This window comes from Streptomyces sp. NPDC059906 (genome assembly GCF_042730645.1).
GTDB lineage: Bacteria > Actinomycetota > Actinomycetes > Streptomycetales > Streptomycetaceae > Streptomyces > Streptomyces rubrogriseus.
In genome coordinates, this window is the sequence record NZ_JBHWKU010000024.1 from 57,011 (window position 1) to 113,465 (window position 56,455).

The following is a 56,455-nucleotide window of genomic DNA, read 5'->3' on the forward strand; positions in this document are numbered from 1 at the left end:
ACGGCTCACCGCCCACCTGCCCTCGGCCCCCCGGCTGATCCTGGTCAAGGCGGACGGCAGCGTCTCGATCCACGCCGACGACCGGGCCTACAAGCCCCTCAACTGGATGTCGCCGCCCTGCGCCCTGAAGGAGGGCACGGGCGAGGAGGAGGGCGTCTGGACCGTCGTCAACAAGGCGGGCGAGAAGCTCATCATCACGATGGAGGAGATCCTCCACGACTCCTCGCACGAACTGGGCGTCGATCCGGGCCTGATCAAGGACGGCGTGGAAGCACACCTCCAGGAGCTGCTCGCCGACCGCATCGACACCCTGGGCGAGGGCTACACCCTCATTCGCCGCGAGTACATGACCGCCATCGGCCCGGTCGACATCCTGTGCCGGGACGCCCGGGGCGGGACCGTCGCGGTCGAGATCAAGCGGCGCGGCGAGATCGACGGCGTGGAACAGCTCACGCGCTACCTGGAGCTGCTGAACCGCGACCCGCATCTCGCCCCGGTGCGCGGCGTCTTCGCCGCCCAGGAGATCAAGCCGCAGGCGCGCGTGCTGGCCACGGACCGCGGCATCGGCTGCCAGGTGCTGGACTACGACGCGCTGCGGGGCATCGAGGACGACAAGCTGCGGCTGTTCTGAGGACGCGGCGCGTCCTGGGGGCGCGTCCTGGGGCGCGTCACGTACGGCGTGCGGAGGGCCGGGTCCGGGTGGCGGACCCGGCCCTCCCGTGCTGGTGCCTTCCCCGGTGGGGTCAGATGATCTGACCGGTCTCCGGGTCCGAGCCGGCCGGGGTTCCCGTTCCCGGGTCGGTGCTCTCGGTGCTCTCGGCGCTGCTCTGCGAGACGGTGGCCGGTGGGCTGTCGGCGCCGCTGACGGTGTCGGACGTCTCCGGGGTGGACGGCGAGGTCGTCTCGGTCTCCGTGGGCGTCGGTGACGTGTCGTCGGACTCGGTGGGCGTCCCGGGGTCCGTCGGCTCGGTGTCCGTCGGCTTCGGCGACGTCGGCTTCGTCGTCGGCGAACTCGGCGACTTGCTCGGCTCGTCCGGCGAGCCCGGGTCGTCGGGGCTCTCGTCGTCACCGGGGTCGGTGCTGTCGTCCGTACTGCTCGGCCCCTGCGAAGGCTCCCCCGACTCCGTGGCCGTCGGCGCCTCGGACGTGCCGGGGGTGGCGGAGTCGGTCGGGTCGCCGGGCGTCTCCTGGTCCTTACCGTCGTCCGAGGGCCGGTCGGCGCCCAGGCTGCCGTCGTCGACGCCCTGGCTGGCCGACGGGTTGACGCCGACCTCGTTGGACGGGTCGCCGCCGTCGTTCTCGGACGTGGCCCCCAGGGTCACCACCGTGCCGAGCACGGCGACGAGCAGCGCGCCCGCCCCGGCGGCCACCAGGTTGCGCCGCGCGAAGCCCTTGATGCCGCCGGCCACCGTGCGGGACGGCTCCTCGTCGGGCTCGCGGCGGGTGACGAGGGTGGGGGACTGCGGACGCGGCTGGAGCGGCGGGAAGGGCGCGGGGACGCCCGCGGACGGCGACGCCGACTCCTCGTTGCGGGCGTCGGGCACCTCCTCCCCCACCGTCGGGCCGAGTCCGGCCCCGGCCACGCCGAAGCCGGCGGCGGGCGCCGCCGCGGCGAACGCGCCCGCCCCGCTGCCGAGGCCCGGCGTGTCACCGGTGCGGTCGGCCACCAGCGCGAGGGCGCGCCGGCCGGCCACGGCACCGCGCTTGTCGGAGAGCGCGCCGCGCAGCCCGATGGAGGCCTCCAGCTCGGCGCGGGCCCGGTCCAGCTGGCCCTCGCACAGTGCGAGGACGCCCAGCTCGTGGTGGAAGTAGGCCTGTTCGGCGACGTCACCGGCGAGCCGGGAGGCCTCGGTGCCCGAGCGCAGCGCCCGTTCCCAGGCGCTCCAGTGCAGCCCGGCGGCGAAGGCGGGCGCCGCGGTGCGGGCCAGCTGGACGGCCGGGCTCTCCTCGTCCGCGGCGGTGGGGGTGGTCGCGGGCACCAGCACGGCGAGGGCCGCCAGTACGGCGTCGGCCTCCGCGCAGACCCGCTCCGGGGTGACCGAGGGGTGCCCGGCCCACCAGGCGTAGTGCTGGGCGGCGGCCGTCGCCCGCTCCCGTACGGCGTCGGCGTATCCGGCGCTCTCCAGCTGGGTGAGCACGCCGGCGGCCAGCCGGTAGCGGGAGCCGACCGGGGAGACCAGCCCGCAGTCCGTCAGCTCGCCGAGGGCGGCGTCCGCGTGGGTGTCGCCGACCAGGGCGGGCAGATGCGCCTGGTGCGGCACCTCGCCGCCGAGCGCGACGGCGAACTCCAGGGTGGCGCGGGCGGAGGCGCTCAGCCGGGAGGCGAGCAGCGGTGCGGGCGCGGCGGCCTCGCCGAGGGACGGCAGGGGTACGTCGTCGTCGGCCTCGGTGGCGTCGTAGGGGGTGTCGTCGGCCTGGCGGGCGTCGGCGAAGACGCCGAACTCGTCGACGGCGTCGGCACCGGCCCGCTCCCGGTCCCGGCGGCGCAGCAGGGCACCGGCCTGGACGAAGCGCAGCGGCAGGCCCTCGGACTCGAACCAGAGGTCTCCGGCCCAGTTGGCCTCCTCCTCGGTGAGGGTCCGCCCGGCGGCGCGCTCCAGCAGCTCCACGCCGTCGGAGCGGTCCAGGCCGGTGAGGAAGACCTCCTCGACGGCCGAGTCGGCGGAGGGTGCGGCCGCTTCCGGGGTGGCGCCGATGACGAAGGCGCACTCGGGGGTGGCGTCGAGGAGTTCGTCGAGGGCGGTGCCGCCGAACTCGGCGTCGTCCAGGACGACGACCGCGCCCACCTCGCGCAGGTGTCCGAGCAGTTCCGTCCGGTCGGGGCGGTGCAGGGGCGCGCCGTGGACGGCGTAGAAGAGGTCGTGGAGCAGGTCGTCGGCGGTGCGGTGGTGGCCGCCCAGCCGGACGACGCCGTCGGGCGCGAGGCCCGCGCAGTCCTCGGCGACGACGTCGAGGAGGCTGGTGCGGCCGGAGCCGGCGGGGCCGGTGAGGCGCACGGAGCGGCCGCGGGCGAGCAGCCGCACCAGGCGTTCGCGTTCGTCCTCGCGGGCCAGCAGGCCGAGGACCGTGCGGACCGGTCCCGGTGGGACGGGCGGGCGCGCGGCGCGCTCCGCGTCGGCGCGTTCGGCCGCGGTGAGCTTCTCGGGCCGGGCGGGCCGCTCCGAGGGCGGGCAGACCTCGATCTCGCTGCCGTCGACGGGGTTGACGGTGAGCAGGAAGTCGCCGGACACCAGCTGCACCGTGCGGGCGAGCGCGGGCGCGTGCTGTCCGAAGTCGGAGGTGATGGGGTCCCTGTGCGGGCGCGGGCGCGGCGCCTGCTGGTCGCCGTCCTGGCCGTACTCCTCAGGGCCCCGGTTGTTCGGGTCCATTGGTTCAAGCCCCCCAAAAGCGTCGTGTGCAGGGCCCCGGCAGGGACCACCCTCCCGGCCTTGCCGCACACCGCGCTGTCGCTTCTGGTCCGGGCCCGCCGGCGGGTTTGCAAAGGCAGCGGGCAGCCAGACCCTAAACCTTCGCCCAGTATCTCCGACAGTCCGGGGTGCCGGACGGCCCGAGAGGTCACGGTCTCGTGAGGATTGCGTGTGTCGGAGGTGTGAACCTTCACTTACACGCGGGGCAGGGTCTCCACACCGATGCCGCCCTCGATGGCGAGGATCCGGTGCAGCCGGGTGGCCACCAGCAGGCGCTGCATCTGCGGCGGCACGCCGCGCAGCACCAGCCGCCGGCCGCAGCGGCCGGCCCGCCGGTGGGCTCCCATGATCACGCCGAGTCCGGTGGCGTCCCAGGAATCCAGCTCTGACAGGTCGAGCACCAGGTCGCCGACTCCGTCGTCGACGGCCGAGTGCAGGACCGTACGGGCGTCCGCCGCGCTGCGGACGTCGAGGCGGCCCCCGACGACCAGCTCGACGTGGTCGCCCCTGATGTGCATATGCGCTCCCCGGCGTGCGTCTTCTTCGTCGTCTTCTTCGTCTTGTTCTTCGTCTTGGCGTTGCGTTGCGCGCGTTGTGGTCTCTCGGCGATATCAGGCACTGCACCCTCTGACTGGCCGAAACGACCGGAGGTTGCCGTCTGTAAGCGAACCGATACCGAATTCACCCCGGCGTGTGACGTCTGCCGGGGCTGGTGTGACCTCAGTGCTTGTAGAAGCCCTGCCCGCTCTTGCGGCCGATGTCACCGGCGTCCACCATCCGGCGCATCAGCTCCGGCGGGGCGAACTTCTCGTCCTGGGACTCGGTGTAGATGTTGCCGGTGGCGTGCAGCAGGATGTCGACGCCCGTCAGGTCGGCGGTGGCCAGCGGGCCCATGGCGTGGCCGAAGCCCAGCTTGCAGGCGAGGTCGATGTCCTCGGCGGTGGCGACGCCCGACTCGTACAGTTTCGCGGCCTCGACGACGAGGGCGGAGATGAGGCGGGTGGTCACGAACCCGGCGACGTCGCGGTTGACGACGATGCAGGTCTTGCCGGTGGACTCGGCGAACTCGCGTGCGGTGGCGAGCGTTTCGTCGCTGGTCTTGTAGCCCCGCACCAGCTCGCACAGCTGCATCATCGGCACCGGCGAGAAGAAGTGGGTGCCGACGACCCGCTCGGGGCGCTGCGTCACGGCCGCGATCTTGGTGATCGGGATGGCGGAGGTGTTGGACGCGAGGATCGCCCCGTCCTTCACCAGCTTGTCCAGGGTACGGAAGATCTCGTGCTTGACTTCCAGCTTCTCGAAGACGGCCTCGACCACCACGTCCGCGTCGGCGGCGGCGTCCAGGTCGGTGGTCGCGGTGATCCGCCCGAGCGCGGCCTCGGCGTCGTCGGCGTCGAGCCTGCCCTTGGCGACGAACTTGTCGTAGGAGGCCCTGATGCCGTCGGTGCCGCGCCGCAACGCCTCGTCGGTGACGTCGCGCAGGACGACGTCCCAGCCCGCCTGGGCGGAGACCTGGGCGATGCCGGACCCCATGAGACCGGCTCCGATGACGGCGAGCTTCCGTGCCACTGTGCGACTCCCCTGATACGCGCTGATTCTCGTCTCTCGGCCGGAGATTAGCGGGCGTGAGGCGCTGTGTGACCGGTTAGTAACGCGCGTCACGTCTCAAATGACGGACGTCACACCGAGGGGTGCCGTTCGGGTGTCACTGCTCGCCCCGTACGGCGTAGTTGAGCACCTTCTCGCTCAACAGGTTCTCCATCTCGTCCAGCAGTACGAGAATGTCGCGGGACACTTCGGCGGGTTTCCCGCCGGCCATCATGCGGCGGCCGATGGCCGCCATCACCGTGCCGTGCAGCCAGCTGACCTGACCGGCCATCAGCGAGGGGACGGGGTCGTCGTCCGGGGCGCCGGTCTCCTCGCGCAGGGTGTGCTCGAGGTTGTCCTGCACCTCCTGGCCGATCGCCCAGAGCCGGGAACGCAGCGCGGGCGAGGCGTGGATGACCCCCATGAAGCCCGCATAGCCATCCATGAGGCCGATCCGGGGCGAAACCGACTCGACCTCCTCACGCAGTTCCCGCAGCACGGCCCGAGCCGCCGACTCCCCGTCCCGCCGCCCGCGCACCCAGCGCGACAGCCGGTCGACGACGCCCTTGGAGCGGTCGAGGAACAGGTCCTCCTTGGCCGGGAAGTAGTTGTACACGGTGTTGACGGAGACGTTCGCGGCGTCCGCGACCTCCGCCACCGTCACGGCCTCGAAACCGTGCTCCAGGAACAGCCCCGTGGCGACATCCGAGATGTACTGCCGGGTCTGCCGCTTCTTCCGTTCCCTGAGTCCCTCGGCCATGCCCGCCATCCTAGCTGCGCGGACGCCTCCGGCTGGTGCGGCTGAAACTTTGGGGTCATTGCAAAATTTCAGTGACTCTGTTTTTCTGGGAGGCATGGCAATCATCAGTACGGCCGGGCTGGCCCGTACCTTCGCGACCAAGCGCGGTCCGGTCGAGGCGGTGCGCGGCATCGACCTCACCGTCCACGAGGGCGAGATCCTGGGCTTCCTGGGCCCCAACGGCGCGGGCAAGACCACCACCCTGCGGATGCTCACCACCCTGCTCGCCCCCACCGGCGGCGCGGCCACCGTCGCCGGGCACGACCTGGCGACCGACCCGGCCGGGGTGCGCGCGGCCTGCGGGTACGTGGCGCAGTCGGGCGGGGTGGACACGCAGATCACCGCGCGGGAGGAGCTGGTCACCCAGGGCCGCCTGTACCGGCTGACGAAGGCGCGGGCGGTGGAGCGCGCCGACGAGCTGGCCCGCGACCTGGACCTGACCGGGCTGCTCGACCGCAAATGCGGGGCGCTCTCCGGCGGGCAGCGGCGGCGGCTGGACATCGCGATGGCGCTCACGCACCGCCCGAAGGTGCTCTTCCTGGACGAGCCGACGACCGGTCTGGACCCGGGCAGCCGCGCCGACCTGTGGGACCTGGTCCGCCGGCTGCGCGCCGAGCACGGCACGACGGTCTTCCTGACCACCCACTACCTGGACGAGGCCGACGCCCTCTCCGACCGCCTGGTGGTCGTGGACGGCGGCACGGTGGTCGCCGAGGGGACTCCGGCCGCCCTGAAGCGCGAGTACGGCGGCTCGCCCGACGCCACCCTCCAGGACACCTTCCTGGCCGTCACCGGCCGCGGCGCCGCTCCGGCCGACGCCGCCCCCGTCGCCGTCTGACCTTTCGAGGATTCCCGATGCTGCTCCACGACACCGGCCTGATCTACGGCCGCTATCTCCGCCAGTCCCTGCGCTCCCGCTTCGCGCTGCTGTTCGGCGTGCTGATGCCGCTGCTGTACCTGCTCTTCTTCGGCCCGCTGCTGACCGACCTGCCGCTCGGCGGCCGGGGCAGCTCCTGGCAGGTGCTGGTCCCCGGCCTGCTGCTGCAACTGGGCCTCTTCGGCGCGTCCTTCGCGGGCTTCTCGATCATCATCGAGAACAGCCAGGGCGTGGTCGAGCGGATGCGGGTCACGCCCGTCAGCCGCCTGGCGCTGCTGCTCGGGCGGGTCCTGCGGGACGCCACCGTCTTCGCCTTCCAGGCGGTGCTGCTGGTGCTGGCGGCCCTGGTGATGGGCCTGCGCGCGCCGCTGCCCGGCGTGCTGATCGGCTTCGCCTTCGTCGCCCTGCTCACGGTCTCGCTGGCCTCGCTGTCGTACGCGCTGGCGATGAAGGTCCGCACCCCGCAGGAGTTCGGGCCCACGATCAACGCGCTGACGATGCCGTCGATGCTGCTGTCCGGCCTGATGCTGCCGATGACCCTGGGCCCGGCGTGGCTGGACGTGCTGTCGCACCTGATGCCGTTCCGCTATCTGGTGGACGCGGTGCGGGACGCCTACGTCGGCTCCTACGCGACGGCCCACATGCTGTACGGCGCCCTCGTCGCCCTGGCCTTCACCGCGCTGGCCGTGACGGTGGGCACACGCGTCTTCCGAACGGCGGGCGCCTAACTACGCTGGCCCCATGGTCAACCTGACGCGCATCTACACCCGGACCGGCGACAAGGGCACCACCGCCCTCGGCGACATGAGCCGGGTCCCCAAGACCGACCTCAGGATCTCCGCGTACGCCGACGCCAACGAGGCGAACGCGGTGATCGGTACCGCCATCGCCCTGGGCGGCCTGTCCGAGGAGGTCGTCAAGGTCCTCGTCCGCGTCCAGAACGACCTGTTCGACGTGGGCGCGGACCTGTCGACGCCGGTGGTGGAGAACCCGGAGTACCCGCCGCTGAGGGTCGAGCAGTTCTACGTCGACAAGCTGGAGGCGGACTGCGACCGCTACCTGGCCGAGGTGGAGAAGCTCCGCTCCTTCATCCTCCCCGGCGGCACCGCCGGCGCGGCCCTGCTGCACCAGGCGTGCACGGTGGTCCGCCGGGCCGAGCGCTCCACCTGGGCGGCCCTGGAGGCCCACGGCGAGACGATGAACCCGCTGACGGCGACCTACCTCAACCGCCTCTCCGACCTGCTCTTCATCCTGGCCCGGGTGGCCAACAAGGAGGTCGGCGACGTGCTGTGGGTGCCGGGCGGGGAACGCTGAGCGCTCCGCGGGGAGGGGCGTGACAGCCGTCGGTCGTCTACCGCTTCGTCGTGGCTGATCGCGCAGTTCCCCGCGCCCCTTCGGGGGCGCTCTCGCCGGCCTCGGCCGACGACGTGCCTGCCGCCCGGTCGTCGTAGCGGTCGCGATCGGTCATGCCTGCCTTCTACAGGCCGCGGGGCGACCGACGCACCGCGGCGTACAGATCCCAGGCGGTCTGGGCACCGCCGACGCACATCAGCACGATGCCGACCTTGGTCAGGGTGACGACGGGGACCTCCACGTCACCGGCGAACAGCCACAGGGCCAGCCCGGCGAGCAGGGTGACGGCGCCCTCCAGCAGATGCTTCGACGCCCGGTTCACCGGTGGGCCTCCTGCTTCTGCCGGTCGGCCGTGGCCTCCTGCGTACCCGCCGGGGTCTTCTTCGGCCAGACCAGGTACGTGAGGGCGATCAGACCGTGGATGCCGACGACCTTCAGCACCGCCCCCTGGGAGGCCTCCAGGGTCGAGGTGTTTCCCTCGTCACCGACGTACCACATCGCGGCCAGGAGCAGCGTCGAGGCGACGGCGCCGCCCACGACCGTCCGCAGCCACATCCGGCCCTCGTGGGCGGCCCGGGGCAGCCCGTGCCGCGGCGGCTTCGGTGGGGGCGGGCCGCCGCCCAGGCGGTGGGCGGCGTGGCCGTCGAGCCAGCGGATCGTGTAGTGGCCGTAGCCGACCGTGTAGCCGATGTACAGCGCGGCCAGGCCGTGCTCCCAGCCGGGCTCGGCGCCGTTCTTCAGGTCCCACGCCGTCACGGCGAACAGCACCAGTTCCAGCACCGGCTCGCACAGCAGCAGCACGACGCCGGTGCGCCGCCACTTCAGCACGTAGCGGGCGCCCAGGCCGAGGGCCAGCAGCACCCAGAAGCCGACCTCACAGGCGATGATCAACGCAGCGACCACGACGCACTCCCTTCGTTCACCCTTCCAGGCTCCCGTCGGAATCCGCCGGGTTCGTCGTCGGCGGTGACGAACCTCCGGTACATCGAAAGATGCAGTGCGGGACCCTTCCCGGGGATCAGGCGGGCGGGGCGCGGGCCGTGTTGGATGGTGGCATGGCCGCACGACTCCCCCGCCCGCGCCGCTTCGACGTGTACGCCGCGTCGGCCGGTCTGCTGGGCGGCCTGCTGCTGTGGGGTATCGGCCTGGGCGTGCGGCCGGCCGACGAACCGGTCGTGCTGTTCGACGGCCGCTGGCCGCTGCTGGTGCCGCTCGCCGTCATGGCGGGCAGCGAGCTGCTGCGCCGGGCCTCGCCGCGCACCGGGCTGCTGATCGGCACCGCCGCGCTGATCGCCGACACGCTCACGCAGGGCAGCCTGGTCACGGTGATCATGTACACCGACCTGATGTACGCAGCCGTGCTGTACGGCCCGCCCGCGTCGGCCCGCCGCATCCCGTGGATCACCGGGCTGCTCACGGTGGCCGGGACGATCGTGCCGTTCGCGCTGTGGCGGGTCCCGGAGGCGCTGCTCATCGGTGTCGCCGTCGGCGTCGTGTCCTTCGCGCCCGCCTCCACGGGGCTCATCGTCCGCAACCACCGCGAGGCCGCCGACGCCGCCCTGCTGCGGGCCGAGCAGACCGCGCTGCTCGCCGAGATGGACCGGGTCCAGGCGGTGACGGCGGAGCGCTCCCGGATGGCCCGCGAGCTGCACGACATGGTGGCCAACCACCTCTCCGCGATCGCCATCCACTCCACGGCCGCGCTCTCCCTGGACGACGCGGCGACCACCCGGCAGGCGCTCGGCGTGATCCGGGAGAACAGCGTGGCGGGACTGGCCGAGATGCGACGCCTCATCGGCATCCTGCGGGACCAGGGCGGGGACACCGAGCCGGCCGCCGCCCCCACCCTCGACGGCCTCGGCGCACTGGTCGAGGGCGCCCGCGCCAACGGCCTCGACGTCACCCTGGACGCGGCACCCGGCGAGAACCTGCCCGCGCCGGTCGAGCTGGCCGCGTACCGGATCGTGCAGGAGTCGCTCACCAACGCCCTCAAGCACGCCTCCAAGGGCACCGTCCTGGTCCGGCTCGACCGGCACGAGGGCGCCCTGCGGGTCCGGGTGACCAGCCCGTACGGCGACCGGGACACCCCGCGCGCGCCCGGTTCCGGCGCCGGTCTGGTCGGGATGCGGGAGCGGGCCGCACTGCTGCACGGCACGTTCGAGGCCGGGGCGGTGCCGGAACCCGGCCCGGCGGGCGGCAAGATCTGGGCCGTACGGGCCACCCTGCCCCTGACCGAAGGAGACCTCGCATGATCCGCGTCCTCGTCGCCGAGGACCAGTCCGCCGTCCGCGCGGGGCTGGTGCTGATCCTGGGCAGCGCACCGGACATCGAGGTGGTCGGGGAGGCCGCGGACGGCGAGCGGGCGGTGGCGCTGGCCCGCGAGCTGCGTCCCGACCTGGTGCTGATGGACGTGCAGATGCCGCGCCTGGACGGCGTGTCGGCGACCCGGATCGTGGTCGGGGAGCAGCTCGCCGACGTCCTGGTGCTGACCACCTTCGACCTGGACGAATACGTCTTCGGGGCGCTGCGGGCGGGAGCCGCCGGGTTCCTGCTGAAGAACACCGACGCCAAGGACCTGCTCGCGGCCGTGCGCACGGTGGCGGGCGGCGAGGGCATCGTGGCCCCGGCCGTCACCCGGCGGCTGATCGCCGAGTTCGCCGCGAACCCGGTGCGCGAGCCGGCGGCTGACCCGGCCGGGCTGCGGGACCTGACCCGGCGGGAGCGCGAGGTGCTGTCCTGTCTCGGCGAGGGTCTGTCCAACGCGGCCGTGGCCGAGCGGCTCGACATGGCGGAGGCCACGGTGAAGACGCATGTCAGCCGACTGCTGGGGAAGCTGGGGCTGCGCAGCCGGGTGCAAGCGGCGGTGCTGGCGCAGGAGTTGGGGATCTAGTTTTCCCTGTCAATCACAGGTTCAACCACTGGCCGCCACATTGGTCCAGACCTATTGACCTGTGGTCCAGACCTTTCTATTCTCGCCGCACTGCGGGCATGAGGCTCAGTCATGCCCTCGACAACATCCCCATATAAGGAGGCGCACATGCGCTTCAGACACAAAGCCGCGGCACTCGCAGCGACCCTGGCGCTTCCCCTCGCCGGCCTGGTCGGTCTCGCGAGCCCGGCCCAGGCCGCCGCGAGCGCGACGGCCACCTTCGAGAAGACCTCGGACTGGGGCACGGGCTTCGGCGGCAAGTGGACGGTGAAGAACACCGGCACCACCTCCCTCAGCTCCTGGACCGTCGAGTGGGACTTCCCCTCCGGCACCAAGGTCACCTCCGCCTGGGACGCCACCGTCACCAACTCCGCCGACCACTGGACCGCCAAGAACGTCGGCTGGAACGGGACGCTCGCCCCCGGCGCCTCGGTCTCCTTCGGCTTCAACGGCAGCGGGCCCGGCTCCCCGTCCAACTGCAAGCTCAACGGCGGCAGCTGCGACGGCACCTCCGTCCCCGGCGACGAGGCCCCCTCCGCACCCGGCACGCCCACCGCCTCCGGCATCACCGACACCTCGGTGAAGCTGTCCTGGTCGGCGGCGACCGACGACAAGGGTGTCAAGAACTACGACGTCCTGCGGGACGGCGCGAAGGTCGCCACCGTCACCGGCACCACCTACACGGACAACGGCCTTACCAAGGGCACCGACTACTCGTACAGCGTCAAGGCCCGCGACACCGCCGACCAGACCGGTCCGGCCAGCGGCTCCGTGAAGGTCACCACCACCGGCGACGGCGGCGGCGAGCCGAACCCGAACCCGGGTGCCGAGGTCAAGATGGGCTACTTCACCAACTGGGGCGTCTACGGGCGCAACTACCACGTGAAGAACCTGGTCACCTCCGGCTCCGCCGACAAGATCACGCACATCAACTACGCCTTCGGCAACGTCCAGGGCGGCAAGTGCACCATCGGCGACGCCTACGCCGACTACGACAAGGCCTACACCGCCGACCAGTCCGTCGACGGCGTCGCCGACACCTGGGACCAGCCGCTGCGCGGCAACTTCAACCAGCTGCGCAAGCTGAAGGCCAAGTACCCGAACATCAAGATCCTCTACTCCTTCGGCGGCTGGACCTGGTCCGGCGGCTTCCCCGACGCCGTGAAGAACCCGGCCGCGTTCGCCAAGTCCTGCCACGACCTGGTCGAGGACCCGCGCTGGGCCGACGTCTTCGACGGCATCGACCTGGACTGGGAGTACCCGAACGCCTGCGGTCTCAGCTGTGACGAGACCAGCGCCCCGAACGCCTTCAGCACCATGATGAAGGCCATGCGCGCCGAGTTCGGCCAGGACTACCTGATCACCGCGGCCGTCACCGCCGACGGCTCGGACGGCGGCAAGATCGACGCCGCCGACTACGGCGAGGCCGCGCAGTACATCGACTGGTACAACGTGATGACGTACGACTTCTTCGGCGCCTGGGCGAAGCAGGGCCCGACCGCTCCGCACTCGCCGCTGACCGCGTACGACGGCATCCCGCAGCAGGGCTTCAACACCGCCGACGCGATGGCGAAGTTCAAGTCCAAGGGCGTCCCGGCCGACAAGCTGCTGATCGGCATCGGCTTCTACGGCCGCGGCTGGACCGGCGTCACGCAGTCCGCGCCCGGCGGCACCGCCACCGGCCCGGCGACCGGCACCTACGAGGCGGGCATCGAGGACTACAAGGTCCTCAAGAACAGCTGCCCGGCCACCGGCACCGTCGCCGGCACCGCGTACGCCCACTGCGGCTCCAACTGGTGGTCCTACGACACCCCGGCCACCATCAAGTCCAAGATGGACTGGGCGGAGCAGCAGGGCCTCGGCGGCGCCTTCTTCTGGGAGTTCAGCGGCGACACCGCGAACGGCGAACTGGTGAGCGCCATCGACAGCGGCCTCAAGTAAGAACAACTGCAAGAAGAGCTAAGCGACATTGACGCGCTGACCGGGCGGGGCTGCTTCCAGCCACGCGAGAAATCCGGTCAGCGCGTCTTCGCTCATCGCCAGTTCGAGCCGGGTGCCCCGGTGCAGACAGGCCAGGACCACGGCGTCGGAGAGCAACGCCAGCTCCTCCTCGCCGTCCGGCAGCCGGCGGCCGGCCACCTCGATCGCGGAGCGCTCAAGGACGCGGCGCGGACGCGGGGAGTACGAGAAGACGCGGTACCACTCGACCCGGTCGCCGTTGTAGCGGGCCACTCCGTAGGCCCAGCCCTTGCCGTCGGTGGTGTCGCCCTCCTTGGGGGCGTCCCAGCGCAGGGAGCAGTCGAAGGTGCCGCCCGAGCGCTGGATCAGCCGGCGGCGCAGACCGAAGACGAAGAGGCCGATCACCACCACGGCCACCACGATTCCGCACACAGTCAGAGCGAGGGCCATCGACACCGACCTCCTCGTCTCCTAGGTAACGGAACGGAAAAAACACCCGGATCTGCCTCAGCCGCGGCCGGGTCCGGATGGCTCCGGTCCCAGCCGCGGCTGAGTGACGTCATGGCACGACGCTATCGCACTGTGCTGTGGATCAGCGTCCCGCCGCCGCGCGCAGTCGGACGTCCGCGCGGCGCTCGGCGTGGGCGTCGCCCTCCGCCTTCGCGCGCTCGAGCTTGCGCTCGGCGCGGTGGACGTCGATCTCGTCCGACAGCTCGGCGATCTCGGCCAGCAGCGACAGCTTGTTGTCGGCGAACGAGATGAAACCGCCGTGCACCGCGGCGACGACCGTCCCGCCGTCACTCGTACGAATGGTCACCGGGCCCGACTCCAGCACACCGAGCAGCGGCTGGTGACCGGGCATGACGCCGATGTCGCCGGACGTGGTGCGCGCGACGACCAGGGTGGCCTCGCCGGACCAGACCTCTCGGTCGGCCGCGACCAGCGCGACGTGCAGCTCAGCAGCCAAGGTGGCTCCTCGGGTCACCACCCGGCGGGAGAGCCGGGTGTTGGTTACAAGTCTAAGGGGCGTGCCGGAGGGGACGGGACGCGCCCGCCCCCTCCGGATGGTGTGCCGTGCGGCTCACCGCGAGCCGAGGCTCAGGAGACGCCCAGCTCCTTGGCGTTGTTCTTCAGGTCCTCGATGCCACCGCACATGAAGAACGCCTGCTCCGGGAAGTGGTCGTACTCGCCGTCGCAGATCGCGTTGAAGGCCGCGATCGACTCGTCCAGCGGGACGTCCGACCCGTCGACGCCGGTGAACTGCTTGGCGACGTGGGTGTTCTGGGACAGGAAGCGCTCCACGCGACGGGCGCGGTGGACGACGAGCTTGTCCTCTTCGCCCAGCTCGTCGATACCGAGGATCGCGATGATGTCCTGCAGGTCCTTGTACTTCTGCAGGATGTTCTTCACGCGCATCGCGGCCTGGTAGTGGTCCGCCGCGATGTACCGCGGGTCGAGGATGCGGGACGTCGAGTCCAGCGGGTCCACGGCCGGGTAGATGCCCTTCTCGGAGATCGGACGGGAGAGCACCGTCGTCGCGTCGAGGTGGGCGAAGGTGGTGGCCGGGGCCGGGTCGGTCAGGTCGTCCGCGGGGACGTAGATCGCCTGCATCGAGGTGATCGAGTGACCGCGGGTCGAGGTGATGCGCTCCTGGAGGAGACCCATCTCGTCGGCCAGGTTCGGCTGGTAGCCCACCGCGGAGGGCATGCGGCCGAGCAGGGTCGACACCTCGGAGCCCGCCTGGGTGAAGCGGAAGATGTTGTCGATGAAGAACAGCACGTCCTGCTTCTGGACGTCGCGGAAGTACTCGGCCATGGTCAGGCCGGCCAGCGCGACACGCAGCCGGGTGCCCGGCGGCTCGTCCATCTGACCGAAGACCAGCGCGGTCTTGTCGATGACGCCGGACTCGCTCATCTCGTCGATGAGGTCGTTGCCCTCACGGGTGCGCTCACCGACACCGGCGAACACGGAGACACCGTCGTGGTTGTTGGCGACGCGGTAGATCATCTCCTGGATGAGCACCGTCTTGCCGACGCCGGCACCGCCGAACAGACCGATCTTGCCGCCCTTGACGTACGGGGTCAGCAGGTCGATGACCTTGACGCCGGTCTCGAACATCTCGGTCTTCGACTCGAGCTCGTCGAAGTTGGGCGCCTTGCGGTGGATCGGCCAGCGCTCACCGTCGTAGCTCTCGTCGACGTTCAGCACCTCACCGAGGGTGTTGAACACCTTGCCCTTGGTGAAGTCGCCGACGGGGACGGAGATGGCCGAACCCGTGTCGGTCACCGGGGCCTGGCGGACCAGGCCGTCGGTGGGCTGCATGGAGATGGTGCGGACCAGGCCGTCACCGAGGTGCTGGGCGACCTCGAGGGTCAGCGTCTTGAGCTCACCCTCCTTGGCCGGGTCGGCGACCTCTACGTGCAGCGCGTTGTAGATCTCCGGCATCGCGTCGACGGGGAACTCCACGTCGACGACCGGGCCGATGACCCGGGCGACGCGGCCCGTGGCCGTCGCGGTCTCAACAGTGGTGGTCATTAGTTGTCACTCCCCGCGTTCGCGTCGGCCAGGGCACTGGAGCCACCGACGATCTCGCTGATTTCCTGGGTGATTTCGGCCTGGCGGGCCGCGTTGGCAAGACGGGAGAGCGTGTTGATCAGCTCGCCCGCGTTGTCGGTGGCCGACTTCATCGCGCGCCGGGTGGCGGCGTGCTTGGAGGCGGCCGACTGCAGCAGCGCGTTGTAGATGCGGCTTTCGACGTAGCGCGGCAGCAGGGCGTCGAGGACGTCCTCGGCCGACGGCTCGAAGTCGTACAGCGGAAGGATCTCGTCCTTCGCACCGGACTCTTCGGCCACCTCGTCGAGGCTCAGCGGCAGCAGCCGGGAGTCGACCGCCGTCTGCGTCATCATCGAGACGAACTCGGTGTAGACGATGTGGAGCTCGTCCACGCCGCCCTCCGCCGTGTCCTTCTCGATGGCCTCGATCAGCGGCGCCGCGACCTTCTTGGCGTCCGCGTACGTCGGCTCGTCGGTGAAGCCCGCGAACGACTCCGCGACCTTGCGCTCGCGGAAGTTGTAGTGGGCCAGACCGCGGCGGCCGACGATGTACGTGTCGACCTGGCGGCCCGCACGCTCGAGGCGCTCGGTCAGCTGCTCCGCCGCCTTGATGGCGTTGGAGTTGAAGGCGCCGGCCAGACCGCGGTCGCTCGTGCAGAGCAGGACCGCGGCACGGCTCGGGCTGTCCGCCTCCGTGGTGAGCGGGTGCTTCGTGTTCGACCCGGTACCGACCGCCGTGACCGCGCGGGTGAGCTCCCGCGCGTACGGCGTGGAGGCCGCCACCTTGCGCTGCGCCTTGACGACGCGCGAGGCGGCGATCATCTCCATCGCCTTGGTGATCTTCTTGGTCGCGGTGACGGATCGGATGCGACGCTTGTAGACCCGGAGCTGGGCTCCCATGAGTCAGGTCCCTTCCTTACGTCACTTGGCGGCGGACGGGGCGTCCTCGCCGAGCAGCTTGCCGTCGCTCGTCTCGAACTGCTTCTTGAACGCCGTGATGGCCTCGGCGACGGCCTGCAGGGTGTCGTCGGACATCTTGCCGCCCTCGCGGATGGAGGTCATGAGGCCCTGCTCCTGGCGGTGCAGGTACTCGAGCAGCTCCTTCTCGAAGCGGCGGATGTCGGCGACGGGCACCTCGTCCATCTTGCCGGTGGTGCCGGCCCAGACGGAGACGACCTGGTCCTCGGTGGCCATCGGCTGGTACTGGTCCTGCTTCAGCAGCTCGACCATCCGCTGACCGCGCTCCAGCTGCGACTTCGACGCGGCGTCCAGGTCGGAACCGAAGGCGGCGAACGCCTCCAGCTCACGGAACTGGGCGAGGTCGACGCGGAGGCGGCCGGAGACCTGCTTCATGGCCTTGTGCTGGGCGGAGCCACCGACGCGGGAGACCGAGATACCGACGTTCAGGGCCGGACGCTGACCGGCGTTGAACAGGTCGGACTCCAGGAAGCACTGGCCGTCGGTGATCGAGATGACGTTGGTCGGGATGAACGCCGACACGTCGTTGGCCTTGGTCTCGACGATCGGCAGACCGGTCATCGACCCGGCGCCCTCGGCGTCGTTGAGCTTCGCGCAGCGCTCCAGCAGACGGGAGTGCAGGTAGAAGACGTCACCCGGGTAGGCCTCGCGGCCCGGCGGGCGGCGCAGCAGCAGCGACACGGCGCGGTAGGCGTCGGCCTGCTTCGACAGGTCGTCGAAGATGATCAGGACGTGCTTGCCCTCGTACATCCACTGCTGGCCGATGGCCGAGCCGGTGTACGGCGCCAGGTACTTGAAGCCGGCCGGGTCGGACGCCGGGGCGGCCACGATGGTCGTGTACTCCAGCGCGCCGTTCTCCTCCAGCGCGCCGCGCACGGACGCGATGGTGGAGCCCTTCTGGCCGATGGCGACGTAGATGCAGCGGACCTGCTTGTTCGGGTCGCCGGTGCGCCAGTTGTCGCGCTGGTTGATGATCGTGTCGACGGCCAGGGCGGTCTTGCCGGTCTGACGGTCGCCGATGATCAGCTGACGCTGACCGCGGCCGATCGGGGTCATGGCGTCGACGGCCTTGTAGCCCGTCTCCATCGGCTCGTGCACCGACTTGCGCTGCATGACCGTGGGGGCCTGCAGTTCGAGGGCGCGGCGACCGGAGGTCTCGATCTCGCCGAGGCCGTCGATCGGGTTGCCGAGGGGGTCGACGACGCGGCCGAGGTAGCCCTCGCCGACGGCCACGGAGAGGACCTCACCGGTACGCGAGACCGGCTGCCCCTCCTCGATGCCGCTGAACTCACCGAGGACGACGCAACCGATCTCGCGCTCCTCGAGGTTGAGGGCGAGGCCGAGGGTGCCGTCCTCGAACTTCAGCAGTTCGTTGGCCATGGCCGAGGGCAGGCCCTCGACCTTCGCGATGCCGTCGCCGGCAAGGGTGACCGTACCGACCTCCTCGCGCGAGGCCGCGTCCGGCTTGTACGACTGGACGAAGTTCTCCAGTGCGTCCCGGATCTCCTCCGGCCGGATCGTGAGCTCCGCCATCTGAGTTCCCTGCTCTCCTTGTTGGGCCCGAAGTTTCACTTGGGGGGTATTCCACGAGTCGGGACTCCCCCCAATGAGAGGTGAATCCTCTGCACGGCCCAACCAGGGCCGTCGTAAGTACGTACTGCTACTGCTACTGCTCTGTTACTGCTACTGCTCTGTTGCTGCTTCTGCTGTTGTCGCGCGCGGGCGTCAGCTCGCCAGCCGGCGGCCGGCGTCCTCCAGACGGTCCGCGATGGAGCCGTTGATGACCTCGTCACCGACCTGCACCCGGATTCCGCCGACGACCTCGGGGTCCACGTCGAGGTTCAGGTGCATCGGACGGCCGTAGACCTTCGCGAGGGCCGCGCCGAGGCGCTGCTTCTGCGTGTCGCTCAGCGGCACCGCCGAGGTGACCACGGCGACCATCCGGTCCCGCCGGTCGGCGGCGAGCTTGGACAGGGACTCGAGTCCCGACTCCAGGCTACGTCCCCGCGGCGCGGTGACAAGGCGCGTCACCAGACGCTCGGTGGTCCCCTCCGCCCGGCCGCCGAGCAGGCCGCGCAGCAGCTCGCTCTTGGCCGCGGTGGTGGCCGACCGGCTGGTGAGCGCGGCGCGCAGCTCGGTGCTGGAGGAGATGATCCGGCCGAACCGGAACAGCTCGTCCTCGACGTTGTCGAGCCGGCCCCGCTTCTGGGCGGCGGTGAGGTCGGCGGTGTTCGCCAGCTCCTCCAGCGCGTCCACCAGGTCGCGGGACTGCGACCAGCGGGAGCGCACCGTGCCGGCCACCAGGTCGACGGCGGTGCCGCTGACCTGGGTGCCGAGGAGGCGCTGGGCGAGCTCGGCCTTGGCCTCGCCCGACTGCGCCGGGTCGGTGAGGACCCGACGCAGCGACACCTCGCGGTGGAGCAGCGCGGTGACGGCGGCCAGCTCGTCGGCGAGCGAGCCGGCGTCCACGGACGTGGAGTCCGTCAGCGCGTCGAGACGCTCGCGTGCGGCGGCCAGGGCCTCGCGGCTCGCTCCGTGCATCCCACTCATCGGGTTGCCTCTGCCGTCGTCGCCTTGTCGTCCAGCTCGTCCAGGAAGCGGTCGATCACACGGCTCTGGCGGGCGTGGTCCTCGAGGGACTCGCCGACCAGCTTGCCGGCCAGCTCGGTGGCCAGCTTGCCGACGTCCTGGCGCAGCGCGGACGCGGCGGCCTTGCGGTCGGCCTGGATCTGGGCGTGACCGGCGGCGATGATCTCCTCACGCTGCCGCTGGCCTTCCGCGCGCATCTCGGCGATGAGCGTGGCGCCCTGCTCCTGCGCCTCCTGGCGCAGTCGCGCGGCCTCGTGCCGGGCCTCGGCGAGCTGGGCCTTGTACTGCTCGAGGACGCTCTGGGCCTCGGTCTGCGCGGCCTCGGCCTTCTCGATACCGCCCTCGATGGCCTCGCGACGCTCTTCCAGAACCTTGTTGATGTTCGGGAGGAGCTTCTTGGCGAGGAAGCCGAAGACGATGACGAAGGCGATCAGGCCGATGACGAGCTCGGGGATCGGCGGGATGAGGGGATTTTCCATCTCCTCGGCCGCGATCTGGAGCATCGGGCTCATGGGTTTGCCTTTCGTCTAGTCGGCTGGTCTGGGATCAGCGATCAGTAGCCGTAGACGAACGGCATGACCAGACCGATCAGGGCGAGCGCCTCACAGAAGGCGAAGCCCAGGATCTGGTTGGCGCGGATCAGGCCGGCCGCCTCGGGCTGACGGGCCATGGCCTGGGTGCCGTTGCCGAAGATGATGCCGACGCCGACGCCGGGGCCGATGGCAGCGAGGCCGTAACCGATGGAACCGAGGGAACCTTCGACGGCAGCAAGGGTCTGGGACATGCCAGTTCTTCCTTTTCTTTACGGACCGGTGGGGGTTGGCCACCGGACGACTGTGAGAGGTCTGGGCGCGCTTGCTCAGTGGTGCTCGGCCATGGCGCCCTGGATGTAGGTGCACGTCAGCAGGACGAACACGTACGCCTGCAGAGCCTGGATGAACAGCTCGAAGGCGGTCATCACCACGGTCATGATGAACGAGACGCCCGCGTAGGCGATGCCGACGCCGTTCAGCAGGTACCAGCTGGCGATCGTGAACAGGAGCAGCAGGGTGTGACCCGCGAACATGTTCGCGAAGAGTCGCACGGCGTGGGTGAAGGGCCGGATCAGGATGTTCGAGAAGAACTCGATCAGCATGGCCAGCGGCAGCACCGGGCCGAGCGACTTGTCGTAGCCGGTGACGTTCTTGAAGAACCCGACGAATCCCTGACGCTTGAAGGTCAGCGTGATCCAGGTGACGTAGACGATCAGGGCGAGCACCGCCGGGTAGGCGATGATCGAGGTGACCGGGAACTGGGCGACCGGAATGATCGACCAGAGGTTCATCATCCAGACGAAGAAGAAGAGCGAGACGACGAGCGGGACGTACTTCTCGCCTTCCTTCTTGCCGATGGTCTCGTAGACGACTCCGCGCCGGATGAAGTCGTAACCCGCCTCGGCGACCATCTGGAGCTTGCCGGGAACGACCTTCGGCTTGCGGAAGGCCGCCCAGAAGAACCCGACGATGACGATCGACCCCAGCAGCGCCAGCAGCATCGGCTTGTTGAAGTACAAGTTGCTGTCGTGGTCGCCCCACAGGGGCTCGAACAGGAACGAGTGCAGGCCGGGAGAAGGGAAACCACAACCGTCGAAGATGTGGCAGTCGGTCTCGAAGGCGAGCACCTGCGTCGGGTCAGCACTCACCGCGGGCTCCTTCAGCGTGGCGCATGGATACGGCAACCTCGTTGTGTCGGCGCGGCGCGGGGCCGCTGTTCGGCACGGGACTGGTGTTACGGGTGTGGGGGCGGCTGTGGGGCATCTCGCCTCGCGATTCAGCAGGCGTCAGCCGAGATGCCCGCGCCCGCGATGCCGCAGTTGGCACCGGACGATAGCAGGACTTCACATGCCTCTTTATCCCGGCCCTACCCCTCACGACGAGTGGCCCGTCTTTTCAGGCTTTTCGCCCGACGGTTCGGGCTCGACGTAGAGAACCTTGGCCTTCATGTGCGCCCGCGTCTGCGCGGCGATCCACGCGAGCGTGACGACGAGCAGACTGACGGCGAAGGACCGGGGGTTGAACAGCGTCGTGTTCTTGAACGCGGCGAGGAAGACGAACAGCAGCAGGATCTGTGCCGCGTAGAGCATCAGGCCCATCGCCTGGAAAAGGTGCGGAAGCGATTTGGCGGTGCGCTGCAGGACGTAGAGGCCGATCCCCATGAAGAGCATCGCGAGCACGGCCGCGACGACGGCTCCGACCGCCCCTTTGCCGCCGGCGACCACGGCGCTGACGACGGCGGCTACAGCGCCGACGGCAGCCGCGGGCACGGCAGCCTGAAGCAGGATCCGGACGTCATTGGACGGCATGGCGGCAACTCCGCTTTCAACACACAGGGGGCAGGTGTCGTCATGGACGAGCGTAGCCCCGAGCCGGACGAGGTCCTCACTTACAAGAGACCGTCGCACTACGGTCCTTGGGCTCTACCCGGGGGATACTCGTGAACCGTATCACAAACTATTTGATGAGGTCTTTACCTCTGGGTGTGCTTGCTGTCACACGTGAGAGTGACCCTGCGCGTTTGTGCAGTCACGGCAGCAACTTGTCTGGTATTGCGGCGTTTTGCCGCTCCTACCGGGTCCGCGTACGGTGCCCGACGGCGGTCGCCCCGTTGACGCCCGAGACACCCACCGTGACCGGGACGCGCTCCTCGCCCTCGTCCTCGACCGCCGCGTCCCCGGCCCCGGCCCCGCCCTCCTCGGCGGCAGCGGCCTTGCGGCGCCGGTAGCGCGGCGGCACCAGGCCCTCGGCCCAGCGCGGGGCGCGCGGGGTGAACCTCGGCAGCAGGAGCAGCACCAGACCGATCGCGCTGAGGAAGACGACGCTCAGCACGATCCACATCGACGCCGCGTTCACGGAGTAGGCGAGCGCGCCGAACGCGATCAGCGCCGAGAAGAAGTACATGATCAGCACCGCGCGGCTGTGCGAGTGGCCGATCTCCAGCAGGCGGTGGTGCAGGTGCCCGCGGTCCGCGGCGAACGGCGACTGGCCGCGCCAGGTACGGCGCACGATGGCCAGGATCAGGTCGGCGGCCGGGATGGCGATGATGGTCAGCGGCATCACCAGCGGGATGTAGACCGGCACCATCTGGTGCACCGAGTTGCGCTCCGACCCGGAGAACAGGTTCATCAGGTCGGGGTCGACCTGTCCGGTCACGGAGATCGCGCCGGCCGCCAGCACCAGGCCGATCAGCATGGAGCCGGAGTCGCCCATGAAGATCCGGGCGGGGTGCATGTTGTGCGGCAGGAAGCCGAGGCACATGCCCATGAGGATGACCGCGAAGAGCGAGGCGGGCGCCGCGGCCTCGATGCCGTACGAGTACCAGATCCGGTAGGCGTACATGAAGAACGCCGCCGCCGCGATGCACACCATGCCGGCCGCGAGACCGTCCAGGCCGTCCACGAAGTTGACCGCGTTGATGGTGATGACGACCAGCGCCACCGTCAGCAGGGTGCCCTGCCACTGGGTGAGCGCCACCGTGCCGACGCCCGGCACCGGGATCCACAGGATGGTCAGACCCTGCACCACCATCACGCCGGCGGCGATCATCTGGCCGCCGAGCTTGATCAGGGCGTCGATCTCGAACTTGTCGTCCAGGACACCGATCAGCCAGATCAGGGCGGCCCCGGAGAGCAGGGCGCGCGGCTCGTTGGACTTCTCGAAGACCTCGCTGAGGTTGGTGAGGTGGTCGGCGACCAGCAGGCCGGCGCACAGCCCGAAGAACATGGCGATCCCGCCGAGCCGCGGAGTGGGTTCCCGGTGCACGTCACGTGCCCGGATCTCCGGCATCGCCCCCGCCACGATCGCGAACTTCCGTACCGGCCCTGTCAGCAGATACGTCACCGCGGCCGTGATGCAGAGCGTCAGCAGGTATTCACGCACGGGCTTCCCCACAGGTCTCGCTGGCCATCCTCAACCTCACACCCTAGCGATGCGCACGGCAATGCGACGCATACGGTTGAGGACTTCCGGGTATCGACGATGGTTGCACGTGTGGCTGTGTACGCCTGTACGCCTACCCGGCCTCAGTCCGGGTACGGGGGGAATTCCGCGGTCAGGTCCCTTACGTCCGCCCGGGCCGCGGCCGGGTCCGTCGTCCCGCGCAAGACCCCGGCGACCAGGGTGGCCATCGCCCGCATCTCCCGCTCCCCCATGCCCTGGGTGGTGACCGCCGCCGTGCCCAGGCGCAGCCCGCGGGCGTCGGCGTGCGGCAGTGCGCAGCAGTCCAGGACGATCCCGGCCGCCGCGAGCAGCCCCCGTGCGGCCTTCCCGTCGACGCCCAGCGGGGCGGGGTCGGCGGTGAGCAGGTGGGTGTCGGTGCCGCCGGTGGTGACGACCAGGCCCTCGGCGGCCAGGTGGGCCGCGAGCGCGCGGGCGTTGGCGACCACCTGGTGGGCGTAGGCGGCGAAGGCGGGGGTCGCCGCCTCCCCGAAGGCGACGGCCTTGGCTGCGATGGTGTGCATCTGGGCCCCGCCCTGGGTGAACGGGAAGACGGCCCGGTCGACCCGTTCCGCCAGTTCGCTGCCGCACAGGATCATGCCGCCGCGGGGTCCGCGCAGCACCTTGTGCGTGGTGGCGCACACGATGTCGGCGTACGGCACCGGACTGGGCGCCGCTCCCCCGGCGACGAGTCCGATCGGGTGGGCGGCGTCGGCGATGAGGTAGGCGCCCACCTCGTCGGCGATGTCGCGGAAGGCGGCGTAGTCGAGGTGGCGGGGGTAGGCGATGGAGCCGCAGACGATCGCCTTGGGGCGGCGGGCGCGGGCCAGGGTGCGCACCTGGTCGTGGTCGATCAGCCCGGTCTCCGCGTCCACGCCGTAGCCGACGAAGTCGAACCAGCGGCCGGAGAAGTTGGCGGGTGAGCCGTGGGTGAGGTGGCCGCCGTAGGGCAGGCCGAGGGCGAGGACGGTGTCGCCGGGGCGCAGCAGCGCGGCGTAGGCGGCCAGCACGGCGGAGGAGCCGGAGTGGGACTGCACGTTGGCGTGCTCGGCGCCGAAGAGCGCCTGGGCCCGCCGGGCGGCCAGCCGCTCGGCCACGTCGACGATCTCGCAGCCGCCGTGGTGGCGGGCGCCCGGGTAGCCCTCGGCGTACTTGTTGGCCAGCGGTGAGCCGAGGGCGGCGAGCACGGCGGGCGACGTGAAGTTCTCGGCGGCGATCAGCTGCAGGGTCGTCGACTGGCGGCGGCCTTCGGCGAACAGGATCTCGGCCAGCTCGGGATCCTGGCGCAGCAGGACTCCGACCGAACTGTCATCGGCCTCGATGATCTCGTGGGTGACCGACATGGTGCGCTCCGGGCATGCGTCGACGGTGACGTAGCACCAATGTAGGCCCGCCACGACGAAGACGCCCGGCGTACGCGGGGCGGGGCCCCGCATCCGCGCCGGGACCCCCGTCGGCGCCGGTCGGCGCCGTCAGCGCCGTCAGCACTGGGGCCCCGTCCTGGACGCGCCTCAGGCCCGCGCCGGGACCCCGGTCAGCGCCGTCACCACCGGGTCGAGGGCCTGGTGTATCTCGTCGCCGACGGAACGGAAGAAGGTCAGCGGGGCGCCGTACGGGTCGTAGACCTCGTCCGCCTCGACCGTGGGGGCGAGGAGCCACCCGCGTAGAGCGGCGGCGGCGCGGACCAGGGCGCGGGCGCGGGTGACCACGCCATCCTCCAGGGGAGGGAGCGTCGCCGGGTCGATGGCGTTCACCAGGCGGGTGAACTCCTTCAGGGTGAAGGTGCGCAGGCCCGCGGAGTGGCCCATGGAGATGACCTGGGCCCGGTGGTCCCGGGTCGCGGTGAGGACCAGGTCGGCGCGGATCACGTGCTCGTCGAGCAGCTCGCGGCCGGTGAAGCCGGCGGGGTCGGCGCCGAAGTCCGTGAGGACCGTCTCGGCGTTCGCCTCCATGGGCGCGCCCTCGTGGCCCCAGGTGCCCGCGCTCTCCACGATCAGGCCGCCGCCCAGCACGCCGAGCCGCTCCTTCACCGCGTGCCGGGTCAGCCGCTCGGTGATCGGCGAGCGGCAGACGTTTCCGGTGCTGACGTGGAGGATGCGGAAGCTGTCGCGCGGGAGGCCGACGAACGTGGTCGTGATCTCCGCGGCGCGTTCCCCGTTGCCTATGCCACGCCCCGTCTCAGGGGCCGTCAATTCGCCACCTCGAGGTCGGGTACCACCTTGCGCAGTTCCTCCGCCGACAGCGCGCCCGCGCGCAGCAGGACCGGCACCTCGCGGGTGACGTCGACGATGGACGACGGGACGATGCCGGGCGTGGGGCCGCCGTCGAGGTAGACGGAGACGGAGTCGCCGAGCATCTGCTGGGCGGCGTCGCAGTCCTCGGGCGACGGGTGGCCGGTCAGGTTGGCGGACGAGACGGCCATGGGGCCGACCTCGGTGAGCAGCTCGATGGCGACCGGGTGCAGCGGCATGCGGACGGCGACCGTGCCCCGGGTCTCGCCGAGGTCCCACTGGAGGGACGGCTGGTGCTTGGCGACCAGGGTCAGCGCGCCGGGCCAGAAGGCGTCGACCAGCTCCCAGGCCATCTCGGAGAAGTCGGTGACCAGGCCGTGCAGGGTGTTCGGCGAGCCGATGAGCACCGGGGAGGGCATGTTGCGGCCCCGCCCCTTGGCCTCCAGCAGGTCGCCGACGGCCTCCGCGGCGAAGGCGTCGGCGCCGATGCCGTACACGGTGTCCGTCGGCAGCACCACGAGCTCGCCACGGCGGACGGCGGACGCGGCCTCACGCAGACCGGTCACTCGGTCGGTCGCGTCGTTGGTGTCGTAACGCCGTGCCATTTAGCTGGCCTCCTCGTACACGTACTGCGGGGTGGGAGTCGTCGGGGTGTTCACGGCAGTGCCTTGCGGGCCGTCGCGAAACGAGGTCGGTTGTTGAGGTCGGGGTGGTCGGCCGCGTCGGCCCAGCCCCGTTCCTCGGTGAAGATCCACGGCACCTGGCCGCCCTGGGTGTCGGCGTGCTCGACCACGACCACGCCGCCGGGGCGCAGCAGGCGGTGCGCGGTGCGTTCCAGGCCGCGGATCAGGTCGAGGCCGTCCTCGCCGGAGAACAGGGCCAGCTCGGGATCGTGGTCGCGGGCCTCGGGGGCGACGTACTCCCACTCGGTGAGCGGGATGTACGGCGGGTTGGAGACCACCAGGTCGACCTGGCCGTCGAGGTCCGGGAAGGCCGTCAGGGCGTCTCCCTGGCGCAGGTCGACCCTGGACCCCGCCATGTTCCTGCGCGTCCACTTGAGGGCGTCCTCGGACAGCTCCACGGCGTGTACGCGCGAGCGCGGCACCTCCTGGGCGAGGGCGAGCGCGATGGCGCCCGAGCCGGTGCACAGGTCGACGATGCAGGGCTCGACGACGTCCATGGCGCGCACCGCGTCTATGGCCCAGCCGACGACCGACTCGGTCTCGGGGCGGGGCACGAAGACGCCGGGGCCGACCTGGAGCTCCAGGTAGCGGAAGTAGGCGCGGCCGGTGATGTGCTGGAGCGGCTCGCGCGCCTCACGGCGGGCGACGACCTCCCAGTACCGGGCGTCGAAGTCCGCGTCCGGCACGGCGTGCAGCTCGCCCCGCTTGACGCCGTGCAGGTACGCGGCGAGCTCCTCCGCGTCGGTGCGCGGCGAGGGCACGCCGGCGTCGGCCAGCCGCTGGGTGGCCTGGGCCACCTCCGCGAGCAGCACACTGCGGGGGTTCGGGGGTCGCCCCCCGTGATGTAGCGGCACGCTGGTCCTCCGAGCTGTCGTACGGGGCGGTTACGCTGCGGCGAGCTTGGCCGCCGAGTCCGCGTCGACGCAGGCCTGGATCACCGAGTCGAGGTCGCCGTCCAGGACCTGGTCCAGGTTGTACGCCTTGAAGCCGACGCGGTGGTCCGAGATGCGGTTCTCCGGGAAGTTGTACGTGCGGATCTTCTCGGAGCGGTCGACGGTGCGGACCTGGCTGCGCCGGGCGTCCGCGGCCTCCTTCTCCGCCTCCTCCTGCGCCGCCGCGAGCAGCCTGGAGCGCAGGATACGCATCGCCTGCTCCTTGTTCTGCAGCTGGCTCTTCTCGTTCTGGCAGGAGGCGACGACTCCGGTCGGGATGTGCGTGATGCGCACGGCGGAGTCGGTGGTGTTGACGGACTGGCCGCCGGGCCCGGAGGAGCGGTAGACGTCGATGCGGAGGTCGTTCGGGTTGATCTCGACGTCGATCTCCTCGGCCTCGGGGGTCACGAGGACGCCCGCCGCGGAGGTGTGGATGCGGCCCTGGGACTCGGTCGCGGGGACGCGCTGCACGCGGTGCACGCCGCCCTCGTACTTGAGGCGGGCCCAGACGCCCTGGCCGGGCTCGGTGGCGCCCTGGCCGCCCTTGGTCTTCACGGCGACCTGGACGTCCTTGTAGCCGCCCAGCTCGGACTCGGTGGAGTCGATGATCTCGGTCTTCCAGCCGATCCGCTCGGCGTAGCGCAGGTACATGCGCAGCAGGTCGCCGGCGAAGAGCGCCGACTCGTCGCCGCCGGCGCCGGCCTTGATCTCGAGGATGACGTCCTTGTCGTCGCTGGGGTCGCGCGGGACCAGGAGCAGCCGCAGCTTCTCGGTGAGCTCGTCGCGCTGCTTGTCCAGCTCCTTGACCTCGGCGGCGAAGTCGGGGTCGTCGGCCGCGAACTCGCGCGCGGTCTCCATGTCGTCGCCGGTCTGCTTCCAGGAGCGGAACGTGGCGACGATCGGGGTCAGCTCGGCGTACCGCTTGTTCAGCTTGCGCGCGTTCGCCTGGTCGGAGTGGACCGACGGGTCGGCGAGCTTCTTCTCCAGGTCGGCGTGCTCGGCGACGAGTTCCTCGACGGCCTCGAACATCTTGGGCTCCTGCTACTGCGTGGGATAGGGAAGGCGGGCGACCAAAAACGCCGGTCCCGGCGCTCCCCGGGGAGGGGATGCGGCCGTGGACCGGCGGTTGGTGGCTCGCTACTTCTTGGAGCCGGCGGAAGCCTTGCCGAAGCGGGCCTCGAAGCGGGCCACGCGGCCACCGGTGTCGAGGATCTTCTGCTTGCCCGTGTAGAACGGGTGGCACTCGGAGCAGACCTCGGCGCGGATGGTGCCGCTCTCGATCGTGCTGCGGGTGGTGAACGACGCGCCACAGGTGCAGCTGACCTGCGTCTCGACGTACTCGGGGTGGATGTCGCGCTTCAAGGTGTCTCCTACTGTTCCGGGAGGGCGCCGGGTCGCAGCCGCGGGATGCGGGAGCGTGAACCGGAGCCGACGTACCAGTCTGCCAGGACTGGGGCCATCCCCCAAAACCGGGGGGCGGGGTGAACTATTCCCCGGTGTTGACGACGCCCTTGGCCTCACCGGTCGCCGTGCCCTGCGTGGCCGACGCCGGGATCGGACGGTCGTTCTTCAGGGCCGTCCAGACCTGCTGGGCCTTGTCCTTCTCGACCAGGACGCGGTTGGCGTCGGCGGGGTCGTAGACGACCGGCATGGTGACCATGTGCATCTTGTCCGGGCCGATGCCCTTCAGGCTGCTCGCGAAGGACATCAGGGAGTTCACCGAGCCCAGGTCGGAGTCGGTGGTGACGGTCTTGGTGGCGGTGTCGGCGATGTCGTACAGCTTCTTGGGGTTGCCGAGCAGGCCGACGTCCTTGACCTGGTCGACCAGGGCCTTGACGAAGGCCTGCTGGAGCTGGATGCGGCCCAGGTCGGAGCCGTCGCCGACGCCGTGCCGGGTGCGGACCAGGCCGAGTGCCTGCTCGCCGTCGAGCCGGTGGGTGCCGGCCGTGAGGTCGAGGTGGCTGTCGGGGTCCTCGATGTCCTCGGTGGTGGTGACCTGTACGCCGCCGAGGTCGTCGATGAGGTGCTGGAAGCCGCTGAAGTCGACCTCCAGATAGTGGTCCATGCGCAGGCCGCTGATCGACTCGACGGTCTTCACGGCGCAGGCGGCGCCGCCGGTGGAGTAGGCGGAGTTGAACATCACGCCGTCGGCGGCGGGGTGCTGGCCGCCGTCGGTGTCGGTGCAGTCGGGGCGGTCGATGAGGGTGTCGCGCGGGATGGAGACCACGCTGGCCTTCTTGTGGCCCTTGTAGACGTGCACGATCATCGCCGTGTCCGAGCGGGCGGTGCCGTCGTCGGTGCCGCCGCCGAGCTTCTTGTTGCCGCCGGAGCGGGTGTCGGAGCCGAGGACCAGGATGTTCTCGGAGCCGTTGTCGGCCTTCTCGGGCCGGTCGGCGCCGAGCGCCTGGTCGATGTCGACGCTCGTGAGGTTGCCGTTGAGCTTGAAGTACAGGACTCCGGCTCCGGTGCCGCCGAGGACCACGATGCCCGCGGCGCTCCAGGCCGCGACGAGCAGGGCCTTGCGCCGCTTGGCCGTGGGCTTGCGGCGGCGGCCCCTGCCCCGGCGGCCGGGGCCTGGGGTGCGGGACTGGCCGGGGCCGGGTATCGCGGGATCCGGCGTGCTCTCGGCGGACATGGGCTCCTCGGTGTTCGTCCGGTCGGTTACCCCCTGCGCTCAGGGTCGGGTCGGTCGGCTCCGGTGGTCGGCGCCGCTACCTCACCATGGTCCCTCCGTAGCTCAGACGGCGGAACTCGGGACAGGGTTGCACAACGGTCTGTGGCGACCCGGTGGGGAATCGGTGACGGAGCGTGTCCGGCCTGCGCCGCTCCGCCTCGCTGACCTGGGCATCCGCGAGCACCGGCCCGGACCCGCCGGGACGCCGTCCGGGCCGGTCCGTGTGGCGAAGGTCGCAGGTGGAGGACGTAGGCCGCAGGTGGAGGACGTAGGCCGCAGGTGGAGGACGTAGACATGGACTCATGACGAAGGGGCCGCCCCCGAAGCGGAGGCGGCCCCTGAGGTGCGCGGCGGTGACTCAGTCGCCGTTGCCGGGCGTCGGGGTCGTCTTCTGGATCTGCATCAGGAACTCGGCGTTCGACTTCGTCTGCTTCATCTTGTCGAGGAGCAGTTCGATCGCCTGCTGCTGGTCGAGCGCGTGCAGCACACGGCGCAGCTTCCAGGTGATGGCCAGCTCGTCGCTGCCGAGCAGGATCTCTTCCTTGCGGGTACCGGACGCGTCCACGTCCACCGCCGGGAAGATGCGCTTGTCGGCGAGCTTCCGGTCGAGCTTGAGCTCGGCGTTGCCGGTGCCCTTGAACTCCTCGAAGATGACCTCGTCCATGCGGGACCCGGTGTCCACCAGGGCGGTGGCGAGGATGGTCAGCGAGCCGCCGTCCTCGATGTTGCGGGCCGCACCGAAGAAGCGCTTCGGCGGGTACAGGGCGGTCGAGTCGACACCACCGGACAGGATGCGGCCGGAGGCCGGGGCGGCGAGGTTGTACGCACGGCCCAGACGCGTGATCGAGTCGAGCAGCACGACGACGTCGTGACCCAGCTCCACCAGGCGCTTGGCGCGCTCGATGGCCAGCTCGGCGACCGTGGTGTGGTCCTCGGCCGGGCGGTCGAAGGTCGAGGAGATGACCTCGCCCTTCACCGACCGCTGCATGTCGGTGACCTCTTCGGGACGCTCGTCGACCAGGACGACCATCAGGTGGCACTCGGGGTTGTTGTGCGTGATCGCGTTGGCGATCGCCTGCATGATCATGGTCTTGCCGGTCTTCGGCGGGGCCACGATCAGACCGCGCTGGCCCTTACCGATCGGCGCGACCAGGTCGATGATGCGGGTGGTGAGGACGCCCGGGTCCGACTCCAGGCGGAGGCGGTCCTGCGGGTAGAGCGGCGTCAGCTTGTTGAACTCCGGCCGTCCGCGGCCGTGTTCGGGCGCCATGCCGTTGACCGAGTCCAGGCGCACCAGCGCGTTGAACTTCTCGCGGCGCTCGCCCTCCTTGGGCTGGCGCACGGCACCGGTGAGGTGGTCGCCCTTGCGCAGGCCGTTCTTGCGGACCTGGGCGAGGGAGACGTACACGTCGTTGGGGCCGGGCAGGTAGCCGGAGGTCCGGATGAACGCGTAGTTGTCGAGGATGTCGAGGATGCCGGCGACCGGGATGAGGACGTCGTCCTCGTTGATCTGCGGCTCCTGGATCTCGTCGCGCCCGCGACGGCCCCGGCGGTCCCGGTAGCGGCCGCGGCGGCCCCGGCGGCCGCTGCCGTCGTCGTCGTAACCGTCGTCGTGCTGCTGACGGTCCTGGCGGCCGCCGCCCTGCTGCTGGCGGTCCTGGCGGCCGCCGCCCTGGTTCTGCTGGTCGTCGCCCTTGTTGCGCCGGTCGCGGCCGCGGTCGCCACGGTCGCCGCGCTCGCCACGGTCACCGCGGTCGCCGCGGTCACGGCGGTCGCGGCGGCGGCCGTCGCCGCCCTCACCGTCGGAACGGGCGTCGCCCTGGCCCTGCTGGTGACCCTGCGACTGCTGCTGGGCCGACGTGTCGGCCTTCGGCTCGGCGCGGGTGTCGACGGCCACCGTCGTGTCGGTGGCGGACGGGCTGCCCGCGTCGGAGGTGGCCCGGCGACGACGGCGCTCGGAGGGGGCGTCGTCGGCGGGGGCGGCCTGCTCGGCGGAGGCGTTGACCTTGGGAGACGGCTGACCGGGGATCTCGATCTGCTGCTGGGCGGCGGCCTTGTCGGCGGCCGCCTTGTCCGCCTTCTTGTCGGCCTTGTCGGCCTTGCCGGCCTTCTCCGCCCGCTCCGCCTTCTCGGCGGGTGCCTCGTCGCCCGTACGGGTCCGGGAGGTGCTGCGGCGCTTCGGCTTGGTCTCGCCGGCGGTGTCCGCGGCGGGCGCGGCCTTGGCGGGGGCTCCCCCCGCGGCCTGCGCCTCCTTGATGACCTCGATCAGCTGGCTCTTGCGCATACGCGCGGTGCCCCTGATGCCGAGGCCGGATGCGACCTGCTGCAGCTCGGCCAGCACCATGCCCTCGAGGCCGGTACCGCGGCGCCGCCGGGAGCCGGCACCGGTGGCAGGCGCGGAGGCGTCCGTGGCGGGCGCGGCAGCGGTCTCCTCGACACGTGCGCCCATCAGATCGGTGGTGTCGCTCACGAAGGGTCCTTCCCTGGAGCGGACGTCGGCCTGTCTGGCTCGGCGACCGGTTGTGCTGTCCGGCTTCGGTCCTTGCTGTGTGAACCGTGCCGGGGCGGTGGTCCGCCTGAACGGCGGAAGAGATAACTGGTGATGGCGCTTCCCCTAGCCGTGGCACCCGGTGTCTGTGTCATGCGGCGTGGTCGCACCGGTTCCGAAACTCCCCCAGCGGGGGTAACCCCCACCGGTGGGCCGCTCAATGCCCGTGTCGGCCGTACTGATCACGTACGACATCCACTGCAGAATGCGGCTTGGGGGGCTCCCGGAAGAATGTCTGTCCCTGACGGGGACACGAGGCACCTCGCCATGGTGGGGTCGGGTGCAGACTTGAGGTTAACACTACCGGATCCAACAAACATTCCCCCTCTCGAAATCCGGCAACCGTCCGCGTCAGGTGTCGCTGGCGGTCGCCAGGGGCAGGACGGTCGCGCCCTGCTGGTCCAGGCCGAGCCGGTTGGCCGCCCAGTCCGTACCGGCCAGCGCCTCGACCTTGTCGGCCGTGTCGGCGTCGGCCAGTGCCATCACCGTGGGTCCGGCACCCGAGATCACCGCGGGGATGCCGTCGCCACGCAGCCGTTCCACCAGCGCCGTGCTCTCCGGCATGGCCGGTGCGCGGTATTCCTGGTGCAGGCGGTCCTCGGTGGCCGGCAGCAGCAGCTCGGGGCGCCGGGTGAGGGCCTCGACGAGCAGCGCGGCGCGGCCGGCGTTGGCGGCGGCGTCGACGTGCGGGACGCTGCGCGGGAGCAGTCCGCGCGCGGTCTGGGTCAGTACCGGCTTTCCGGGCACGAAAACCACCGGAACGATGGAATCGGAGGGCTCCATCCTGATCGCCCGGGCGGCGCCGGACTCCATCCAGGAGAGGGTGAATCCGCCCAGGAGACAGGCCGCCACGTTGTCGGGGTGGCCCTCGGTCTCGGTGGCGAGGTCGAGCAGCGCGGCGTCGTCGAGGCGGGCCTCGCCGCCTATGGTCACCGCGCGCGCGGCGACGATTCCGGCGCAGATGGCGGCGGAGGAGGAGCCGAGGCCGCGGCCGTGCGGAATGCGGTTGGCGCACACGATCTCCAGGCCGCGCGGCTGTCCGCCGAGCAGGTCGAAGGCGGTGCGCAGGGAACGGACGAGGAGGTGCTTCTCGTCGCGCGGAAGGGTCTCGCTGCCCTCACCCGCGATGTCGATGTGCAGCCCGGAGTCGGCCACCCGGACGACCACGTCGTCGTACAGACCCAGCGCGAGGCCGAGGGCGTCGAAGCCCGGACCGAGATTGGCGCTGGTGGCGGGGACGCGCACCCTGACGGCGGCGGCGCGGAACGCTGGACCGGCCATCGCTAGATGACTCTCCTTGAGCTGCGTGGCTGTCGTGACTGTCGAATGACATTCGATGACGAGGACGATGATGATGACGACGACGTACAGAACCCTGGGCGCGACCGCGGAGACGGCGCGGTACCGCGGCATATGCGGCAGGCGGGTTAGGTACAGCCTATCGAAGGAAGGTTCTGTGGCGACATAGGGCGCACAGGAGGCGCACGATGCGTGTCGTATGCCCCCTGTGCACCCCCCGTAAGTGACTTTCCCGGCCGGGCGTCGCCTACGCCCTCCTGCGCCGGGCGCCTTTCACCGGCGCGCCGCTCAGATCAGCTCACCGGCGCGCCGCTCAGATCAGCCCGAGCCGCTCGGCCGCCGTCGCCGCGTCGACCGGGACGGTGACCGGCTGCGGCGCGCCGGCGACGGCCCAGTCCGGGTCCTTCAGCCCGTTGCCGGTGACGGTGCACACGATGCGCTGCCCCGGGTCGACCCTGCCCTGCTCGGCGGCCTTCAGCAGTCCGGCCACGGAGGCGGCGGAGGCGGGCTCCACGAAGACGCCCTCCTGCGAGGCCAACAGCCGGTAGGCGCGCAGGATCTCACGGTCCGTCACCTCGTCGATGGCGCCGCCCGACTCGTCGCGCGCGGCGAGCGCGAAGTCCCACGAGGCGGGGTTGCCGATCCGGATGGCGGTGGCGATGGTCGACGGGTCCTTGACGACCTCGCCGCGCACAATCGGGGCGGAGCCGGAGGCCTGGAACCCCCACATGCGGGGCTTCCTGGTGCTGACCCCGTCGGCGGCGTACTCCTGGTACCCCTTCCAGTACGCGGTGATGTTGCCCGCGTTGCCCACGGGAAGGACATGTATGTCGGGCGCGTCGCCGAGCATGTCCACGATCTCGAAGGCGGCCGTCTTCTGCCCCTCGATACGCACCGGGTTGACCGAATTGACCAGTGCCACCGGGTAGTTGTCGCTGAGCGCGCGGGCCAGCGTGAGGCAGTCGTCGAAGTTGCCGTCGACCTGGAGGATCTTCGCGCCGTGCACGAGGGCCTGGCCCATCTTGCCGAGCGCGATCTTGCCCTGCGGCACGAGCACGGCGGAGACCATGCCCGCGCGCACACCGTACGCGGCGGCGGAGGCGGACGTGTTCCCGGTGGACGCGCAGATAACAGCCTGCGCGCCCTCCTCCTTCGCCTTGCTGATGGCCATGGTCATGCCGCGGTCCTTGAAGGACCCGGTCGGGTTCGCCCCCTCGACCTTGAGGTGGACCTCGCAGCCGGTGCGCTCGGAGAGCACCTGCGCGGGCACGAGGGGGGTGCCGCCCTCACGGAGCGTCACGACGGGCGTGCTGTCGGAGACGGGCAGCCGGTCCCGGTACTCCTCGATGATTCCGCGCCACTGGTGAGTCATTGCTGGTTACTCTCCTTCAACCCGCATGATGCTGGCGACACCCCGCACGGTGTCGAGCTTGCGCAGCGCCTCGACCGTTCCGCCGAGGGCGGCGTCGGACGCGCGATGGGTGACGACGACGAGGGATGCCTCGCCGTCCTTGCCGGACTGCCGCACGGTGTCGATGGAGACACCGTGCTCCGCGAACACGGTCGCGACCTGGGCGAGCACGCCCGGTTTGTCGGCCACGTCGAGGCTGATGTGGTAGCGCGTGACGACGTCGCCCATCGGGGAGACGGGCAGGGCGGCGTACGCGGACTCACCGGGTCCGGTCGCTCCGCCCAGCCGGTTGCGGCACACGGCCACCAGGTCGCCGAGCACGGCGGACGCGGTCGGCGAACCGCCGGCGCCGGGCCCGTAGAACATGAGCTGTCCGGCGGCGTCGGACTCCACGAAGACCGCGTTGTACGCCTCGCGCACATTGGCCAGCGGATGGCTGAGCGGGATCATCGCGGGATGCACGCGCGCGGTGACCGAGCCTCCGTCCGCCGCCCGCTCGCAGATGGCGAGCAGCTTGATGGTGCAGCCCATCTCCTTGGCGGAGGCGAAGTCGGCGGCGGTGACCTCGGTCATGCCCTCGCGGTAGACGTCGTCGAGGCGCACGCGCGTGTGGAAGGCGATCCCGGCGAGGATGGCGGCCTTGGCGGCGGCGTCGAAGCCCTCGACGTCGGCGGTCGGGTCGGCCTCGGCGTACCCGAGGGCGGTGGCCTCGTCGAGCGCCTCCTGATACCCGGCCCCGGTCGAGTCCATGGCATCGAGGATGAAGTTGGTCGTCCCGTTGACGATGCCGAGCACCCGGTTGACCTTGTCGCCGGCCAGCGACTCGCGCAGCGGCCGGATCAGCGGGATGGCACCGGCGACGGCGGCCTCGTAGTACAGGTCCTTGCCGTGCTCGTCGGCGGCGGCGTGCAGGGCGGCGCCGTCCTGGGCGATGAGCGCCTTGTTGGCGGAGACCACGGAGGCGCCGTGCGCGAAGGCGGTGGTGATGAGCGTCCGCGCGGGCTCGATCCCCCCGATCACCTCCACCACGACGTCGATGTCCCCGCGCTTGACGAGCGCGGTGGCGTCGGTGGTGACGAGGGCCGGGTCGATCCCCTCCCGCACCTTGTCGGGCCGCCGTACGGCGACGCCCGCGAGCTCCACCGGGGCCCCGATCCGGGCGGCGAGGTCCGCGGCGTGCGTCGTCATGATGCGCGCCACCTCTGAGCCGACCACTCCACAGCCCAGCAGCGCCACCTTCAGCGGACGCGTACGCATCATCCGACCTCGTTTCCTCATACCGTCTACGGTTGGACCAGTCTCACGCACCGGACGGGATTTTCTGCCTTTCGTCCGGATCGTGAGACGTTTATTTCATTTTCTGAGGGGGTGCGGACCGAAAGATCTTCGCCCGCCCCCATCTCTCGCTCCCCCGGGCGTCACCCGACGTCGAGACGCAGCAGATCCTCCTCGGTCTCCCGCCGCACGACGACCCGCGCCGCACCGTCCCGCACGGCGACGACCGGCGGCCGCAGCGCGTGGTTGTAGTTGCTGGCCATGGAGCGGCAGTACGCCCCCGTCGCCGGTACGGCGATGAGGTCACCGGGTGCCAGGTCCCCCGGCAGGAAGGCGTCCTTGACCACGATGTCCCCGCTCTCGCAGTGCTTGCCGACGACGCGCACGAGCATCGGCTCGGCGTCGGAGGTGCGCGAGGCGAGGGCGACGCTGTACTCGGCGTCGTAGAGCGCGGTCCGGATGTTGTCGGACATCCCGCCGTCGACGGAGACGTACGTCCGCAGCCCGTCGAGCGGCTTGACGGTGCCGACCTCGTAGAGCGTGAAGGCGGTGGGCCCGACGATGGCCCGCCCGGGCTCGACGGAGATGCGGGGGGTGGCGAGCCGGGCGGCCTCGCACTCCCGCGTCACGATCTCGGTCAGCGCCTTGGCGATCTCGTGCGGCTCGCGGGGATCGTCGTCACTGGTGTACGCGATGCCGAGCCCGCCCCCGAGGTCGATCTCGGGCAGCTCGACACCGTGCTCGTCCCGGATGTCCCTGAGCAGCCCCACGACCCGGTGCGCGGCGACCTCGAACCCCGACATGTCGAAGATCTGGGACCCGATGTGCGAGTGGATCCCGATGAGTTCGAGCCCGTCCAGCTGCAGCGCCCGCCGCACCGCTTCGGCGGCCTGCCCGCCGGCCAGCGGAATCCCGAACTTCTGGTCCTCGTGGGCGGTGGCGATGAACTCGTGCGTGTGCGCCTCGACCCCGACGGTGATCCGGATCTGCACCCGCTGCCGCCTGCCGAGCGACTGGGCGATGTGCGCGACCCGCACGATCTCCTGGAAGGAGTCGAGCACGATCCGCCCCACCCCGGCGCGCACGGCCCGCTCGATCTCCTCCGGCGACTTGTTGTTCCCGTGGAAGGCGATCCGCTCGGCGGGCATCCCGGCGGAGAGCGCGGTGGCGAGCTCGCCCCCGGAACAGACATCGAGGTTGAGCCCTTCTTCATGCAGCCACCGCACGACGGCGCGCGACAGGAAGGCCTTCCCGGCGTAGAAGACGTCGGCGCCGTCGCCGAACGCGGTGCGCCACGCCCGCGCCCGCCCCCGGAAGTCGGTTTCGTCGAGGAGGTAGGAGGGGGTGCCGTACTCCTCGGCGAGCTGCGTGACGGGAATCCCGCCGACGGTGACGACCCCGTCCGCGTCCCGCCCGACGGTGCGGGCCCAGACCTTGGGGTCGAGGGCGTTGAGGTCCTCGGCCGGGGCGGTGTAATGCCCCTCGGGCAGGACATCGGCGTGGCGGGGCCCGGCGGGGTGTGCGGAACGGCTCATGGCGTCTTCCGTGCTCTCTCAGAGGTGTGCGGGTGCGTCGATGCCGAGGAGGTCCAGGCCGCCGGCCAGCACCGCCCCGACGGCTTCGGCGAGCGCCAGCCGGGCGCGGTGGGCGGCCGAGGGTTTCTCCCCGCCGCGGGGCAGCACGGTGGGCAGGAACGGCAGCGCGGCGTCGGCGACGGTGACGAGGTGCCGGGCAAGCCGGTCGGGGGCGCGGTGGTCCGCGGCGGCGGCGAGGACGCGGGGGTGGTCGGCGAGGACGGCGAGGAGTTCCGGCTCTACGTCTGCGAGGGGGCCGGGTTCGGCGGTGAACCCGAGGTCGGCGGCGTTGCGAGCGGCGGCCCGGGCCCGGGCGTGGGCGTACCGCACGCGGAAGAGGGGGTTGCTCTCCCGCTGGACGAGGTGCTGGTCGCCGACCCGGGGCCGGTCGTGGGCCGCGGGGTGGAGCAGGGCCCAGCGTCCGGCGTCGCGCCCGAGGGACATCGGGTCGGCGGACCCGGGGGCGGGGATGGGGACGGGGACGGGGACGGGGACGGGCCGGACGTTGACGGGCAGCCCCGCGGGTGCGTGTCCGACCGCGTCCACCGTCACCCCGAGGACGGAGGTCCAGGCGCCCTCGAACCCCTCGGCGCTCACGCGGACGAGGGCCCCCTGGGAGCGGAGCAGCCGTGCGGATGCCTCGGCGACGACGACGGCACGCAGGTCGTGGGGGCAGTGGAGCTGCACGACGCGCCCGTCCGGTTGGCCGGCGTACCCGTACCGGTCCCCGCGGCGCAGGATCTCGGCGACGAGACCGACGTCGGAGGCGGCGCGATCGAGCCTGATGTTGAGAAACCCCGGCCCGGTGAGGACGACATCGGTGATCCCGTCCATTCCGACCAGGTAGGGCCGCAGCACCTCGGCGACCCGGAACGGCGTCTGCCCGGCCGGGCGGGCCAGCTGGAGGGCGATGCTGGTGGCGTAGTCCCCGCACCCTCCGGGCCCCGGCGGCGCGACCACGGCACGCGTCGGCACGGCCACGCTCAGCTCCCCCGCGTCGACGGCGCGACGCACCGCGTGCAGCACGGTGCGGGAGAGCTCTACGGGTGTCACGGGACAAGCGTATGGGAGGAAGGGGGTGGGGAGGCGAACCGATGTGCGCCGGTCCCGGGATATGGACGCAAGCCGGCACCCCCAAGGGGGGACCGGACCCGGGTCGCGGTTCACGCCTGCGCGGACGCCCCACTCTCCCCGGCGAGCCCACGCACCCGCGGCGGCGAGGCCCCGGCCCCGGGCCCCGGCGACCCGGAACCCGGCCCGGACGCCCCGCTGACGACGGTGGACCCACTCCCCTTCCGCTCCACCAACTGCCGCACCAGACCGACCAGCTCGGCGGGCTCGAAGGGCTTGGACAGAAAGGCGTCGGCCCCCGCGGCGAACCCGGCGTCGACCTCGTACTGCGTACAGGCGCTGACGATCGCGATCGGAAGGTCCCGGGTACGCGGATCGGCACGCAGCCGGGCGGCGGTCCTGAGCCCGTCCAGCCGAGGCATGACCACGTCCAGCGTCACGGCGTCGGGCCGCACCTGATGGACGACTTCCAGACACTCGGCACCATCGCCCGCGGTCACGACCTCGAAGCCCTCCAGCTCGAGGTTGACCCTGATCAGCTGCCGGATGACCTTGTTGTCGTCGACGACAAGAATCCGGCCGGACGGCCTAGGCACAACTCGAGAGTAGGTCCGGACCGGCCACCGCGTCCGGGTTTTCCCGACTTCCGCCCCCTGCGGGTGACAACGCCCTGCACGGACCCCGTCACGACCCGCCAAAACCCGTTCATGACCACCCCGGGCGAGCTGGTAGTGTTCTACCCGTCGCCGCGAGCAACACCGAACGCGACGGACACGCCCCCGTAGCTCAGGGGATAGAGCAACGGCCTCCGGAGCCGTGTGCGCAGGTTCGAATCCTGCCGGGGGCACTCCGGATCAAGACCCTGACCTGCAGGAATGCAGCTCAGGGTTTTTGCGTCCATGTCAAAACACACACGGTCTTCTGACCGTTGCACTTTTCCAGCCGCGTAGCGCCCCGAACGACGCGCCCAGTCTCCTCTGTTGGCAGATTTCCGCAGGTCAAAGCCGTCGCGCGAGGCGTTCGGTGGCCGTACTCATCGCGAAGATCCGACGGTGGCGCCGACCCGGAGGCCGGGGTCGCTTCCTCCCCGAAAACCGCGCGCGACCTGCCTAAATGTGGCGGACGCCACACCGAAACGCACACGGTCAGGTGGGTCGTCACTCTTTCCCCTCCGTCGGGTACCAAATGACGGTGTGTGGCGCAGGCGTCTCTTCGGTGACTCTGTGGTCCTGGCGGTTATGTCGTTCCCGGAATCGGAGCGTGAACGCACAGAGCAGCAGCGGCAACACCCTCACGGCCGAGGAGCGTCCCCGGCTGCCGGAGTGCCAGTCAACGGAGGATGGCTGCCTGGCCAATTCATGCAGACGTTCTGAGATCCGTGCCGTCTGCGATGCGGGCCCGGGCGGCACCGTGGTCATCCCTCGTTCTGGCGAATTCGGGCGACGGCAGGACCGTGCCGCCTCCATTCAAGGCTCCTTCGAGGAAAGGGTTCTTTTCCTGCTACGAATACTCCTTCCCGGGAAATGACCATGTGCTGATTGGGCTGCGCGGGGGATCGCAGGACGGGATTCGGACCCTGGTTTGTCGGTGGTCTCTCCTAGCTTCAGCGGCATGAACTTCTGGAACGAGCCGGGCCGTGCCGTGCAGGATGCCGGTCAGGCAGGCGACGGCGTGCAGGCGATCTGGGATCAGCTCGACCATGCCGAGGCAGTGGGCGTGGCAGCGGTGTGCGCCGCAAGGCTGTCCAAGGGCGACCTGGTCTTGGCGAAGGTGCCGATGGGGTCGACGGGTAGTGCGGTCAACACGCGTCAGGCCCTGGAGGACTTCGTCCGGGGGCGTGGCATCAGCGTGGACACCGCCGACCAGTACCGGAGGGTTTCCGCGTGGTACACCGCCGAACGGCGGGAGGCGATCGCCGGCACCGGTGGCGTGGCCTCATACACCCTGCTGCGTGAAGTGGCTCTGCATACCTTCGGCACCGCTGATGACCCCGACGTGCGGTTCGGACTCCTTCTGGAGGCGCTGCGTTCGTTCGCCCCCTCCGGCAGCACCCATCTGACCCGCCAGGAGTATCTGCGCCTCCTGGGCGCAGGTCCCACATCCAGGGATGTCCCGGCGTCGGCCCCGAACGGGGTCGAGCCGGGTGGCGGCGAGCAGGTCTCGGCTCTGGACGGCGTCCGTACGGATCCGGCCGTCGTGACGGCGGTGTTGCGCACGGTGGCTGATGATCCCGATGAGCTGGCCCGGTTCTTCGGCGACCTTGCCGCAGAAGGAGGTCTGGAGGTCCTGAATTGCGCAGCGTTGGCGCTGCGCAGGGCCAAGGCGGGGGCCAGGGCTCAGGAGAGTCAAGTCTTCGGGACCGACGAGCCCGCCGAACCCCTCGAAGTGATTTTGCGGATGGTTCTACGCGCCATGAAGGCGCTGAAGGAACCCCTTGATCTCGATCCGTCGCAGGTGGTGGAAGCACTTCCGCCCGAGCAATTCCAGGCCCTGAGCCGACTGTGCGGGTCGATCACCGAATGGCACGAACTCCTGCTCGCTGAAGTGCGAGCTGGTATTCACATGAAAGAGGAAGTGGCATGAGCTACCACGTCATTGAGCACGAAGGGCAGGTCTTCGTCGGTCCTGCCGAATACGAGCGGGAAGACCAGGCCGCCGCTCTCGCTCTGTTCATCGACATGACAGACGCCGCGGCGCTGCACACCGACAACGCGGTGGCGGCTCAGGACTACATCCGACACAAGCTCCCCGCGCCCACCGCGGACAACCCCGCCTACGTTGGCCTGGAACAGCGGCGGCACGCTGCCGCACTGCAGCGCAGCTTCAAGAACGCCTGGGCTGCTCACGCCCGTGACCAGCGCGGCCCGAAGCTGCCTCCGCACAAGGTCAGGGAGCCCAAACCGCTGCCGGAGAAGCTCATCCCCGGGCAGCGGGTGGAAATGATCCACCCCGAGACCGGCGAGATCATGACGGTCGTGGTGCCGCCGGACCAGTCCGTGCCCGAGCAGGAACCCAAGGTCAACCCTGTCGCGGTTCAGCTCAACGCCGCACGAAGCCACTGCTACGAGAAGCTCAACAGTTTCGCCCGCCAGTTGCAGTCCCTTGAGGAAGCCGAAGACACTGACCTGGTCGCGGAGGCACTACGCCAGGTCGAGGAGCGCAAGAACACCATCAAGACGGTCAAGCGTCAGTCCGTCCAGATGCGCGGCTATTACGACGTCTTGGAACTGGCCGCGGCCGCTCAGCCTCGGCACCCCGACACCACCAGCGTCGAGGAGATCATCCGAGCGGAGAAGGTCGATGTGCGTGCCCACGGCCTGACGTACAAGAGACTCCGCGAGTTCCTGTCCGCCTTCTCCCTGGCAGCCGCTGCATGACCCCGGCGGATTTCGCACTCGTCACCGCCCCGATGCGCGCGTCTCGGGAGCGCAAGATGTGGACCCTGTGCTACCAACGGGTAGTCGGCTCAGCGCGGTCGGAGATCCGCATGGCAGGCGGCCGCCGACGCCTGGACCTCCTGGGTGCGGACAGCACGAGGGTCGAGTTCCAGCAGGCCAAGGAGTCCGTGCCCAACACCCACGGCAAGGAACTGGCGCACGCCACCGGGCTGATGTGGGTCTTCTGCGTCATCAACCAGCACGCGGCCGGCGACTTCTTCTTCACCTCCCGACAGGGAGCACGCGCAACGTTCCTGTGGAAGAACGCGTGGGCCCTCATCGGAAGCTGCAACGGCCGGGTCCTGCTTGACCTCGGACTGTCCCAGCAGGTCGGTGACCACGTGCTCATCGAAATCGACCACTTCGAGATGGTCGACGGCCGCACGGCCACCGGGACTGGCACACTGCGCGGCGCCCAGGAGTTTTGCTACTGGATGAGGGACGGCCATCCCTTGCCTCCGTATTCCTGGACGCCGCGCGCGGCCTGATCCACTCCCTGAACAGAGCCGAACCTCCGGCAGGTGCTTTCGAGTGCGCCTGCCGGAAACGGACCCGAGCCGCACACCACGGATACCACGACCGCACCCCAGCTTCTCAACGGTGTCGACGGCGTGTTCCCTCTGCCCCCGCCGACAGCTCCGAGCACATCCCGGTGATCCCATTGCACGAGACCGCACAGGAGTCCGTGCCCCGTGCCATATCTCCCGAAGCCCTCGTACGACCATCCAGATCGCTCCTGGCCAGTGGATGTCGTTCAGCTGGCCCGACAACGCACACTGCCCGACACCGACGTCTCCGGCAGCGTCTACGCCAAGACGGTCCAGGAGCACATTCGCCAGATTCCTACGTGTTCTGGCCCCTCACCAAACCGTGCACACCACAGTGCCGTCCCTTCTGACAGCCTTACGGCGGGTCGAATCCCTCACGTCTGGCTACCAGCGGCTTCTCCTCGGGTATGCAGCAGCCAATCTTGACGCAGCAGTGTGGATTGACACCCACAGCGACGAAGGCCGACTACGCCTGGCCACCGCACTCGACTACCTCGACAGAGCCGTTGCCCTGGGGTGTTGCGCAAGGTCGTGATCGGGCAGGACGGAGGCGGCGTCCGGGCTGTGCGGTCATGAGGCGAGGGCGAGGTTGTGCATGCGGGCGGCGGCCTCACTACGGCAGCTTGACAACACCTCTAGGAAGCCATGGTGTCGAGAATTTCTTGGACCAGGCTGAGGGAGGTGGCTGGGTGCAGGAACGCGAACCGGGCGACGGTCTCGCCTTCCCAGCCGGTCGGGGCAACGAAGCCTGTCTGGTCGGCGAGGAGTCGGCTGGACCATGTCTGGTAGTCGTGGGAGGTCCAGCCGACGCGGCGGAAGAGGACGACGGACAGGTCGGGTTCGCGGATCAGTTCGACGTGTGGGGTGTTCTGGATGAGTGCGGCGCTCTCGCGAGCGAGGGTGAGCGCGCTCTCGATGGCATCGGTGTAGGCGTGGGTGCCGTGTACGGCGAGGGAGAACCACAGCGGCAGGCCGCGTGCGCGGCGGCTGAGGTGGTGAGCGTAGTCGGAGGGGTTCCATTCGGTTTCGCCGTCGGTGTGCAGGGCGTCGAGGTAGGAGGCGTCTTGGGTGTGGGCTGCCTTGGCCAGGGCCGGGTTGCGGTAGATCAGGGCGGCGCAGTCGAGGGGGGCGAACAGCCACTTGTGGGGATCGATGACGAGGGAGTCGGCGTGCTCGATGCCCCGGTAGCGGTCGCGGACGCTGGGGGCGAGGAGCCCGGCGCCGCCGTACGCGCCGTCGATGTGGAACCACAGGTCGAACTCGCGGGCTACCTCAGCTACCCCCGCGAGGTCGTCGATGATCCCGGCATTGGTCGTGCCGGCCGTGGCCACCACTGCGATGACGTTGCCGGGGTCGCCGTCGGCCTGGAGTGCGGCCCGTAGGTCTGCGCCGGAGAGCCGGTGGTCGCGTGTGGGCACCAGGAGTGGTTCGACGCCGATGATGCGCAGCGTGTTGCTGATGGAGGAGTGGGCCTGGTCGGACAGGGCAATCCTGACCCGTGCGTATTCGTCGTAGCCGCGCCGGCAGCGGGCTGTGTCCCGGGCCGTCACCAGCGCGGACAGGTTGCCGGCCGAGCCGCCGGAGACGAAGCAGCCGCCCGCGGTGCCCGGCAGCCCGGCCAGGTCCGCGAGCAGCCTCAGTACCTCATTCTCGGCGGCAACCGGTCCGGCGGCGAGCATCCACGACACGCCCTGAATCGACGAGCACGAGACGAGCATGTCGAACAACACGGCGGCTTGTGTGGGGGCGGCGGGTATGAAGGACAGGAAGCGCGGGCTGTCGCAGCCGACTACCGTCGGCGCGAGGTGGTCGGTGTACAGGCCCAGGACGTCGGCCGGGTCATTGCCATCCGTGCCGATCAGGCCGGACAAAGCACTTTCGAGCTTGTCGTGCTGGCCGGGGTGATTGAGCGGAGCGCCATCCGTCCGGAGACGGTCGCGCACGCGCTCGAGGACCAGTTCGGTCAGGGCAGGGTCGTGCGTGTGCATGGAAGGGCTTTCGAGTCGAGGGGGTCGCGGCGGACACAGGCTGCGGTGTGGGCGTTTCGCCGGACGGATCAGCCGCAAGATGTCGATATTGGTTCCATCGACGATCAGGTCGCCTGGACGTTCCAGCGCCAGTCAAACCACGGCGGGCACCGGGGTCTTCGGTGCTGTGCACAGCTCTTCGCTGTCCGTTTCGTCGGGAGGGCCGAAGTCTCGGGTCGACTGCCACGCTCGGCTGCTGCCGGTGCCGTGATCCGGAAAGCGGCTGGAGCAGCGGCCGAATTCGAGCCGGAGAATTTGGGCCGGGCGACGACGTCGCGGGCGCGGGTAAAGACCAGCATCAAGAGGTCCGACCGACTCGTCGAAAGGCCGCTTCCCTTGAGTGATCTCGCGTTCCTCCCGCTGCTCAAGCGGTTGGCTGCCGCTGGGTGCGCCAGTGCCGTGACGTGCGGGACGGTCGCGCGATGAGGTGGCCCCGTCCCGCTCTCGGCATCCTCGGGGGGATGGGGCCGCTGGCCACGGCCGACTTCTACCGTCGGCTGATCGAGCGCACCCCGGCAGTCACCGACCAGGGACATCTGCCGGTCCTCATGTGGGCCGATCCCGCCGTCCCTGACCGGACCGCGGCGCTGCTGGGCGAGGGCCCCTCGCCGGTGCCGGCGCTGGTGGAGGGAGCCCGCTGGCTGAAGCAGGCCGGGGCCCGGTACCTCGCCGTCCCGTGCAATACCGCGCACGCCTATGTCGAGCAGCTGTCCAAGGCCGCGGGAGTCGAGGTGCTGGACATGGTGAAGGCGGCGCTGGCGGCGGCGACGGAAACGGCACCGGGCGCGAAGAGGGTCGGAATTCTCGCGACGCGGGGGACGCGTCTGGCGGGTCTGTACGAGCGTGCCGGCGCCCGGCTCGGCCTCGATGTGATCCAGGTTCCCGCCCGTGTGCAGCGGGAGTACGTGGACGCCGCGATCCGCGCGGTCAAGGGCGGCGCGGACCTGGCCGCAGCGGAGCAGTGGATCGCGTCGGCCACCGAGACCCTCAAGGGGCAGGGGGCTCAGGTGGCCATCGCGGCGTGCACGGAGATCCCGCTGGTCAGTGGCGCCGCTGCGCGCGTGCTGCCGCTGGTGGACTCAACTGATGCCCTGGTCGATGCCGTTGTGTCCCGGCTGTGGACACCCGATGAGTTGGTTCCGGGAAACGGAACGCCTGGCGTATCCTCGTCCGCACGCACGAAGTAGCGGGGCCTCGGACGGTCCTAACCTGCGGAGATGATCAGGCACATGTCGACGCACCCCGCCAGAAGCCTCAGCCGGGTGCTGGAGGATCTCGGCTCCACTCTCCTGGACCTGCTTCACGGCGACGCCGAGGCGACCGGCGAGATCGGCGGTGTCGGCATCCATGATCCGCACGACGAGCAGCACTACCCGCCGCGCGCGATCGTGCTGGGCGTCGGTGTGCACGGAGCCGGGCAGATCGCCGAGCTCCTGGGCAGTCTCCAGGTCCATGACGCCGCGGCTCTGGTGGTGCGGGGCCCGGTCGACGACGCGGACGAGCTGGAAGAGGTGGTGGGCGAGACCGGCGTGGCCCTGCTGGCGCTGACGCGGGGGGCGTCGTGGGCCCAGCTGGCGGCGATGCTGCGCACCCTGCTTGCCGAAGGGGACGTGGGCGAAGCCGAGGAAGCGACGCTGGGCGGGGTTCCATCGGGTGACCTGTTCGCCCTGGCGAACGCGATCGCCACGCTGCTGGACGCACCCGTCACCATCGAGGACCGCCGCTCCAAGATCCTGGCCTTCTCCGGTCGGCAGGACGAGGCGGACGCCCCCCGCGTGGCAAGCATCCTGGCCCGGCAGGTGCCCGAGCGCTATCTGCGCCTCCACGAGGAGCACGGCGTCTTCAAGGAGTTGTATCGCAGCGAGGGCCTGGTGCACGTCCCCGCGCCGACCCTCGGTGACGAGATGGCTCTGCCGCGGGTTGCGGTAGCGGTGCGGGCGGGTGACGAATTCCTGGGCTCGGTGTGGGCGGCGCTGCGCAACCCGCTGACCCCCGAGCGGGAGAAGGCGTTTCTGGACGCCGCCAAGCTCGTCGCTCTTCACATGTTGCGCTTCCGGGCGGGCACCGACGCGGAGAACCGGCTGCGTGCTGAGCTCGTCACGACGGTGCTGGAGGGCGGAGCGGGGGCAGTCGAGGCGCTCGGCCGGCTGGGGCTGGTCGACGAACCCATCCTCGTGATGGCCATGGGGCTGGCAGCCGAACCGGGCGAGGACCACGCCCAGGTCACCGCGGAACGTCAGCGCCTGGCCGGGGCCCTGGCCGTGCACCTGAGTGCCGTGCAGCCGCGTTCCGCCGTGGCCCTGCTGGGCGACGTGGCGTACGCGCTGTTCCCGGTGACGGCGGATACGGCTCCCGCGCGGGAGCGCGCTGTGCAGGTCGCGTCGAACTTCCTTGAGCGCACCGGTGACCGTGCGGGCGCCGTCATCGGTATCGGCTCGGTGGCCCAGGAACCGGCGACGCTGCCGCGCTCGCGGGCGAACGCCGACCGGGCGCTGCGCGTGCTGTTCAGCGGCCAGACATCCCAGCGCGTCGCCGCGATCGCCGATGTGTACGTCGACGCCCTCCTGCTGGAGATGCGGGACATCGCGGTCGCCAACCGCGACGAGCTCTCCGGCCCGCTCGCCCGGCTGGCCGCCTACGACGCCAAGCACAACGCCCACCTCGTCGAGACACTCCGGGCCTGGCTGGATGCCTTCGGAGACGTGATCACCGCCTCCGCCAGCGTGTTCGTCCACCCCAACACCTTCCGCTACCGCATCCGCCGGGTGGCCGAGGTGGGGCGGATCGACCTGCAGGACCCGTCCGCCCGGTTCGCCGCGATGCTCCAGCTGCGCCTGATGGGCACGCGTAACGGCGGTGGGGTCCGCACCGAGAGCACGGACCCCACCGCGGCAGGCGACTGACCCCCGCCGACGGCTTTAGAGGCGTACGCCCGGCGGGACCGTGAGGTCCGCATGGGTGTCGTGGAAGGTGTCCGCGGCCTCGATGGTGCGCACCCAGTCGTAGAACAGCTCCTTGGCGGACAGCGTCTCGATGCCCCGGCCGGCCAGGCGCCGCAGCCCTCGCTCGTGGGCCTGGCCCGGCGAGTACGCGGCGTCGTCCACGACCGCCACGCGCTTGCCCGCGTGGTGGAGCTGGATCGCCGAGTGGGCGACGCAGATGTCCGTCTCGATGCCCACCAGGATCATGGTGGTGCGGCCGGTGGCTTCGATCGCTGCGGCGATGTCGGGGTTGTCCCACACGGCGAAGGCGTTCTTCGGCAGTGTGACTGCCTTGGCCGGCAGCGCGTCGCGGATTTCCGGAACGGTGTGGCCGCTGCTGTGGGGGTCTTCCTCGGTCACCACGACCGGGATGTCCAGGCGGTCGGCCACCGACGTGATCCACACGATGCGCTGCACCATCTCGTGGAACCGCTGCCGGTCCACGTCCAGGCGCCGCGGCGGGTAGAAGTCGCTCTGCACATCGATGATCACCAGCGCGGAGTCGTCACGGTCGATCAGCGGCATCTTCATCTCCTCTGCACTCCAGGTCGACGCCACCCTAGAAACAACACCGTCCCCCGGAGTCGTCCGCATGTCCAAGCCGCCACCTGCTGGTTCGTCGCCTGGTACCAACCGTCCGGGGTGCCTCGCGCTTACGCTGCGGGCCAAGTTCATCGACTGCTGCGGAGGGTGTGCGTGAAGGCCGACATGGAGCACTGGGCGAGCCGTCTCGCGGCGCTGGCCGCCGAGTCGCAGGTGCCGGGCGCGAGCCTGGCGTTCTTCTGCGGAGGCGAGGTGTACGAGTGCGCCACCGGTGTCCTCAACACCGTCACCGGAGCGCCGGTGCGCACCGACTCGCTGTTCCAGATCGGCTCGATCACGAAGGTCTGGACGGCGACGCAGATCATGCTGCTGGCCGAGCAGGGCCGCATCACCCTGGACACGCCCGTCGTCGACGTGCTGCCCGACTTCCGGGTGCGGGAGGCCGAGGCGACGGCCGCCATCACGCTGCGCCATCTGCTCACCCACACCTCTGGCATCGACGGCGACCTGTTCCTGGACACGGGCCGCGGCGACGACTGCCTGGCCCGGTACGCCGAGGCATGTACGGACCTGGAGCAGACCTTCCCGGTCGGGGACTCCCACTCGTACTGCAACTCCGGCTTCGTCATCGCCGGCCGGGTGATCGAACAGCTCACCGGCACGGTCTGGGACCAGGCGCTACGCGAGCAGATCTGCGCCCCTCTGCACCTGACGCATACCTGGACGCTGCCGGAGGAGGTGCTGCGGTTCTCGGCCGCCGTCGGCCACAGCGAGGACGGCGCCGTGGCGCCGGCGTGGGGGCTACCGCGGTCCGTCGGCCCGGCGGGGCTCATCTGCGCCCGGGCCGCCGACGTGGTCGCCTTCGGCCGCGCCCACCTCACCCCCGGCGCCCTGCTCGCCGACCCGGAAGCGATGCGCCGGCCCCAGGTCGACCTGCCCAACCCCTACGCCGGCGGGCGGCAGTGGGGCATCGGCTGGAGCCTGGACGAGTGGGACGGTCACCAGGTGGTCTCCCACACCGGGGACACCATCGGCCAGCACGCCGCCCTGTGGGTCCTCCCGGACCTGGGGACGGTCATCGCCGTGCTGGTCAACGGCGGGCACAGCGTCGAGTTCCAGCACCGCCTGGTCAGTGAACTCCTCCATGAGCTGCACGACGTGCGGGTGCCTGATCCGCTCGCGCCGCCCGCCAAGCCTGTGGAGGTGGATGTCGCTGGGTTCACCGGTGTCTATGAGCGTGCGGGCAGCAGGATCCGCGTGGCCTGCCATGAAGGCGGACTGCGTCTGAGCACACAGCCCACGGGCATGCTGGTGGGGCTCGCGCAGCCGCGGACCCTGGACCTCACGGCGGTCGACGCCAACACCTTCGTCGGCCGCTGCGACACCGACTCGATGTGGGACGCCGTGGTCTTCGAGAACCGCCCCGACGGTCGTTCCTATCTGCACTACAGCGGACGCGCCACCCCCAAGGCCGGCTGAACGCGCCACGATCGGAGCCCTCTTCATGACACCGTCCACCACCACCGACGCACCGGCCGCCGTCCTGCGGGCGATCTTCGACGAGGCCCGAGTTGACGGCTTCGTCCACGCCCGCGACATCGACACCGGCCGCGAGGCCGCCTTCCGGGCCGACGACCCCGTGATCGTCGCGTCCCTCCGCAAGATCCCGATCGCGCTCGCCTACGCCCGCCAGGCGGCTGCCGGGCAGATGGACCGGGCCGCCCGGCACACGATCACCTCCGCCAACCGTGAAGGCGGAGGCATCGGCACCGACAGCTGCCTGCACGACGTCACGATGAGCACACGTGACCTGGCGTTCTTCATGCTCTCCATGAGCGACAACGCGGCCACCGACAAGCTCATGGAGATACTCGGCGTCGACCACGTCCGTGCCCTCGCCGCCGAGCTGGGGTGCCCGCGGATGCCGGTCGGTCGCTACCGCGACCTGTGGGATCCGGTCTGGGAAGAACTCGGTATCGACGCGGACGGGGACATCGATGCCCAGCTGGAGACGGTCAGCGAGGAGCGGATCCGGGGCCTGGCGATGCTCGACCCCACTCGTTCCGGCTCCAGCACGCCGCGCGAGATCACCTCGCTGCTCACCGCGATCTGGCGCGATGAGGCCGGCCCAGCCGAGGGCTGCGCCGAGGTTCGTGACCTCATGAGCCGGCAGCTGTCGACGCACCGCCTGATCGCCGGCTTCGACAGCGAGGTCAGGGTCGCGGCGAAGAACGGCTCCCTGTGGGGGGTCCTCAACGAGGCCGGGGTTGTCGAGTATCCCGACGGCGGTCGCTACGCCGTAGCGGTCTTCCTGCGCACCCCCGCCCTCGGCGGCCGCAACCCCGCCGCAGACGCCGCGATCGGACGCGCGGCTCGGGCCGCCGTTGACCACCTGCGCCCCGCCCGGCCCGACACCACCCTGTGAGGAGACCACATGTCCATCGCCGCGCACACCACCGGCACTGATCAGGTGCACACGGCGCTCTCGTCGACCTTCGCGCACGCCGGGGTCGAGGGCTTCGTCCACGTCCGTGACATCGACACCGGCGCCGAGTTCGGTCACCGAGCCGACTCCCGGGTCGTGCTGGCCTCCGTCTTCAAGATCCCCATCGTGCTGGAGTACGCCCGCCAGACGGCCGCCGGGCAGCTGGACGCGGCCGGACGGCACACGGTGACAGCCGCCTACCGGGTCGGCGGCAGCGGCACCGACGGATGTCTGTTCGACGTCGAGATGAGCGCCCGCGACCTGGCCTTCATGATGATGACGATCAGCGACAACGCCGCGACCGATCTGCTCCTGGACGTCGTCGGACTGGACCGGGTCCGCGCAACCCTTGCGGAGCTCGGGTTCGCGGGCTTTGGCGTGTCCTCCTGCCGCGCGCTGGACGACGACATCCGCCGGGAGCTGGGCCTCGACCCCGAGGGTTGTCTCGACGACCAGCTGGGCGGCATCCCCGCTCAGCGGCTGCTGACCCTCGGTGTCTGCGACCCCGACCGCAGCCCGTCGAGCACGCCGCGCGAGGCGACCGCACTGCTGGCCGCCATCTGGCGCGACGAGGCAGGCCCCGCCCAGGCGTGTGCCGAGGTCCGGGACATCATGAGCCGGCAGGTCTGGCAGCACCGCCTGGTCTCCGGGTTCCCCGAGGGCGGCGTGAGCATCGCCGGCAAGACAGGCACGGACTTCGCCATCCGCAACGAGGTGGGCGTCGTCGCGTACCCGGACGGAAAGCGGTACGCCGTGGGTGTGTTCCTGCGGACCTCGTCCCCGGCCGACCGACAGCCGCTCGCGGACCGCGCGATCGGCCAGGCCGCCCGGGCCGTCATCGACCACCTGCGATCCTGAACCCCCCTGATGCCCGGCACCCTTGCCTGCCCCGGACCGCACTCGCGGTCCGGGGCAGTTGCGTCTGCGGGCCGGGCGGGTGTGCCCGCGGGCCGGCGGCACATCACCGCGGCCCCGGCTTGGGGCCGGGGTCCGAAGTCGGCCCGTGGACTTTGTCGTCCGGTCTGAATCATTTCCGGCCACGACTCGCGAATGTGGGGCCACCTTTCCGCCCCAAGGGAGCCCCCTTATGAACAGAGCCCGTGCGGTTGCCGCCTGTCTCGCGGCGTCGCTGCTGGCGGCCGGCTGCGGCGGTGCCAGCGGCCAGGCCGGGTCGGCCGGTGGCGACGCCTTCAGCTTCGCGATCAAGAGCGACCCCGGTCTGCTCGATCCGGCCCAGGTGCAGAACACCAACACCTACACCGCGCTCTCGCTGGCCTACGACACCCTGGTCAACATCGGACCCGACGGACGCATCGTCTCCGGACTGGCCGAGAAGTGGGACGTGAAGCCGTCCTCGGTCACCTTCACCCTGCGCCAGAACGCCACGTGCGCGGACGGCAGCCCAGTGACCGCGAGCACGATCGCCGCCAACGTCGCCCACATCACCGATCCGGCCACCAAGTCTCCCGCCTACGGCGTCGTTGTCCCCCAGGGCATGACGGCGAAGGCAAACGACGCGGCCGGCACGGTGACGCTGTCGACGCCGGATCCGTTCGCGTTCATCCTGCAGAGCACCCGCTACCTGTTCATCGTCTGTGGCGCCGGGCTGGAGGACCGCTCCCTGCTGCAGAGCGGCACGTCGGGATCGGGCCCCTTCCAGCTCACCTCGGCCCGCCCGAATCAGAGCTACACCTTCACCCGGCGCACCGACTACGCATGGGGCCCCGGCGGGGCCACGACCTCAGACCCCGCCATGCCGGACTCGGTCGTCCTCAGGGTCGTCGGCAGCGAGGCGACCACGGCGAATCTGCTGCTCTCCCACCAGCTGAACGCCGCGCAGTTCGCCGGCCCGGACCGCGCCCGGGTGACCAACGTCCCCGGCATCACGACCACGGTGCAGCCCAACGGCACACAGGAGTTCTTCTTCCACCAGGGCAAGGGGCATCCCGGCCACGACCCTGCCGTCCGCAAAGCCCTGCTGCAGGCCGTCGACCTGGACGCTCTCGGGGCGATCGCCACCGGCGGCACCGGGCAGCGCCCCACCGGCCTGGTAATGCAGCCGCGCCCCTGCCCCGGCGACACCGTCACCGGGCACCTGCCCGCCTTCGACCCGCAGGCCGCCGAGGCGGCCCTGGTAGCGGCGGGGTGGCACCGCTCCGGTGACGGCGTCCGCCGCAAAGACGGCAAGAAGCTCACGATCCGGATGATCTACGCGACCTCCGCCGGCGAGACGATGGCGGCCGCGGCCGAGTACCTGGCCGACGCCTGGAAGAAGGCCGGTGTCGACGTGCGGCTGCGGGCCCTGTCGGATGCTGCCTACGGCGAGGTGGAAACGGTCACCCAGGACTGGGACGTGGACTGGGCGCCACTCGGCGTGACCCTGCCCACCCAGCTGCTCGGCGCGCTGTCGGGCCCCTTCACTCCCGACGGCGGCAACTTCGCCCACCTCACCAACACCGAGTACGAGAATCTCACCGCACAGGCGAGCAAGCTCCCGGGCACGTCGGGCTGTGCCAAGTGGAAGCGGTCGGAGAGCGCGCTGCTGGAGAGCGGCGATCTCATCCCCGTGGTCGACAAGACCCTCACCACCGCCGCGCACAACGCCACGTTCCGCATCACGGCGGGGCTGTTCGACCCGACGTCGATCCGGATGACGGGAGCCGAGAAGTGACCACCGTGTCCGAAGCACCCCCGCAGGCTCACGCCCGGCCGCGGCGCGTCCGCAGGCTCACTCCCCGGTTCTTCGCCCACCAGCTGCTCCGGCTGGCCGTCTCCTTCGCGGTGCTCGTCGTGGCGTCGTTCGCAATGATCCACCTGATCCCCGGCGACCCGCTGCGCCAGATGCTCGGCCCCACGGCTCCCAAGGAGCTCGTCGACGCCCGCCGCACGGAGCTCGGCCTGGACGATCCCCTGCCGGCCCAGTTCGTCCACTACGTCCAGCAGATATTCAGCGGCGATCTGGGAACGTCGTTCTTCTCCTCCCAGCCGGTGAGCGACATCATCGCCCAGGGCCTGCCCAACACCCTCGCTCTGGGCATGCTGGCCACAGGCGTCGCCCTCGCCGTGGCGATCCCGCTGGGCATGTGGGCCGCCGTCCGCACCCACAAAGGACGACGACGCGGCGCGGAGACGGCCTTCAGCGCTCTCACCAGCACCGCCGTCGCCATCCCCGAATACCTCTACGGCCTCGCGCTGCTGCTCACCTTCGCGCTCGGCCTGGGTCTGCTCCCGCCGGCCGGCCTGACCGGCCCGGCCTCCTACATCCTGCCCGTCACGGCCCTGTCGATCGCCCCGGCGGCGATGATCGCCCGCCTGGCCCGGGTGGAGACCTTGCGCGAACTCGACACCGACTACATGCGCCTGGCGCACGCCAAGCGACTGCCCGCGTGGCGGCTGTACGCGGTGCATCTGCTGCCCAACACCCTTACCGCGACCCTGACCATGGGCGGTCTGCTGCTCGCCGGACTGATCACCGGCAGCGTCCTGGTGGAGAACGTGTTCGCCTGGCCTGGGCTGGGCCAGCGGACGGTCGAGGCCATCACGCAGAAGGACTACCCCGTGGCGCAGGCCATGATCCTGGTCTACGGCGCGCTCGTCCTGGTCATCAACTTCCTCGTCGACATCGTCCTCGGATGTCTCGACCCGAAGTCCTCCCTGTCCGACTCGACCCGACAGGAGGGCTGATGCGCCGCCTGCTGAGAAACCCCGTCGGCCTGCTCGGCGCCACCCTGGTCGCCGTCATGATCCTCCTCGCACTCATCGCCCCGCCGATCTGGGGGGACGCCGCCACCCGGATCGACCCCGGCCAGATCAGCCAGGGGGCATCGGGGGCGCACCCGCTGGGCACCGACGCCCTCGGGCGTGACCTGCTCGCCCGCACCCTGGTCGCGACCCGGCTCACCCTGGGTCTCGCGTTCCTCGCGACGTTGATCGGTACCGTGTGCGGAGTCCTGCTCGGCGCGCTGCCCTCGCTCATGCCGCGCAGGGCCGGGCGCGTGGTCATCGCCGCGGTCGACATCCTGGTCGCCTTCCCCGCCCTGCTGCTGGCGATGTTCACCGCTGTCGTCACCGGCCTGGGAGCCCGCGGCGCCGTGCTGGGCATCGGGGTGGCGCTCGCTCCGACGTTCGCCCGGCTCACCCACACCCTGACCGCGTCCATCGCGGGCGCCGACTACATCGCCGCCGCCCGCATGCTGCAAGTGCCCCGCCGCCGCATCCTGACCCGGCACATCCTGCCCAACATCGCCGAACCCCTCATCCTCAACACCGCCCAGGCGATGGGCGCGGCCCTGCTCGGCCTGTCCGCCATGTCCTTCCTCGGCATGGGCGTCCAGGCACCGTCCTACGACTGGGGAAGGCTGCTGAACGAAGCCTTCGGCCACGTCTACATCACCCCGTCCGTCGTGGTCGCGCCCGCCACCGCGGTCGCCCTCGCCGGCCTCGGCTTCATGCTCCTGGGCGACACCTTCGCCAAGGCCGCCGGCTCCAGCACACCGGCGGGCAAGCCCGTCACCCCAGTGCTGGCCCCGGCGCAGGACATTCCTGTGCCGGGTGCGGTCCTCGAGGTCCGCGACCTGACCGTCTCGTTCCCCGGCGGCGTCACCCCTGTGCGCCAGATGTCGCTGACCGTACGGGAGGGGGAGATCGTCGGCCTGGTCGGTGAGTCGGGCAGCGGCAAGAGCATGACGGCCGCCGCGATCGGACGGATCGTGCCCTACCCGGGCCTGGTCGCCAGCGCCCGCACCCGACTGTGCGGTACGGATCTGGACGGTCTGAAGGACGCTGAGCGGCGCAAGTTGCTCGGATCGTCGCTGGCCATGGTCTTCCAGGACCCCACGTCCTCCCTCAACCCCGCGCTGCGCGTCGGCGGCCAGCTGGCCGAAGTGGCCACGCTGCACGACGGCGCCACCCGCGCCGAGGCGCGCGCCCGCGCCGTCGAGCGCCTTGACCGCGTCTGGATCAAGCAGCCCGCTCAGGTCGTCGGGCAGTACCCGCACGAGCTGTCCGGCGGCATGCGCCAGCGCGCCGTCATCGCGATGGGCCTGATGGGCACCCCACGCCTGATCATCGCCGACGAGCCGACCACCGCCCTCGATGTCACCGTCCAGCGCGAAGTGGTCAAGGTGCTGCGCGAGGTCGTCGACGACACCCGCGCCGGCGCCCTGTTCATCTCCCACGACATCGCCGTCGTCAGCGAACTGTGCGACCGGGTCGCCGTGATGTACGCGGGCCGCATCGTCGAGGAACTTCCCGCCGACGCCCTCCACGCCGCCCGCCACCCCTACACCCGCGCGCTGATCGGCTCGCTCCCGGACATGGACACCGACCGCTCCCGTCCGCTCACCACCATCCCGGGCCGCCAGCCCGCCCCCGGCGACGTCCCTGACGGCTGCGCCTTCGCCGACCGGTGCGCGCTGGCCACACAGCGGTGCTCGACCCGCCCCGAACTCGTCGCCGCCGCCGACAGACATGCGGTGGCCTGCTGGGAGGCTCAGTGAACATCAGCAATGTGACCGTGCGGTTCGGCTCCTTCACCGCCGTCAACAGCGTCAGCCTGGAAGTACCCGCAGGCTGTGTCACCGGCCTGGTCGGAGAGTCCGGCTCGGGCAAGTCCACCCTCGCCCGCGCCGTCGCCGGCCTCACCCCCTACCAGGGCACGATCTCCGGCGGCGAACGCGGGCGCGTCCAGATGGTCTTCCAGGACCCCTACTCCTCGCTCAATCCGCGCATGAGCA

The 56,455-nt window shown here is 70.5% G+C and carries 52 protein-coding genes and 1 tRNA gene (2 of these 53 cut by a window edge); 20 read left to right on the top strand and 33 right to left on the bottom strand.

All coding sequences use genetic code 11. The features are described 5' to 3' along the window. Nucleotides 1-631, top strand: the 3' portion of a protein-coding gene (gene nucS, locus ACFV9J_RS29405; RefSeq protein ID WP_385358993.1) for an endonuclease NucS. The gene continues 41 nt to the left of window position 1, outside the view; only the last 631 of its 672 coding nucleotides appear in the window; its start codon lies beyond the left edge, outside the window; the stop codon is at nt 629-631. A gap of 112 nt (nt 632-743) precedes the next feature. Here nucS and ACFV9J_RS29410 read toward each other — a convergent pair whose 3' ends face one another. The 4 genes from ACFV9J_RS29410 to ACFV9J_RS29425 all read right to left on the bottom strand — a co-directional run bounded on the left by ACFV9J_RS29410 (nt 744) and on the right by ACFV9J_RS29425 (nt 5,754). Then, entirely contained in the window at nt 744-3,368 is a 2,625-nt protein-coding gene (locus ACFV9J_RS29410; RefSeq protein ID WP_385358995.1) for an ATP-binding protein, read from the bottom strand. Nucleotides 3,369-3,601: 233 nt separating this feature from the next. Further along, a complete protein-coding gene (locus tag ACFV9J_RS29415; protein WP_003973611.1) occupies nt 3,602-3,925 on the bottom strand; it encodes an STAS domain-containing protein in 324 nt (107 codons plus the stop codon). Between the two features lie 202 nt (nt 3,926-4,127). After that, nucleotides 4,128-4,976 carry a 3-hydroxyacyl-CoA dehydrogenase family protein gene (locus ACFV9J_RS29420; RefSeq protein ID WP_385358997.1) on the bottom strand — a complete coding sequence of 283 codons (849 nt, stop codon included), beginning with the start codon at nt 4,974-4,976 and terminating at the stop codon, nt 4,128-4,130. Nucleotides 4,977-5,112: 136 nt separating this feature from the next. Continuing rightward, entirely contained in the window at nt 5,113-5,754 is a 642-nt protein-coding gene (locus tag ACFV9J_RS29425) for a TetR/AcrR family transcriptional regulator (RefSeq protein WP_385358999.1), read from the bottom strand. 94 nt (nt 5,755-5,848) lie between these two features. Between ACFV9J_RS29425 and ACFV9J_RS29430 the strand changes: the two genes are divergently transcribed. The 3 genes from ACFV9J_RS29430 to ACFV9J_RS29440 are packed head-to-tail and all read left to right on the top strand — an operon-like array spanning nt 5,849 to nt 7,984. Continuing rightward, on the top strand, nt 5,849-6,631 hold the full coding sequence (locus tag ACFV9J_RS29430; RefSeq protein WP_385359001.1) for an ABC transporter ATP-binding protein: 783 nt from the start codon (nt 5,849-5,851) through the stop codon (nt 6,629-6,631). A gap of 17 nt (nt 6,632-6,648) precedes the next feature. Beyond that, entirely contained in the window at nt 6,649-7,398 is a 750-nt protein-coding gene (locus tag ACFV9J_RS29435) for an ABC transporter permease (RefSeq protein ID WP_385359003.1), read from the top strand. Nucleotides 7,399-7,411: 13 nt separating this feature from the next. Continuing rightward, a complete protein-coding gene (locus tag ACFV9J_RS29440) occupies nt 7,412-7,984 on the top strand; it encodes a cob(I)yrinic acid a,c-diamide adenosyltransferase (RefSeq protein ID WP_109033455.1) in 573 nt (190 codons plus the stop codon). Nucleotides 7,985-8,147: 163 nt separating this feature from the next. Here ACFV9J_RS29440 and ACFV9J_RS29445 read toward each other — a convergent pair whose 3' ends face one another. Both ACFV9J_RS29445 and ACFV9J_RS29450 read right to left on the bottom strand, forming a co-directional pair. After that, nucleotides 8,148-8,345, bottom strand: coding sequence for a DUF5708 family protein (locus tag ACFV9J_RS29445; RefSeq protein WP_385359005.1), 198 nt, complete (start codon nt 8,343-8,345; stop codon nt 8,148-8,150). Further along, on the bottom strand, nt 8,342-8,926 hold the full coding sequence (locus ACFV9J_RS29450) for a hypothetical protein (protein ID WP_385359007.1): 585 nt from the start codon (nt 8,924-8,926) through the stop codon (nt 8,342-8,344). The genes ACFV9J_RS29445 and ACFV9J_RS29450 overlap by 4 nt, the downstream gene beginning before the upstream one ends. A 152-nt stretch (nt 8,927-9,078) precedes the next feature. Here ACFV9J_RS29450 and ACFV9J_RS29455 point away from each other — a divergent pair, with 152 nt between their 5' ends. The 3 genes from ACFV9J_RS29455 to ACFV9J_RS29465 all read left to right on the top strand — a co-directional run bounded on the left by ACFV9J_RS29455 (nt 9,079) and on the right by ACFV9J_RS29465 (nt 12,893). Then, the gene (locus ACFV9J_RS29455) at nt 9,079-10,275 is read left to right on the top strand and encodes a sensor histidine kinase (protein ID WP_385359008.1); all 1,197 of its coding nucleotides are present in this window, start codon (nt 9,079-9,081) and stop codon (nt 10,273-10,275) included. Beyond that, entirely contained in the window at nt 10,272-10,913 is a 642-nt protein-coding gene (locus ACFV9J_RS29460; RefSeq protein WP_385359010.1) for a response regulator, read from the top strand. Before ACFV9J_RS29455 ends, ACFV9J_RS29460 begins: the two co-directional genes overlap by 4 nt. A gap of 147 nt (nt 10,914-11,060) precedes the next feature. Further along, nucleotides 11,061-12,893, top strand: a complete 1,833-nt coding sequence (locus tag ACFV9J_RS29465) for a glycosyl hydrolase family 18 protein (protein WP_385359012.1) — start codon at nt 11,061-11,063, stop codon at nt 12,891-12,893. Between the two features lie 18 nt (nt 12,894-12,911). On the opposite strand, the gene ACFV9J_RS29470 is transcribed toward ACFV9J_RS29465, so the two are convergent. The 25 genes from ACFV9J_RS29470 to ACFV9J_RS29590 all read right to left on the bottom strand — a co-directional run bounded on the left by ACFV9J_RS29470 (nt 12,912) and on the right by ACFV9J_RS29590 (nt 39,295). Beyond that, nucleotides 12,912-13,361, bottom strand: a complete 450-nt coding sequence (locus ACFV9J_RS29470) for a DUF2550 domain-containing protein (RefSeq protein ID WP_030187280.1) — start codon at nt 13,359-13,361, stop codon at nt 12,912-12,914. Nucleotides 13,362-13,503: 142 nt separating this feature from the next. Further along, complete coding sequence (locus ACFV9J_RS29475) at nt 13,504-13,878, bottom strand: F0F1 ATP synthase subunit epsilon (RefSeq protein ID WP_104631686.1); 375 nt, start codon at nt 13,876-13,878, stop codon at nt 13,504-13,506. A 131-nt stretch (nt 13,879-14,009) separates the two neighbouring features. Continuing rightward, on the bottom strand, nt 14,010-15,446 hold the full coding sequence (atpD, locus tag ACFV9J_RS29480; protein ID WP_385359015.1) for a F0F1 ATP synthase subunit beta: 1,437 nt from the start codon (nt 15,444-15,446) through the stop codon (nt 14,010-14,012). Beyond that, nucleotides 15,446-16,363: a F0F1 ATP synthase subunit gamma gene (locus ACFV9J_RS29485; protein WP_385359018.1), complete on the bottom strand. Its 918-nt coding sequence runs from the start codon at nt 16,361-16,363 to the stop codon at nt 15,446-15,448. The genes atpD and ACFV9J_RS29485 overlap by 1 nt, the downstream gene beginning before the upstream one ends. A 21-nt stretch (nt 16,364-16,384) precedes the next feature. Beyond that, nucleotides 16,385-17,974 (bottom strand): F0F1 ATP synthase subunit alpha, encoded by a 1,590-nt coding sequence (atpA, locus tag ACFV9J_RS29490; RefSeq protein WP_385359020.1) that lies wholly within the window; start codon nt 17,972-17,974, stop codon nt 16,385-16,387. Nucleotides 17,975-18,166: 192 nt separating this feature from the next. After that, nucleotides 18,167-18,982 (bottom strand): F0F1 ATP synthase subunit delta, encoded by an 816-nt coding sequence (locus tag ACFV9J_RS29495; protein ID WP_385359117.1) that lies wholly within the window; start codon nt 18,980-18,982, stop codon nt 18,167-18,169. Between the two features lie 5 nt (nt 18,983-18,987). Further along, nucleotides 18,988-19,542: a F0F1 ATP synthase subunit B gene (locus tag ACFV9J_RS29500; protein ID WP_011030209.1), complete on the bottom strand. Its 555-nt coding sequence runs from the start codon at nt 19,540-19,542 to the stop codon at nt 18,988-18,990. Between the two features lie 41 nt (nt 19,543-19,583). Continuing rightward, nucleotides 19,584-19,814, bottom strand: a complete 231-nt coding sequence (gene atpE / locus ACFV9J_RS29505) for an ATP synthase F0 subunit C (RefSeq protein ID WP_003973629.1) — start codon at nt 19,812-19,814, stop codon at nt 19,584-19,586. A 75-nt stretch (nt 19,815-19,889) separates the two neighbouring features. Continuing rightward, the gene (gene atpB / locus ACFV9J_RS29510) at nt 19,890-20,711 is read right to left on the bottom strand and encodes a F0F1 ATP synthase subunit A (protein ID WP_109033445.1); all 822 of its coding nucleotides are present in this window, start codon (nt 20,709-20,711) and stop codon (nt 19,890-19,892) included. A 225-nt stretch (nt 20,712-20,936) separates the two neighbouring features. Then, nucleotides 20,937-21,371, bottom strand: a complete 435-nt coding sequence (locus tag ACFV9J_RS29515; protein ID WP_385359022.1) for a hypothetical protein — start codon at nt 21,369-21,371, stop codon at nt 20,937-20,939. Between the two features lie 262 nt (nt 21,372-21,633). Further along, nucleotides 21,634-22,944: an MraY family glycosyltransferase gene (locus ACFV9J_RS29520; RefSeq protein WP_385359024.1), complete on the bottom strand. Its 1,311-nt coding sequence runs from the start codon at nt 22,942-22,944 to the stop codon at nt 21,634-21,636. A gap of 143 nt (nt 22,945-23,087) precedes the next feature. Further along, nucleotides 23,088-24,344 (bottom strand): serine hydroxymethyltransferase, encoded by a 1,257-nt coding sequence (glyA, locus tag ACFV9J_RS29525; protein ID WP_385359119.1) that lies wholly within the window; start codon nt 24,342-24,344, stop codon nt 23,088-23,090. 168 nt (nt 24,345-24,512) lie between these two features. Then, nucleotides 24,513-25,193 carry a protein-tyrosine-phosphatase gene (locus ACFV9J_RS29530; RefSeq protein ID WP_385359027.1) on the bottom strand — a complete coding sequence of 227 codons (681 nt, stop codon included), beginning with the start codon at nt 25,191-25,193 and terminating at the stop codon, nt 24,513-24,515. Continuing rightward, nucleotides 25,190-25,837, bottom strand: a complete 648-nt coding sequence (locus ACFV9J_RS29535; protein ID WP_385359029.1) for an L-threonylcarbamoyladenylate synthase — start codon at nt 25,835-25,837, stop codon at nt 25,190-25,192. The genes ACFV9J_RS29530 and ACFV9J_RS29535 overlap by 4 nt, the downstream gene beginning before the upstream one ends. A 50-nt stretch (nt 25,838-25,887) precedes the next feature. Beyond that, nucleotides 25,888-26,727, bottom strand: a complete 840-nt coding sequence (gene prmC, locus ACFV9J_RS29540; protein WP_385359031.1) for a peptide chain release factor N(5)-glutamine methyltransferase — start codon at nt 26,725-26,727, stop codon at nt 25,888-25,890. A gap of 72 nt (nt 26,728-26,799) precedes the next feature. Further along, nucleotides 26,800-27,876, bottom strand: a complete 1,077-nt coding sequence (gene prfA, locus ACFV9J_RS29545; RefSeq protein ID WP_003973637.1) for a peptide chain release factor 1 — start codon at nt 27,874-27,876, stop codon at nt 26,800-26,802. A gap of 108 nt (nt 27,877-27,984) precedes the next feature. Next, nucleotides 27,985-28,209: a 50S ribosomal protein L31 gene (gene rpmE / locus ACFV9J_RS29550; protein WP_003973638.1), complete on the bottom strand. Its 225-nt coding sequence runs from the start codon at nt 28,207-28,209 to the stop codon at nt 27,985-27,987. A 124-nt stretch (nt 28,210-28,333) separates the two neighbouring features. After that, on the bottom strand, nt 28,334-29,482 hold the full coding sequence (locus ACFV9J_RS29555) for an LCP family protein (protein ID WP_385359034.1): 1,149 nt from the start codon (nt 29,480-29,482) through the stop codon (nt 28,334-28,336). Between the two features lie 397 nt (nt 29,483-29,879). Next, nucleotides 29,880-31,991: a transcription termination factor Rho gene (rho, locus tag ACFV9J_RS29560; RefSeq protein ID WP_385359035.1), complete on the bottom strand. Its 2,112-nt coding sequence runs from the start codon at nt 31,989-31,991 to the stop codon at nt 29,880-29,882. A 429-nt stretch (nt 31,992-32,420) separates the two neighbouring features. Next, nucleotides 32,421-33,350 carry a homoserine kinase gene (gene thrB / locus ACFV9J_RS29565; RefSeq protein WP_385359037.1) on the bottom strand — a complete coding sequence of 310 codons (930 nt, stop codon included), beginning with the start codon at nt 33,348-33,350 and terminating at the stop codon, nt 32,421-32,423. Nucleotides 33,351-33,681: 331 nt separating this feature from the next. Next, nucleotides 33,682-34,740 carry a threonine synthase gene (thrC, locus tag ACFV9J_RS29570; RefSeq protein ID WP_385359039.1) on the bottom strand — a complete coding sequence of 353 codons (1,059 nt, stop codon included), beginning with the start codon at nt 34,738-34,740 and terminating at the stop codon, nt 33,682-33,684. Between the two features lie 6 nt (nt 34,741-34,746). Beyond that, complete coding sequence (locus ACFV9J_RS29575) at nt 34,747-36,039, bottom strand: homoserine dehydrogenase (protein WP_016327275.1); 1,293 nt, start codon at nt 36,037-36,039, stop codon at nt 34,747-34,749. Nucleotides 36,040-36,197: 158 nt separating this feature from the next. Further along, nucleotides 36,198-37,589, bottom strand: coding sequence for a diaminopimelate decarboxylase (gene lysA / locus ACFV9J_RS29580; RefSeq protein WP_385359042.1), 1,392 nt, complete (start codon nt 37,587-37,589; stop codon nt 36,198-36,200). Between the two features lie 18 nt (nt 37,590-37,607). Continuing rightward, entirely contained in the window at nt 37,608-38,681 is a 1,074-nt protein-coding gene (gene nrtL / locus ACFV9J_RS29585) for an ArgS-related anticodon-binding protein NrtL (protein WP_385359044.1), read from the bottom strand. A gap of 110 nt (nt 38,682-38,791) precedes the next feature. Further along, the gene (locus tag ACFV9J_RS29590) at nt 38,792-39,295 is read right to left on the bottom strand and encodes a response regulator (protein ID WP_385359047.1); all 504 of its coding nucleotides are present in this window, start codon (nt 39,293-39,295) and stop codon (nt 38,792-38,794) included. 179 nt (nt 39,296-39,474) lie between these two features. Between ACFV9J_RS29590 and ACFV9J_RS29595 the strand changes: the two genes are divergently transcribed. From ACFV9J_RS29595 to ACFV9J_RS29610, 4 genes are all read left to right on the top strand, one after another. After that, nucleotides 39,475-39,546, top strand: a tRNA-Arg gene (locus tag ACFV9J_RS29595). Nucleotides 39,547-40,310: 764 nt separating this feature from the next. Continuing rightward, nucleotides 40,311-41,282, top strand: coding sequence for a hypothetical protein (locus ACFV9J_RS29600; protein WP_385359050.1), 972 nt, complete (start codon nt 40,311-40,313; stop codon nt 41,280-41,282). Next, the gene (locus ACFV9J_RS29605; RefSeq protein WP_385359053.1) at nt 41,279-42,076 is read left to right on the top strand and encodes a hypothetical protein; all 798 of its coding nucleotides are present in this window, start codon (nt 41,279-41,281) and stop codon (nt 42,074-42,076) included. The genes ACFV9J_RS29600 and ACFV9J_RS29605 overlap by 4 nt, the downstream gene beginning before the upstream one ends. A gap of 110 nt (nt 42,077-42,186) precedes the next feature. Beyond that, the gene (locus ACFV9J_RS29610) at nt 42,187-42,624 is read left to right on the top strand and encodes a hypothetical protein (protein ID WP_385359055.1); all 438 of its coding nucleotides are present in this window, start codon (nt 42,187-42,189) and stop codon (nt 42,622-42,624) included. A 695-nt stretch (nt 42,625-43,319) separates the two neighbouring features. On the opposite strand, the gene ACFV9J_RS29615 is transcribed toward ACFV9J_RS29610, so the two are convergent. Beyond that, nucleotides 43,320-44,672, bottom strand: coding sequence for a pyridoxal phosphate-dependent decarboxylase family protein (locus ACFV9J_RS29615; RefSeq protein WP_385359057.1), 1,353 nt, complete (start codon nt 44,670-44,672; stop codon nt 43,320-43,322). A gap of 461 nt (nt 44,673-45,133) precedes the next feature. Here ACFV9J_RS29615 and ACFV9J_RS29620 point away from each other — a divergent pair, with 461 nt between their 5' ends. Both ACFV9J_RS29620 and ACFV9J_RS29625 read left to right on the top strand, forming a co-directional pair. Continuing rightward, nucleotides 45,134-45,898, top strand: coding sequence for an aspartate/glutamate racemase family protein (locus ACFV9J_RS29620; RefSeq protein WP_385359060.1), 765 nt, complete (start codon nt 45,134-45,136; stop codon nt 45,896-45,898). A gap of 42 nt (nt 45,899-45,940) precedes the next feature. Further along, complete coding sequence (locus tag ACFV9J_RS29625) at nt 45,941-47,614, top strand: PucR family transcriptional regulator (protein WP_385359062.1); 1,674 nt, start codon at nt 45,941-45,943, stop codon at nt 47,612-47,614. A 15-nt stretch (nt 47,615-47,629) separates the two neighbouring features. On the opposite strand, the gene ACFV9J_RS29630 is transcribed toward ACFV9J_RS29625, so the two are convergent. Then, the gene (locus ACFV9J_RS29630; RefSeq protein WP_385359065.1) at nt 47,630-48,217 is read right to left on the bottom strand and encodes an isochorismatase family protein; all 588 of its coding nucleotides are present in this window, start codon (nt 48,215-48,217) and stop codon (nt 47,630-47,632) included. A 171-nt stretch (nt 48,218-48,388) separates the two neighbouring features. Here ACFV9J_RS29630 and ACFV9J_RS29635 point away from each other — a divergent pair, with 171 nt between their 5' ends. The 7 genes from ACFV9J_RS29635 to ACFV9J_RS29665 form a co-directional block, all read left to right on the top strand. After that, complete coding sequence (locus tag ACFV9J_RS29635) at nt 48,389-49,714, top strand: serine hydrolase (protein WP_385359067.1); 1,326 nt, start codon at nt 48,389-48,391, stop codon at nt 49,712-49,714. 25 nt (nt 49,715-49,739) lie between these two features. Then, complete coding sequence (locus ACFV9J_RS29640; protein ID WP_385359068.1) at nt 49,740-50,660, top strand: serine hydrolase; 921 nt, start codon at nt 49,740-49,742, stop codon at nt 50,658-50,660. Between the two features lie 9 nt (nt 50,661-50,669). Then, nucleotides 50,670-51,578: a serine hydrolase gene (locus tag ACFV9J_RS29645; RefSeq protein WP_385359070.1), complete on the top strand. Its 909-nt coding sequence runs from the start codon at nt 50,670-50,672 to the stop codon at nt 51,576-51,578. A 229-nt stretch (nt 51,579-51,807) separates the two neighbouring features. After that, nucleotides 51,808-53,391 carry an ABC transporter substrate-binding protein gene (locus tag ACFV9J_RS29650; protein ID WP_385359072.1) on the top strand — a complete coding sequence of 528 codons (1,584 nt, stop codon included), beginning with the start codon at nt 51,808-51,810 and terminating at the stop codon, nt 53,389-53,391. 5 nt (nt 53,392-53,396) lie between these two features. Further along, nucleotides 53,397-54,404 carry an ABC transporter permease gene (locus tag ACFV9J_RS29655; protein ID WP_385359075.1) on the top strand — a complete coding sequence of 336 codons (1,008 nt, stop codon included), beginning with the start codon at nt 53,397-53,399 and terminating at the stop codon, nt 54,402-54,404. Continuing rightward, the gene (locus tag ACFV9J_RS29660; RefSeq protein ID WP_385359078.1) at nt 54,404-56,218 is read left to right on the top strand and encodes a dipeptide/oligopeptide/nickel ABC transporter permease/ATP-binding protein; all 1,815 of its coding nucleotides are present in this window, start codon (nt 54,404-54,406) and stop codon (nt 56,216-56,218) included. Before ACFV9J_RS29655 ends, ACFV9J_RS29660 begins: the two co-directional genes overlap by 1 nt. Beyond that, a protein-coding gene (locus ACFV9J_RS29665) for an ABC transporter ATP-binding protein (RefSeq protein WP_385359080.1) crosses the window boundary here: on the top strand, nt 56,215-56,455 show its 5' portion. Its footprint extends 452 nt past the window's final position; 241 of the gene's 693 nt are visible here — the first part of the coding sequence; it begins with the start codon at nt 56,215-56,217; its stop codon lies beyond the right edge, outside the window. Before ACFV9J_RS29660 ends, ACFV9J_RS29665 begins: the two co-directional genes overlap by 4 nt.

Excerpts from the sequence above, each read along its gene's own strand:
- ACFV9J_RS29410 (WP_385358995.1), bottom strand. The coding sequence starts at position 3,368 with ATGGACCCGAACAACCGGGGCCCTGAGGAGTACGGCCAGGACGGCGAC.
- ACFV9J_RS29415 (WP_003973611.1), bottom strand. The coding sequence starts at position 3,925 with ATGCACATCAGGGGCGACCACGTCGAGCTGGTCGTCGGGGGCCGCCTC.
- ACFV9J_RS29425 (WP_385358999.1), bottom strand. The coding sequence starts at position 5,754 with ATGGCCGAGGGACTCAGGGAACGGAAGAAGCGGCAGACCCGGCAGTAC.
- ACFV9J_RS29430 (WP_385359001.1), top strand. The coding sequence starts at position 5,849 with ATGGCAATCATCAGTACGGCCGGGCTGGCCCGTACCTTCGCGACCAAG.
- ACFV9J_RS29435 (WP_385359003.1), top strand. The coding sequence starts at position 6,649 with ATGCTGCTCCACGACACCGGCCTGATCTACGGCCGCTATCTCCGCCAG.
- ACFV9J_RS29440 (WP_109033455.1), top strand. The coding sequence starts at position 7,412 with ATGGTCAACCTGACGCGCATCTACACCCGGACCGGCGACAAGGGCACC.
- ACFV9J_RS29455 (WP_385359008.1), top strand. The coding sequence starts at position 9,079 with ATGGCCGCACGACTCCCCCGCCCGCGCCGCTTCGACGTGTACGCCGCG.
- ACFV9J_RS29460 (WP_385359010.1), top strand. The coding sequence starts at position 10,272 with ATGATCCGCGTCCTCGTCGCCGAGGACCAGTCCGCCGTCCGCGCGGGG.
- ACFV9J_RS29465 (WP_385359012.1), top strand. The coding sequence starts at position 11,061 with ATGCGCTTCAGACACAAAGCCGCGGCACTCGCAGCGACCCTGGCGCTT.
- ACFV9J_RS29470 (WP_030187280.1), bottom strand. The coding sequence starts at position 13,361 with ATGGCCCTCGCTCTGACTGTGTGCGGAATCGTGGTGGCCGTGGTGGTG.
- atpD (WP_385359015.1), bottom strand. The coding sequence starts at position 15,446 with ATGACCACCACTGTTGAGACCGCGACGGCCACGGGCCGCGTCGCCCGG.
- ACFV9J_RS29485 (WP_385359018.1), bottom strand. The coding sequence starts at position 16,363 with ATGGGAGCCCAGCTCCGGGTCTACAAGCGTCGCATCCGATCCGTCACC.
- atpA (WP_385359020.1), bottom strand. The coding sequence starts at position 17,974 with ATGGCGGAGCTCACGATCCGGCCGGAGGAGATCCGGGACGCACTGGAG.
- ACFV9J_RS29495 (WP_385359117.1), bottom strand. The coding sequence starts at position 18,982 with ATGCACGGAGCGAGCCGCGAGGCCCTGGCCGCCGCACGCGAGCGTCTC.
- ACFV9J_RS29500 (WP_011030209.1), bottom strand. The coding sequence starts at position 19,542 with ATGAGCCCGATGCTCCAGATCGCGGCCGAGGAGATGGAAAATCCCCTC.
- atpE (WP_003973629.1), bottom strand. The coding sequence starts at position 19,814 with ATGTCCCAGACCCTTGCTGCCGTCGAAGGTTCCCTCGGTTCCATCGGT.
- ACFV9J_RS29515 (WP_385359022.1), bottom strand. The coding sequence starts at position 21,371 with ATGCCGTCCAATGACGTCCGGATCCTGCTTCAGGCTGCCGTGCCCGCG.
- glyA (WP_385359119.1), bottom strand. The coding sequence starts at position 24,344 with ATGTCGGTCACCCACGAGATCATCGAGGCCGATGACAGTTCGGTCGGA.
- ACFV9J_RS29535 (WP_385359029.1), bottom strand. The coding sequence starts at position 25,837 with ATGGCACGGCGTTACGACACCAACGACGCGACCGACCGAGTGACCGGT.
- prfA (WP_003973637.1), bottom strand. The coding sequence starts at position 27,876 with ATGTTCGAGGCCGTCGAGGAACTCGTCGCCGAGCACGCCGACCTGGAG.
- ACFV9J_RS29555 (WP_385359034.1), bottom strand. The coding sequence starts at position 29,482 with ATGTCCGCCGAGAGCACGCCGGATCCCGCGATACCCGGCCCCGGCCAG.
- thrB (WP_385359037.1), bottom strand. The coding sequence starts at position 33,350 with ATGGCCGGTCCAGCGTTCCGCGCCGCCGCCGTCAGGGTGCGCGTCCCC.
- thrC (WP_385359039.1), bottom strand. The coding sequence starts at position 34,740 with ATGACTCACCAGTGGCGCGGAATCATCGAGGAGTACCGGGACCGGCTG.
- ACFV9J_RS29575 (WP_016327275.1), bottom strand. The coding sequence starts at position 36,039 with ATGATGCGTACGCGTCCGCTGAAGGTGGCGCTGCTGGGCTGTGGAGTG.
- lysA (WP_385359042.1), bottom strand. The coding sequence starts at position 37,589 with ATGAGCCGTTCCGCACACCCCGCCGGGCCCCGCCACGCCGATGTCCTG.
- ACFV9J_RS29600 (WP_385359050.1), top strand. The coding sequence starts at position 40,311 with ATGAACTTCTGGAACGAGCCGGGCCGTGCCGTGCAGGATGCCGGTCAG.
- ACFV9J_RS29605 (WP_385359053.1), top strand. The coding sequence starts at position 41,279 with ATGAGCTACCACGTCATTGAGCACGAAGGGCAGGTCTTCGTCGGTCCT.
- ACFV9J_RS29610 (WP_385359055.1), top strand. The coding sequence starts at position 42,187 with ATGGCAGGCGGCCGCCGACGCCTGGACCTCCTGGGTGCGGACAGCACG.
- ACFV9J_RS29615 (WP_385359057.1), bottom strand. The coding sequence starts at position 44,672 with ATGCACACGCACGACCCTGCCCTGACCGAACTGGTCCTCGAGCGCGTG.
- ACFV9J_RS29620 (WP_385359060.1), top strand. The coding sequence starts at position 45,134 with ATGAGGTGGCCCCGTCCCGCTCTCGGCATCCTCGGGGGGATGGGGCCG.
- ACFV9J_RS29625 (WP_385359062.1), top strand. The coding sequence starts at position 45,941 with ATGTCGACGCACCCCGCCAGAAGCCTCAGCCGGGTGCTGGAGGATCTC.
- ACFV9J_RS29630 (WP_385359065.1), bottom strand. The coding sequence starts at position 48,217 with ATGCCGCTGATCGACCGTGACGACTCCGCGCTGGTGATCATCGATGTG.
- ACFV9J_RS29640 (WP_385359068.1), top strand. The coding sequence starts at position 49,740 with ATGACACCGTCCACCACCACCGACGCACCGGCCGCCGTCCTGCGGGCG.
- ACFV9J_RS29645 (WP_385359070.1), top strand. The coding sequence starts at position 50,670 with ATGTCCATCGCCGCGCACACCACCGGCACTGATCAGGTGCACACGGCG.
- ACFV9J_RS29650 (WP_385359072.1), top strand. The coding sequence starts at position 51,808 with ATGAACAGAGCCCGTGCGGTTGCCGCCTGTCTCGCGGCGTCGCTGCTG.
- ACFV9J_RS29660 (WP_385359078.1), top strand. The coding sequence starts at position 54,404 with ATGCGCCGCCTGCTGAGAAACCCCGTCGGCCTGCTCGGCGCCACCCTG.